Origin of the sequence: Salmonella sp. 741265073_HBA, assembly GCF_046569105.1 — a bacterium.
Taxonomy (GTDB): Bacteria; Pseudomonadota; Gammaproteobacteria; order Enterobacterales; family Enterobacteriaceae; genus Salmonella; species Salmonella enterica.
The window spans coordinates 115,143-168,752 of sequence record NZ_JBKFRY010000012.1 but is presented as its reverse complement, the minus strand read 5'-3'; the positions used below and the strand labels follow the sequence as shown (position 1 = coordinate 168,752).

Annotated in this window: 46 protein-coding genes (1 of these 46 cut by a window edge); 14 read left to right on the top strand and 32 right to left on the bottom strand. The window is 49.4% G+C overall.

Features of this window, described 5'->3' with window-relative positions; all coding sequences use genetic code 11:
- The 3 genes from ACLD3P_RS16740 to ACLD3P_RS16730 all read left to right on the top strand — a co-directional run.
- A partial coding sequence (locus ACLD3P_RS16740) for a sodium ion-translocating decarboxylase subunit beta (RefSeq protein WP_080069560.1) occupies positions 1 to 304 on the top strand: 304 nt, incomplete at its 5' end.
- Positions 305 to 438: 134 nt separating this feature from the next.
- The gene (locus ACLD3P_RS16735; RefSeq protein WP_411006507.1) at positions 439 to 2,058 is read left to right on the top strand and encodes an ATP-binding protein; all 1,620 of its coding nucleotides are present in this window, start codon (positions 439 to 441) and stop codon (positions 2,056 to 2,058) included.
- Position 2,059: 1 nt separating this feature from the next.
- On the top strand, positions 2,060 to 2,746 hold the full coding sequence (locus ACLD3P_RS16730) for a response regulator (RefSeq protein ID WP_000377415.1): 687 nt from the start codon (positions 2,060 to 2,062) through the stop codon (positions 2,744 to 2,746).
- A 21-nt stretch (positions 2,747 to 2,767) separates the two neighbouring features.
- Here ACLD3P_RS16730 and rihC read toward each other — a convergent pair whose 3' ends face one another.
- From rihC to ACLD3P_RS16690, 8 genes are all read right to left on the bottom strand, one after another.
- Positions 2,768 to 3,688 carry a ribonucleoside hydrolase RihC gene (gene rihC / locus ACLD3P_RS16725; protein WP_000127276.1) on the bottom strand — a complete coding sequence of 307 codons (921 nt, stop codon included), beginning with the start codon at positions 3,686 to 3,688 and terminating at the stop codon, positions 2,768 to 2,770.
- Between the two features lie 15 nt (positions 3,689 to 3,703).
- Complete coding sequence (locus tag ACLD3P_RS16720; RefSeq protein WP_131046617.1) at positions 3,704 to 4,906, bottom strand: XAC2610-related protein; 1,203 nt, start codon at positions 4,904 to 4,906, stop codon at positions 3,704 to 3,706.
- Between the two features lie 199 nt (positions 4,907 to 5,105).
- A complete protein-coding gene (gene ispH / locus ACLD3P_RS16715) occupies positions 5,106 to 6,056 on the bottom strand; it encodes a 4-hydroxy-3-methylbut-2-enyl diphosphate reductase (RefSeq protein ID WP_001166428.1) in 951 nt (316 codons plus the stop codon).
- Positions 6,057 to 6,058: 2 nt separating this feature from the next.
- A complete protein-coding gene (gene fkpB / locus ACLD3P_RS16710; RefSeq protein ID WP_000047269.1) occupies positions 6,059 to 6,508 on the bottom strand; it encodes an FKBP-type peptidyl-prolyl cis-trans isomerase in 450 nt (149 codons plus the stop codon).
- A gap of 154 nt (positions 6,509 to 6,662) precedes the next feature.
- Positions 6,663 to 7,163, bottom strand: coding sequence for a signal peptidase II (lspA, locus tag ACLD3P_RS16705; protein ID WP_000042738.1), 501 nt, complete (start codon positions 7,161 to 7,163; stop codon positions 6,663 to 6,665).
- The gene (gene ileS / locus ACLD3P_RS16700; RefSeq protein WP_131046618.1) at positions 7,163 to 9,997 is read right to left on the bottom strand and encodes an isoleucine--tRNA ligase; all 2,835 of its coding nucleotides are present in this window, start codon (positions 9,995 to 9,997) and stop codon (positions 7,163 to 7,165) included. Before ileS ends, lspA begins: the two co-directional genes overlap by 1 nt.
- Positions 9,998 to 10,041: 44 nt before the next feature.
- Positions 10,042 to 10,980, bottom strand: a complete 939-nt coding sequence (ribF, locus tag ACLD3P_RS16695) for a bifunctional riboflavin kinase/FAD synthetase (RefSeq protein ID WP_131046619.1) — start codon at positions 10,978 to 10,980, stop codon at positions 10,042 to 10,044.
- A 7-nt stretch (positions 10,981 to 10,987) separates the two neighbouring features.
- A complete protein-coding gene (locus ACLD3P_RS16690; RefSeq protein WP_001538903.1) occupies positions 10,988 to 11,203 on the bottom strand; it encodes a DUF2575 family protein in 216 nt (71 codons plus the stop codon).
- Between the two features lie 105 nt (positions 11,204 to 11,308).
- On the opposite strand from ACLD3P_RS16690, the gene rpsT reads away from it, so the two are divergent.
- The 3 genes from rpsT to ACLD3P_RS16675 all read left to right on the top strand — a co-directional run bounded on the left by rpsT (position 11,309) and on the right by ACLD3P_RS16675 (position 15,485).
- The gene (gene rpsT / locus ACLD3P_RS16685) at positions 11,309 to 11,572 is read left to right on the top strand and encodes a 30S ribosomal protein S20 (RefSeq protein ID WP_001518655.1); all 264 of its coding nucleotides are present in this window, start codon (positions 11,309 to 11,311) and stop codon (positions 11,570 to 11,572) included.
- 460 nt (positions 11,573 to 12,032) lie between these two features.
- Entirely contained in the window at positions 12,033 to 13,406 is a 1,374-nt protein-coding gene (locus tag ACLD3P_RS16680; RefSeq protein WP_000099988.1) for an MFS transporter, read from the top strand.
- A gap of 39 nt (positions 13,407 to 13,445) precedes the next feature.
- Positions 13,446 to 15,485 carry a TIM-barrel domain-containing protein gene (locus tag ACLD3P_RS16675; protein ID WP_023220575.1) on the top strand — a complete coding sequence of 680 codons (2,040 nt, stop codon included), beginning with the start codon at positions 13,446 to 13,448 and terminating at the stop codon, positions 15,483 to 15,485.
- A gap of 54 nt (positions 15,486 to 15,539) precedes the next feature.
- On the opposite strand, the gene nhaR is transcribed toward ACLD3P_RS16675, so the two are convergent.
- The 6 genes from nhaR to ACLD3P_RS16645 all read right to left on the bottom strand — a co-directional run bounded on the left by nhaR (position 15,540) and on the right by ACLD3P_RS16645 (position 23,726).
- A complete protein-coding gene (gene nhaR / locus ACLD3P_RS16670) occupies positions 15,540 to 16,439 on the bottom strand; it encodes a transcriptional activator NhaR (protein WP_000062872.1) in 900 nt (299 codons plus the stop codon).
- A gap of 61 nt (positions 16,440 to 16,500) precedes the next feature.
- Positions 16,501 to 17,667, bottom strand: a complete 1,167-nt coding sequence (nhaA, locus tag ACLD3P_RS16665) for a Na+/H+ antiporter NhaA (RefSeq protein WP_000681340.1) — start codon at positions 17,665 to 17,667, stop codon at positions 16,501 to 16,503.
- Between the two features lie 162 nt (positions 17,668 to 17,829).
- A complete protein-coding gene (locus tag ACLD3P_RS16660) occupies positions 17,830 to 19,545 on the bottom strand; it encodes an aryl-sulfate sulfotransferase (protein ID WP_115286365.1) in 1,716 nt (571 codons plus the stop codon).
- A 126-nt stretch (positions 19,546 to 19,671) separates the two neighbouring features.
- Positions 19,672 to 20,925, bottom strand: a complete 1,254-nt coding sequence (locus tag ACLD3P_RS16655; RefSeq protein ID WP_078057643.1) for a cytoplasmic protein — start codon at positions 20,923 to 20,925, stop codon at positions 19,672 to 19,674.
- 18 nt (positions 20,926 to 20,943) lie between these two features.
- The gene (locus ACLD3P_RS16650; RefSeq protein ID WP_024797417.1) at positions 20,944 to 22,134 is read right to left on the bottom strand and encodes an anaerobic sulfatase maturase; all 1,191 of its coding nucleotides are present in this window, start codon (positions 22,132 to 22,134) and stop codon (positions 20,944 to 20,946) included.
- A gap of 98 nt (positions 22,135 to 22,232) precedes the next feature.
- The gene (locus ACLD3P_RS16645) at positions 22,233 to 23,726 is read right to left on the bottom strand and encodes a sulfatase (RefSeq protein ID WP_000831886.1); all 1,494 of its coding nucleotides are present in this window, start codon (positions 23,724 to 23,726) and stop codon (positions 22,233 to 22,235) included.
- Between the two features lie 594 nt (positions 23,727 to 24,320).
- Between ACLD3P_RS16645 and ACLD3P_RS16640 the strand changes: the two genes are divergently transcribed.
- Both ACLD3P_RS16640 and ACLD3P_RS16635 read left to right on the top strand, forming a co-directional pair.
- Positions 24,321 to 25,082: an outer membrane protein OmpK gene (locus ACLD3P_RS16640; RefSeq protein WP_024797415.1), complete on the top strand. Its 762-nt coding sequence runs from the start codon at positions 24,321 to 24,323 to the stop codon at positions 25,080 to 25,082.
- Between the two features lie 98 nt (positions 25,083 to 25,180).
- Positions 25,181 to 26,752 (top strand): bifunctional metallophosphatase/5'-nucleotidase, encoded by a 1,572-nt coding sequence (locus ACLD3P_RS16635; RefSeq protein ID WP_000262864.1) that lies wholly within the window; start codon positions 25,181 to 25,183, stop codon positions 26,750 to 26,752.
- A gap of 45 nt (positions 26,753 to 26,797) precedes the next feature.
- Here the strand turns inward: ACLD3P_RS16635 and ACLD3P_RS16630 are convergent, their stop codons facing one another.
- Positions 26,798 to 28,516, bottom strand: coding sequence for an aryl-sulfate sulfotransferase (locus ACLD3P_RS16630; RefSeq protein ID WP_134945051.1), 1,719 nt, complete (start codon positions 28,514 to 28,516; stop codon positions 26,798 to 26,800).
- Between the two features lie 522 nt (positions 28,517 to 29,038).
- Between ACLD3P_RS16630 and ACLD3P_RS16625 the strand changes: the two genes are divergently transcribed.
- Positions 29,039 to 29,479, top strand: a complete 441-nt coding sequence (locus ACLD3P_RS16625) for a transcriptional regulator (protein WP_411006503.1) — start codon at positions 29,039 to 29,041, stop codon at positions 29,477 to 29,479.
- A gap of 7 nt (positions 29,480 to 29,486) precedes the next feature.
- On the opposite strand, the gene ACLD3P_RS16620 is transcribed toward ACLD3P_RS16625, so the two are convergent.
- On the bottom strand, positions 29,487 to 30,491 hold the full coding sequence (locus ACLD3P_RS16620; RefSeq protein WP_131046623.1) for a LysR family transcriptional regulator: 1,005 nt from the start codon (positions 30,489 to 30,491) through the stop codon (positions 29,487 to 29,489).
- A gap of 378 nt (positions 30,492 to 30,869) precedes the next feature.
- Here ACLD3P_RS16620 and ACLD3P_RS16615 point away from each other — a divergent pair, with 378 nt between their 5' ends.
- The gene (locus ACLD3P_RS16615) at positions 30,870 to 31,319 is read left to right on the top strand and encodes a transcriptional regulator (protein ID WP_001250363.1); all 450 of its coding nucleotides are present in this window, start codon (positions 30,870 to 30,872) and stop codon (positions 31,317 to 31,319) included.
- Positions 31,320 to 31,418: 99 nt separating this feature from the next.
- Here ACLD3P_RS16615 and ACLD3P_RS16610 read toward each other — a convergent pair whose 3' ends face one another.
- The 12 genes from ACLD3P_RS16610 to ACLD3P_RS16555 all read right to left on the bottom strand — a co-directional run bounded on the left by ACLD3P_RS16610 (position 31,419) and on the right by ACLD3P_RS16555 (position 45,998).
- Positions 31,419 to 31,706 carry a hypothetical protein gene (locus ACLD3P_RS16610; RefSeq protein ID WP_131046624.1) on the bottom strand — a complete coding sequence of 96 codons (288 nt, stop codon included), beginning with the start codon at positions 31,704 to 31,706 and terminating at the stop codon, positions 31,419 to 31,421.
- Positions 31,707 to 31,744: 38 nt separating this feature from the next.
- Positions 31,745 to 32,590 (bottom strand): DsbA family protein, encoded by an 846-nt coding sequence (locus tag ACLD3P_RS16605; RefSeq protein WP_000291393.1) that lies wholly within the window; start codon positions 32,588 to 32,590, stop codon positions 31,745 to 31,747.
- A 64-nt stretch (positions 32,591 to 32,654) separates the two neighbouring features.
- The gene (gene bcfG, locus ACLD3P_RS16600; protein WP_131046625.1) at positions 32,655 to 33,386 is read right to left on the bottom strand and encodes a fimbrial chaperone BcfG; all 732 of its coding nucleotides are present in this window, start codon (positions 33,384 to 33,386) and stop codon (positions 32,655 to 32,657) included.
- On the bottom strand, positions 33,352 to 33,870 hold the full coding sequence (locus ACLD3P_RS16595; protein ID WP_001243228.1) for a fimbrial protein BcfF: 519 nt from the start codon (positions 33,868 to 33,870) through the stop codon (positions 33,352 to 33,354). The genes bcfG and ACLD3P_RS16595 overlap by 35 nt, the downstream gene beginning before the upstream one ends.
- A 15-nt stretch (positions 33,871 to 33,885) precedes the next feature.
- Complete coding sequence (locus ACLD3P_RS16590; protein ID WP_001082038.1) at positions 33,886 to 34,431, bottom strand: fimbrial protein BcfE; 546 nt, start codon at positions 34,429 to 34,431, stop codon at positions 33,886 to 33,888.
- Positions 34,432 to 35,439: a fimbrial protein BcfD gene (locus ACLD3P_RS16585; protein WP_131046626.1), complete on the bottom strand. Its 1,008-nt coding sequence runs from the start codon at positions 35,437 to 35,439 to the stop codon at positions 34,432 to 34,434.
- Positions 35,440 to 38,061: a fimbrial usher BcfC gene (bcfC, locus tag ACLD3P_RS16580; protein WP_134945055.1), complete on the bottom strand. Its 2,622-nt coding sequence runs from the start codon at positions 38,059 to 38,061 to the stop codon at positions 35,440 to 35,442.
- A 4-nt stretch (positions 38,062 to 38,065) separates the two neighbouring features.
- Complete coding sequence (gene bcfB, locus ACLD3P_RS16575; protein ID WP_000742551.1) at positions 38,066 to 38,752, bottom strand: fimbrial biogenesis chaperone BcfB; 687 nt, start codon at positions 38,750 to 38,752, stop codon at positions 38,066 to 38,068.
- A gap of 100 nt (positions 38,753 to 38,852) precedes the next feature.
- Entirely contained in the window at positions 38,853 to 39,395 is a 543-nt protein-coding gene (locus tag ACLD3P_RS16570) for a fimbrial protein BcfA (RefSeq protein ID WP_131046628.1), read from the bottom strand.
- A 429-nt stretch (positions 39,396 to 39,824) separates the two neighbouring features.
- Positions 39,825 to 40,529: a winged helix-turn-helix transcriptional regulator gene (locus tag ACLD3P_RS16565; RefSeq protein WP_076725957.1), complete on the bottom strand. Its 705-nt coding sequence runs from the start codon at positions 40,527 to 40,529 to the stop codon at positions 39,825 to 39,827.
- A 280-nt stretch (positions 40,530 to 40,809) separates the two neighbouring features.
- Positions 40,810 to 43,806 (bottom strand): chitinase, encoded by a 2,997-nt coding sequence (locus tag ACLD3P_RS16560; protein WP_131046629.1) that lies wholly within the window; start codon positions 43,804 to 43,806, stop codon positions 40,810 to 40,812.
- A gap of 92 nt (positions 43,807 to 43,898) precedes the next feature.
- Positions 43,899 to 45,998: a glycosyl hydrolase family 18 protein gene (locus ACLD3P_RS16555; protein WP_115286385.1), complete on the bottom strand. Its 2,100-nt coding sequence runs from the start codon at positions 45,996 to 45,998 to the stop codon at positions 43,899 to 43,901.
- 380 nt (positions 45,999 to 46,378) lie between these two features.
- Between ACLD3P_RS16555 and ACLD3P_RS16550 the strand changes: the two genes are divergently transcribed.
- Complete coding sequence (locus ACLD3P_RS16550; RefSeq protein WP_411006504.1) at positions 46,379 to 46,822, top strand: transcriptional regulator; 444 nt, start codon at positions 46,379 to 46,381, stop codon at positions 46,820 to 46,822.
- 16 nt (positions 46,823 to 46,838) lie between these two features.
- The gene (locus tag ACLD3P_RS16545; RefSeq protein WP_001068135.1) at positions 46,839 to 47,372 is read left to right on the top strand and encodes a glycoside hydrolase family 108 protein; all 534 of its coding nucleotides are present in this window, start codon (positions 46,839 to 46,841) and stop codon (positions 47,370 to 47,372) included.
- A gap of 60 nt (positions 47,373 to 47,432) precedes the next feature.
- Here ACLD3P_RS16545 and ACLD3P_RS16540 read toward each other — a convergent pair whose 3' ends face one another.
- The 4 genes from ACLD3P_RS16540 to dnaK form a co-directional block, all read right to left on the bottom strand.
- Positions 47,433 to 47,777 carry a phage holin family protein gene (locus tag ACLD3P_RS16540; RefSeq protein WP_000026889.1) on the bottom strand — a complete coding sequence of 115 codons (345 nt, stop codon included), beginning with the start codon at positions 47,775 to 47,777 and terminating at the stop codon, positions 47,433 to 47,435.
- Positions 47,778 to 47,903: 126 nt separating this feature from the next.
- Complete coding sequence (locus ACLD3P_RS16535; protein WP_024797406.1) at positions 47,904 to 48,851, bottom strand: LysR family transcriptional regulator; 948 nt, start codon at positions 48,849 to 48,851, stop codon at positions 47,904 to 47,906.
- Positions 48,852 to 49,130: 279 nt separating this feature from the next.
- A complete protein-coding gene (gene dnaJ, locus ACLD3P_RS16530) occupies positions 49,131 to 50,270 on the bottom strand; it encodes a molecular chaperone DnaJ (RefSeq protein ID WP_001119009.1) in 1,140 nt (379 codons plus the stop codon).
- A gap of 85 nt (positions 50,271 to 50,355) precedes the next feature.
- Complete coding sequence (gene dnaK, locus ACLD3P_RS16525) at positions 50,356 to 52,272, bottom strand: molecular chaperone DnaK (RefSeq protein ID WP_000516126.1); 1,917 nt, start codon at positions 52,270 to 52,272, stop codon at positions 50,356 to 50,358.
- Positions 52,273 to 52,620: 348 nt separating this feature from the next.
- Between dnaK and ACLD3P_RS16520 the strand changes: the two genes are divergently transcribed.
- Positions 52,621 to 53,025 (top strand): DUF2541 family protein, encoded by a 405-nt coding sequence (locus ACLD3P_RS16520; RefSeq protein WP_001258082.1) that lies wholly within the window; start codon positions 52,621 to 52,623, stop codon positions 53,023 to 53,025.
- 35 nt (positions 53,026 to 53,060) lie between these two features.
- Positions 53,061 to 53,610 carry the 5' portion of an acidic protein MsyB gene (gene msyB / locus ACLD3P_RS16515; protein ID WP_001103472.1) on the top strand. It continues 164 nt past the right edge of the window, so the window shows 550 of its 714 coding nt (coding positions 1–550); it begins with the start codon at positions 53,061 to 53,063; the stop codon falls past the right edge of the window.

Genomic DNA, 53,610 nt, shown 5'->3' with positions numbered 1-53,610 from the left:
GTTCCTGCAGCCGCAGACGCTGGGCATTCTGCTGCTGGGGGTGATTGCCTTTGGTATCGGGACTGCCGCCGGGGTGCTGATGGCGAAGCTGCTGAACCTGTGCAGTAAGAACAAAATTAACCCGCTGATTGGCTCCGCCGGCGTGTCGGCAGTGCCGATGGCGGCACGCGTATCGAACAAAGTGGGGCTGGAATCAGACCCGCAGAACTTCCTGCTGATGCACGCGATGGGCCCGAACGTGGCGGGGGTTATCGGTTCGGCGATTGCCGCCGGGGTGATGCTGAAATACGTGCTGGCGATGTAATAGTGGATGGGATACGCATGTCGTATCCCATTTTCATCCAAATTTTTTCTGAAAGAAAAGTAAGTATGAACTGGTTCAGGTTCCGGTGATGCCGAATGCAAGAAAATACCGTAATTAAATATCTAAATACCAATATGTTTATACGGGAAATTACACGCTGGTTTGCCAGACGCTCGTTTCAAAACCGGATATTTCTACTGATCCTGTTTACATCCACCATCGTGATGCTGGCAATCACCTGGTATCTGACCGATATCACGAAAGAGCGCCTGCATTATCAGGTGGGCCAACGTGCGCTTATTCAAGCAATGCAAATATCCGCTATGCCAGAATTAGTTGAAGCCGTAGAGGCGCATGATTTGCCACGCATCAAAGCGCTGATTGACCCAATGCGCTCGTTTTCGGATGCGACTTACATTACCGTTGGCAACGAAAAAGGTCAGCGACTGTATCACGTTAACCCGGATGAGATCGGCAAATATATGGAGGGCGGCGATAGCGACGATGCGCTGTATAATGCTAAAAGCTACGTATCGGTGCGCAAAGGTTCATTAGGCTCTTCCTTGCGTGGTAAATCCCCGATTCAGGACAGTACCGGTAAAGTCATCGGTATTGTTTCCGTCGGCTATACTCTGGAACAGTTAGAGAGCTGGCTTAACTTACAAATCAGCTCGTTGCTGTTCCCGATGGCGATACTGTTGCTGGTGCTGTTGTACTGCGCCCGCCGCTTCTCGCTGCATATTAAAAAGCAGATGCTTAACATGGAGCCGCAGCAGCTTTCACAACTATTAATTCAGCAAAGCGTGTTATTTGAGTCGGTATTTGAAGGGTTGATCGCCATTGACTCCCATCACCGTATTACCGCCATTAACCAAACAGCTCGCCGCTTACTGAATCTGAGCCAACCGGAGTCTGAACTCATTGGCTATGCAATCCACCATATCGTATTGCCGGAGGCCTTCTTTTACGATGCGCCGCAAAAAAACAAAAAAGATGAGATCGTCACCTTTAACCAAATGAAAGTCATCGCCAGTCGCATGGCGGTCATTATTGACAGCCAGCCTCAGGGCTGGGTTATTAGCTTTCGCAACAAAGACGATATCAATACACTCAGCCTGCAGTTAAGTCAGGTGCGGCAATACGCCGATAACCTGCGCGCCGTGCAGCATGAGCATCGCAACCTTATTTCCACCATTGCCGGACTGCTGTTCCTGAAGCGCTACGATAATGCGCTGGCGCTGATTCAGCAGCAGTCGGAAAGCCACCAGAAAGTACTCGATTTTATTTCCCATAATTTCCGTGACCACCACCTTGCGGGGCTATTAATCGGTAAATATTATCGGGCAAAAGAGCTGGGGCTGGAGCTGATTTTCGATCCTTCAAGCTTTGTTGAACACCTGCCGTCATCGCTCTCGCATAATGAATGGATTTCGATTGTTGGCAATTTATTGGATAACGCCTATAACGCCACCCTGCTCAATCGCGAAGGCTCGCGACAGATTGAGTGCCTGATCAACAGCGAAGGTAATGAAGTCATTATTGAAGTTGCCGATCAGGGATGTGGTATTGACGAAAATATCCGCCAGCATATTTTCGAGCGTGGAGTGACCACCCACAACAACGGCGATCACGGAATTGGATTATGGTTGGTGCACAGCTACGTCAAGCAGGCCAATGGTGACATTATCGTCGATAACAATAATCCTTTTGGCACCATTTTTACCCTCTATATCCCTTTTACCAGAGAAGAATAACATGGATAGCATTACGACACTCATCGTTGAAGACGAACCGATGCTAGCGGAAATCCTGGTGGACACCATCAAGCTTTTTCCCCAGTTTTCAATCGTCGGCATCGCAGACAAACTGGAAAGTGCGAAGAAGCAAATACGCCTCTATCAACCACAGTTAATTCTATTGGATAATTTTTTACCCGATGGCAAAGGGATCGATTTAATTCGTCATACCATCAGCACCAACTACACGGGGCGAATTATTTTCATTACCGCCGACAATCATATGGATACCATCAGCGATGCCTTACGCATGGGCGTATTCGATTATCTGATTAAGCCGGTACATTATCAGCGCCTGCAACATACCCTGGAGCGGTTCACCCGTTACCGCAGTTCATTACGTTCCAGTGAGCAGGCAAACCAGACGCACGTTGATGCCTTATTTAATATCCAGGCCAAAGAACAAACCGCAGAACCGAATAGCGGACTGCGGGGAATTGATGAAAACACCTTCAACCGGGTACGACAAATATTCGCCGACCCGCAGGCAGTACATACAGCAGACACTCTGGCGCAAATTCTGGGCAGCAGTAAAACCACTGCCCGACGCTATCTGGAACAAGGCGTGAAAAATAACTTTCTCGAAGCGGAGATCAGCTACGGGAAAGTGGGCAGGCCGGAGAGACTCTATCGCGGCAAAGTATGAGATTATGGTGCCAACATGTAATTACGGCGCATAGGCAAACACCTCAGCCACCCACTGACGAAAACCGTCCACATCCAGCGCCAGCGCCACCTGCGCGTTGGCGGGCTGCCCCAGACGCCCTTCAATATCAACGACCGTCGTGCCTGCGGTATATTCCCCCTGCGTTTCTACGGCCACAAAACAGGATTGCAGGGTAAAAAGCTCCGGACGCACCAGCCAGGCGATCGCGCAGAGATCGTGCATCCGGACGCCAGTGCGCATACTACCGCTGCGATAATGGTTGAACAGGCTGTGCAACATCTTACCGGTACGATTCAGCGCGGGCAGTTTATTCAGAAAATCTGGCGAGAGCATTGCCTGATTCGTGACATCAAGCCCACACATCACAATCTCCAGACCGCTGCGGAACACCAGCGCCGCGGCCTCCGGATCGACAGCAATGTTAAATTCAGCATTAGGCGTAAAATTGCCGCGCCCTGCGGAACCGCCCATCAACACCAGACGGCGAATGTTACACGCACACTCCGGATAGTGCATCAGTAGCAACGCAATATTGGTCAATGGCCCAATCGCCACTAATGTCATGGGCTCCGGGGCGTTCATCAACACATCCCGGATAGCGATAAACGCAGGCTTCGCCAGCGGTTGGCGCTGATGGTCGACAAAATCATAGCCTTCCATACCGGATTCGCCGTGGACGTATGCCGCATCGCGTAACGGACGCAGCAGCGGCGTCGCGGCCCCTTGTGCAAGTGGCACATCGGCGTCCCAGAAATGCAGAAGCTGCAACGCATTACGGGTCGTTTTTTCAACGGAAACATTGCCTGCGACGGTGGTTATTAGTTGCAGATCCAGCTGGGGGGCGAACAGCGCAGCGGCAATCGCAGCCGCGTCATCAATGCCCGGATCGGTATCAAGAATAATGTGTAGGGATGCTGTCATTAACGCTCTCCTGACCTATTGTTTTATATCTTCATACTCAGCGCGACTGATACAGGTATCAGGCACATCGTCATCCGTCACCAGACGCGGACTTAGCTTATCACCTTCGACAAACGGAACTAATGGACAAAAACGCCCTGGCGATGCTTTGTTTTCCTGCCACTGAATCTCAAGCGATTCGGGCTCAGCGCCGGGTTTTTCTGCCTGAATCACGGTACGAACATTACCGGTTAGCCAAAAAGATTGACACGTCCCATCAAGGCTAAGAGGCGGCGTCAAATGACCATTTTTACGTACTAGCGGATAAATAATACGCCCATCAGCGTAGGAAGGTGTCATGTAGCAGTTATACATTTTGCTTTTACTTATCACAGGCTGAAAGTAGCTTTCACCGCGATCGATCAGTTCAATCGTTTTTCCTTTCCAGCGATACACATTGACGCCATGGCTGCAGCAACCGCCGCGCCAATAGCTGACAATCTGTTTATGTTCAGCATCGATCTCTGGTGAAGTGATTTCCTGATAAGACGCTGGCGCATCAACATAACGCTGTTTGGCGGGGTCATAGAGCCATGTTTGTACTGGAGCATCCGGCCCAGCAAGTAACTCTGTTACAATCGACAGATCCGGGTAGCCATCAAAATTGACATCCCCCCATTGAGGCATAAACGGGCTACAAGTGCCCACCGAGGCGGTATCTAAGGTCTGTATGAGTTTACCATCACGGTATAATTTTATCGCCGAAATGGCCGGCGTATTGCCGCAATCAATCTCTTTGGAAGGGTCGTAACCCCCTGCATCATTCGTGTTCGTGACCAGCACAATATCAGGGGAGTTTTTAGGTTTGAGGTAGATAAGGGCAACAGGAAAATGTCGTTTTTTATCTGCGGACGTCCATTCGCCTTTAATCTCACTGCTGGAGATTTCCGCATTCCAGTAACCCGAAAGCGCCTTTACGCGTTCTTCAAGATGTACCTCTTTATCCTGGAGTGAGCCGCGTAGAACAATCGCTGCCTTGTGCTGATTGCAAGGTTCATAGCAGTAATACCCATTAAGAGAGTTACCAAATCGCGTGATATTAACGTTTACCGATTTCCCCGCGATAGTCCCGGTATAGTTTCGCTCCCAGGCGGGTAGCTCCAGCACCGTGGCGCTTGCCACGTCCATCCAAAAGCCGATGGCGAGTAACGTTGGCAATCCATATTTTATTTTGCCCATTTCCCTTATCCCTGTAGGCATTACAACCCAAAAACCAGCAACGATTGTGCTGGTTTTTCAGATGAATAGCAAAAAGGTGGGGCATTAGCAACGGATGACAACTACGCCTTATTTTTCCTGTCGCACATTGAATATCAAAAGAAATTCTTAAGATCTGGTCAGCGTAGCGTCATCAGGCAGATTTCTGAATTATGAAATCTTATTCGACCTCACGAACATCCACACGCAGTTCTTTCGGCACTTCGAAAACAATATTTTCTTCGCGCCCCTCAAGCGTGACAGCTTCGCCGCCGCCAAACTCGCGCAGACGCGCAATAACATTCTGCACCAGAATATCCGGCGCGGAAGCGCCAGCAGTGACGCCGACGCAGGCGGCTTCTTTCACCCACGCCTCCTGGATATCCGCCGCATCGTCGATAAGAAACGCGGTTCTTCCCATCCGTTGGGCCAGTTCCGCCAATCGGTTAGAGTTAGAAGAGTTTTTCGAGCCGACCACCAGCACCACGTCAGCCTGCTCCGCCAGCGCCCGCACCGCTTCCTGACGATTAGTAGTGGCATAGCAAATATCGTCTTTGCGCGGGCCGACGATTTTCGGAAAGCGTTTACGCAGCGCATCAATCACATCGGACGTATCGTCCACGGAAAGCGTGGTTTGCGTCATGAAGGAGAGCTTGCCTTCATTTTTGACATTCAGCGTCCAGACGTCCTCTGGCGACTCAACCAGGTACATCCCCCCTTCCGGGTTGCTGTACTGACCCATGGTGCCTTCCACTTCCGGGTGCCCGGCGTGGCCGATGAGAATAGATTCCTCACCGCGACGGCTGGCGCGCGCCACTTCCATATGGACTTTCGTCACCAGCGGGCAGGTGGCGTCAAAAACGGTAAGATCGCGGCTTTTCGCCTCGTTACGCACCGCCTGGGAAACCCCATGAGCGGAGAAGATCAGAATGGCGCCATCCGGCACTTCGCTAATTTGCTCTATAAAGATCGCCCCGCGCTGGCGCAGGCTGTCCACTACATAGCGGTTATGCACGACTTCGTGCCGAACGTAAATTGGCGCGCCGTAAATAGCGAGCGCATTTTCAACAATGCTGATAGCGCGGTCTACCCCGGCGCAAAAACCGCGTGGGTTGGCCAACAGGATCTGCATGTTTATGCCTCCAGCGCCGGATCGATTTCCAGCACTTCAATATCAAAGTGAACGGTATGCCCGGCCAGCGGATGGTTAAAATCAACGGTAATCGAGTCGCCGTTGATTTCGCGAATCACGCCAGGCATTTCGCTGCCATCCATTGCGGTAAAAAGCATAATCGCCCCGACTTCCGGTTCGCCCGCCGCCATAAACTCACGGCGCGAGAAATACTGGATTAAGTCCGGACTGGGGACGCCAAACGCGGCGTCAGGCTCCAGCGAAAACGCTTTCTTTTCCCCTTCTTTCAACCCCAGAAGCTGCTGCTCCAGACCTTCGGAAAGCGAGGTATCGCCAAGACGGAACAGGGCTGGCTTGCCGTTATTGCGGGTAGATTCCGCCGTTGAGCCATCATCCAGTTTCAGGGTGAAGTGAACGAGGATCGCGCTGTTGCTCTGTACGGATTTAGACATGCAAATTGCTCACGTGTTTTGCCCGGAGGCACAAAGGACGATAAAACCGTAGGCCGGATAAGGCGTTTTCACCGCCATCCGGCACCACGTTTGCCTGATGGCGCTGCGCTTATCAGACCTACAAAACCGGATAAGCGCCACCCGGTATTTACGCTTATGCCTGTTCTTTCGCTGTCGGCTTCGGCAGGAAACCTTCCAGCACGATAAGCGCAGCACCGATACAAATTGCCGTATCGGCAAGGTTGAACGTCGCGAAATGCCAGTCGCCGACGTAAAAATCGATCATATCGACAACGAAGCCGTGCCACAGACGATCGAACAAATTCCCCAGCGCGCCGCCGATGATTAACGCATAAGCGATGTTATTCAGCTTCTGCGTCGCTTTCGAGCGATACATCATCACCAAAAGAATTACGCAGATCCCTATCGCAATCCCGGCAAAGAACCAGCGCTGCCAGCCGCCGCTATCCGCCAGGAAGCTAAAAGCCGCGCCGTAGTTACGCGCATAATGCAGATTAAGCGACGGGAACAGCCCTACCGTATCCCCCAGAGCGAAATTCTGGAGGATCAGGTATTTGCTGCCCAAATCGATAATCAGCACGACTACTACCAGCCATAACCAGCGTAGTCCTGTTGAACAGAGTGGTTTACTCATCAGGCAAATTTACGTTGTTCGCCATTACCGGCGATGTTGCTGACACAGCGTCCGCAGATATCTGCATGTTCCGCCACCTTGCCGACATCAGTAGTGTAGTGCCAGCAGCGCGGACACTTATCACCCTCGGCACGCGTTACCACTGCCTGAACTGTCGTATTACCAGCATTGTACTGAATATTTTCATCATCAATACCCCCCGCTTGCTCAGAAATCACGAACTGGGAAGTAATGAAGATAAATCTGACCTCTTCACCCAACAGTTTCAGCTTCTTGATCGTACCGTTAGCATCGTCAGCATATTTCAGCGTCACTTTTGCTTCCAGGTTCGATTTGATGCCATTGGCTTTCTGATTTTCCAGCTCTTTGTTGACCTGGTCCTTGATATAGCGGACATCGTCCCAGAATGCGTCATTAAATTCTTCATTCTCTTCCAGGCCAAACAACCCGTCGTACCATTCGCCGGTGAAGACATATTTTTCACGCTCGCCCGGCAGGTAGCCCCAGATTTCATCAGCCGTGAAGGACATGATCGGCGCCATCCAGCGAACCAGCGCCTCTGCGATATGATACAGCGCAGTCTGGCAGCTACGACGCGCGACGCTATCGGCCTTCGCGGTGTACTGGCGGTCTTTGATGATGTCGAGGTAGAACGAACCCATTTCAACGGAGCAGAAGCGCATCAGGCGCTGTACCACTTCATGGAAGTCGTAAGCTTCGTATGCCTTCAGAATCTCTTGCTGCGCCGTTTTCGCGCAGCCCACCGCCCACCTGTCCAGCACCACCATCTCTTCCGGTTTGACCATATCGGTGGCCGGATTGAAGCCATTGAGGTTCGCCAGCAGGAAGCGCGCGGTATTACGGATACGACGATAGCTGTCGGCGGCGCGTTTGAGGATCTCGTCAGAGACCGCCATTTCGCCGGTATAGTCAGTAGACGCTACCCACAGACGCAGGATATCCGCGCCCAGTTTATTCATCACATCCTGCGGCGACACGGTGTTACCGATGGACTTGGACATCTTGCGCCCTTGACCATCGACGGTGAAGCCGTGAGTCAGTACCTGGCGATATGGCGCTTTGCCTTTCATCGCCACGCTAATCATCAGGGAAGACATAAACCAGCCGCGATGCTGGTCAGATCCTTCCAGATACATATCGGCAGCGTGACCGGCGAATTCCGGACGTGCGTCAACCACGGAGTAACTGGTGGAACCGGAATCAAACCAAACGTCCAACGTATCCGGAACTTTCTCGTATTGATCAGCATCTTCGCCGAGGATCTCTTTCGGGTCGAGATCCCACCATGCCTGGATACCGTCAACTTCGACGCGTTTCGCCACCTCTTCCATCGCCGCCAGAGTACGCTCAATCGGCAGTAGCTCCTGCGTTTCTTTATGCACGAACAGCGACATCGGTACGCCCCAGGTACGCTGACGTGAGATACACCAGTCAGGACGGTTAGCGACCATTGATTCAATACGCGCCTGACCCCAGTCCGGGATCCACTGAACGCCTTTGATCTCTTTCAGGGACTGTTGACGAAGCCCTTCTTTATCCATGCTGACGAACCACTGCGGGGTCGCGCGGAAAATGATCGGCGTTTTGTGACGCCAACAGCACGGATAGCTGTGCTGCATTTTTTCGACATGCAGTAGCGCGCCTTTTTCTTTCAGCAGTTCAATAACGATATCGTTCGCTTTGAAGACGTTAACACCGTCAAGCGTTGGATATGTGCCTGGCAGGTAAGCGCCGTCCGGCCCAACCGGGTTAGCCGTTTCCAGGCCATACTTTTGACCGATCACGTAGTCATCCGGGCCGTGACCAGGGGCGGTATGTACCGCGCCGGTACCTGCGTCCAGGGTGACGTGATCGCCGAGGATCGCCGGCACGTCAAAGCCCATAAACGGATGGGTAAAGCGCAGCAGTTCCAGCTCAGCGCCTTTTACGGTACCGAGGATGGTGTAGTCAGCGGCACCAATGCGTTTCATCACGCTTTCAACCAGATCGCTCGCCAGAATCACCGCCTGGCCGTCAATCTGCACCAGCGCATAATCAAAGTCCGGCGCCAGGGAGATGGCGCGGTTAGCCGGCAGAGTCCACGGCGTGGTGGTCCAGATGACCAACGAGATCGGGCCGCTCACGCCCGGCAAACCAAACTTCGCTTTCACCGCATCCTGATCGACGGCGCGGAACGCCACGTCGATAGACGGTGACGTTTTGTCGTAATATTCAACTTCCGCTTCCGCCAGCGCGGAACGGCAGTCAACGCACCAGTGCACCGGCTTAGCGCCTTTGTGCAGATGACCGTTTTTGATAATTCTGCCCAGCGCGCGGATGATGTTGGCTTCGGTTTTGAAGTCCATGGTCAGGTACGGATGCGACCAGTCGCCCAACACGCCCAGACGAATGAAGTCCTTACGCTGGCCGTCAACCTGAGTGGCGGCATATTCGCGGCACTTGGCGCGGAATTCAGCGGCAGTAAATTTCTCGCCCGGCTTACCGAACTCCTGCTCGACTTTCAGCTCAATAGGCAGACCGTGACAGTCCCAGCCCGGCACGTAAGGCGAGTCAAATCCCGACAGTCCTTTGGACTTCACGATAATGTCTTTCAGAATCTTGTTAACTGAGTGACCAATATGAATGCTGCCATTCGCATATGGAGGGCCATCATGCAGAATGAAGGTTTTTTTGCCTTTTTTGGCCGCACGAATGATGCCGTACAGATCATCATCGGTCCAACGCGCCAGCATTCCCGGTTCACGCTTGGCGAGGTCGCCGCGCATCGGGAACCCTGTTTCCGGCAAATTCAGGGTCGATTTATAGTCACTCATCAGATTCTCGGTTCCGTATTTCGGTTTGATAAACACCGTCAGGATTACACCTGCCCGGCTAGCCCAAAAAACTTGCGGGCCGTTAACTCATCGCGTGCGATTTGCGCTTTTAGCTCATCAAGCGACGCAAATCGCTGCTCATTACGTATCTTTTTACGCAGTATTACATCTATATGGCGACCGTAGAGGTCCATTACAACGTCCAGCAGGTGCACTTCCAGTTGTTGACGCACGCCAGCCACCGTTGGACGAGTGCCAATGTTCGCTACGCCGGGTAACGGCTTATCGCCAAGCCCGGTGACTTCCACCGCATAGACCCCTTTGACCGGGGAGACCTGACGGCGCAGCGGTAAGTTCGCCGTCGGGAAACCAATGGTACGTCCCAGCTCGTCGCCATGAACGACACGCCCGGAAATAGTAAAGGGATGTCCCAGCAGGCTTTCGGCAAGCGCCAGGTTATCCTCCGCCAGCGCCTGTCTCACTGCGGTACTACTGATACGCACGCCGCCTTCACAAAAGGTTTGGGTGCTGGAAACCGCAAAACCATACTCCGCCCCCGCCTTCTGTAATAACAAGAAATCGCCCGCGCGGCTAGCACCAAAGCGGAAATCATCGCCGACGGCAAGAAATTGCACGCCAAGTCGCTTCACCAGCAGTTCGCTGATAAACGTTTGCGCCGTCAAAGCGGCAAAGCGGCGATCGAATTTCACGCACAGCACATAGTCCACGCCGCACTGCGCAAGGTAATGCAGTTTTTCACGCAGGCGCGTCAGGCGAGCGGGCGCTTTATCCGTCGCGAACAGCTCCAGCGGCTGCGGTTCGAAAATCATGACCACCACCGGCAGACCGCGTCTGCGTCCTTCTTCCTGCAAACCCTGCAGTAGAGCGCGATGCCCCCGATGTACGCCGTCGAAATTACCAATGGTCAGCACACACCCATGCGGGGCCTGACTGAGATTATGTATGCCGCGTATCAGCTTCATGTCTGACTCAAAACAGTGAAAATCGCAAGAGTATACCTTGTACAGCGGTCAAGGTTAACCGACTATTGCCCTGAGGAAACATAAAGAAGATGCTTTTCATCGCCATGCGGCAAACTCCGCCCCAAAACCCGCCGCTTAATGCAATTTTTCTCATGGAAAGGCTGTATTCACAGCACGCAAGCTGGTAGAATCCTGCGCCATCACTACGCAACGAGTGCTGCAATTTAAACGGCGCTTATTTGCACAAATCCATTGACAAAAGAAGGCTAAAAGGGCATATTCCTCGGCCTTTGAATTGTCCATATAGAACACATTTGGGAGTTGGACCTTGGCTAATATCAAATCAGCTAAGAAGCGCGCCGTTCAGTCTGAAAAGGCTCGTAAGCACAACGCAAGCCGTCGCTCTATGATGCGTACTTTCATCAAGAAAGTATACGCAGCTATCGAAGCTGGCGACAAAGCTGCTGCACTGAAAGCATTTAACGAAATGCAACCGATCGTGGACCGTCAGGCTGCTAAAGGTCTGATCCACAAAAACAAAGCTGCACGTCATAAAGCTAACCTGACTGCACAGATCAACAAACTGGCTTAATCGCCTGCTTGTTATCAGCTTTGTAAAAAAACCCGCGTAAAGCGGGTTTTTTTATGCCTGCTATCTGCCGTTTTTCTCGTCAACCGCTGGTGCCGATCTCACTCGTTAACGCTCTTACTAACCAGCCTCTTTTTTCAGCTACTCCTCCCTTAGCCACGTCACGTAATACTTGAAAGTTATTTTCTTTCACTGTTTTCCTTTTTTTATTTCATTATTAAAAAAACTGTGACCACCTTAGCAAATAGAAACATCGCTCATTCAAAAACTAATAAACGCAATCCTGATGTAAGATTTGATAATTGATTGATGCCGTCGGGTTAACTACTTTTCATGTACACCTTACTCACTCATTTTAATCTGAGGTTAAATTCAGAAACGACATAAAAATAATATTTAAAACTTGCTTAGAAAGTAGAGGTTGTTTTTCTGGGCGTATCGTACCAATATCGGAGTTATCATTATGAGTTCTGTCATTGAGGATACCCAGCCTTCCGGGTCAGCATCATTGTCTTTACTACAGCGTATTAGCTACGGCTCTTTGGATGTGGCGGGTAATCTGCTGTACTGCTTCGGTTCAACGTACATTTTATATTTCTACACAGACGTTGCGGGCATTAGCCTTGCCGTAGCAGGCGTTATCCTGCTGCTGGCGCGTATTATCGATGGCATAGACGCCCCCATATGGGGGATCATCATCGATAAAACGCGTTCACGCTACGGTAAATGTCGTCCCTGGTTTTTATGGTTACCGCTGCCTTTTGCGGTATTCAGCGCGCTGTCATTTTGGTCTCCTGATATCAGTATGACAGGAAAAGCCATCTATGCAGCAATATCTTATATGATTGCCAGCATTCTATTTACCGGACTTAATACACCACTCAGTGCAATATTACCCCTGATGACCTTATCTCCCAAGGAAAGACTGGTTTTAAATTCCTGGCGAATGACCGGTGGACAAATTGGGGTTTTATTAATGAACGCGACCGCCTTGCCGTTAGTCGCTTTTTTAGGTAACGGTGATGATCACGCTGGTTTTATTTATACGGCAATTACATTTGCCATTATATCCTGCGCGCTAACGCTCTTTGCGTTTAAAAACATTCGTGAAATGGATACGGATAAAATACAGCATGAACCTAAGTTGCCGATGAAAAAAAGTTTCGCGGCGATGAAAGGTAACTGGCCATGGATCCTGATGGTGCTGGCTAATCTGATCTTCTGGATTGCCCTACAGCAGCGCAACACGACCATTGTCTATTATCTGACCTACAACCTCGACCGTAAAGATCTGGTACCGCTGATTAACAGCCTGGCGACGATTCAGATCCTGTTTATCATCGCTATCCCCTTCTTTAGCAAATACCTGGCTAAAACCTGGATATGGGTAGGCGGTCTGCTGGTCGCCACGTTTGGCGGCGTCATGATGTGGCTGGCAGCGGACAACATTACTTTCCTCATCGCCGCCTGGATACTCGGCAATATCGGCAGCGGTATCGCCTGCTCAATGCCGTTTGCCATGCTGGGCTTCGCCGTTGATTTCGGCGCCTGGAAGACCGGTATTAAGGCTACCGGCATTCTTATCGCCTTCGGCAGTACCTTCTGCATCAAGATGGGTAGTGGCCTCGGCACCGCTTTCGCCGCCTGGATCATGAACAGTTTTGGCTATGTCCCCAACCATGCTCAGAGTGCTGCGGGTCTGGAGGGAATTATCTGGGCCTTTATCTGGGCACCCGCCCTACTCTTCGCGCTCGCAGCGATCCCACTACTTTTCTTTCGCAAATACGAAGCGATGGAAGAGAAGATTCGCCACGATCTGGAAACCATCAACTCATAACGTTCTTTACCTTCACCCTCGAATATGGGAGGCACCACCATGCCATTTATGCAACAAGACCCGCGTCGTCTGGTCTGGCAGCAAAACGATCGCTATTTATGGATTGAACCCTGGGGCGAGAACAGCCTGCGCGTACGCAGCGGCCGTCATCTGCCGGTAATGAGAAATGAAGACTGGGCATTGACTGAGCCAGTCGCAGAAAGCCAGTGCCACATTGATTATGAGCACCACCAGGCAACGCTGACCAACGGCAAAATTATCGCTATCGTCAATCAAAAAGGACAAGTTACCTTTTACCGCCATCCACACAAACCCCTGTTGCAGGAGTTCTGGCGCCTGCGGGGCGAAATTGGCGAGGATGAATCATCTCACGGCCAGTACGTCAGCGCACTCAACCTTGAGGGACGCGAGTTCCGCCCTATTCAGGGTGGGAAATATTCACTGAAAGCTCGCTTCGAAGCCACCGAAGGGGAAAAAATTTATGGTATGGGGCAGTATCAACAGGCCAACCTGGATCTCAAAGGATGCGTGCTTGAGCTGGCGCAACGTAACTCCCAGGCCTCAGTACCGTTTATGCTTTCCAGTCTGGGCTACGGATTTTTATGGAACAACCCGGCAGTCGGACGCGTAACCTTTGCCCAAAACGTTACCGAATGGGAAGCGCAGGTCAGCGAACAGCTGGACTACTGGATCACGGCTGGCGATACCCCGGCAGAAATTAGCCGGGCTTACGCGCTGGCTACCGGCACGCCGCCGATGATGCCGGACTACGCCATGGGCTTCTGGCAGTGCAAACTCCGTTATCGCACGCAGGAAGAGCTGCTGGAGGTCGCCCGCGAATATAAGCGTCGCAATCTGCCTATCTCAGTGATCGTTATCGACTTCTTTCACTGGCCGAATCAGGGTGACTGGATGTTCGATGCGCGCGACTGGCCCGATCCTGATGCCATGATTGCCGAGCTGAAATCGCTGGGAATTGAGCTGATGGTCTCCGTCTGGCCGACGGTGGATAACCGTACCGAAAGCTATCGGGAGATGCGCGAAAACGGCTGGCTGGTACAAACGGAACGTGGCTTGCCGATCAATATGGATTTCCTCGGCAATACCACTTACTTTGATGCGACTCATCCGGGCGCGCGCGACTACGTCTGGGGCAAAGCCAAACGCAACTATTACGATAAAGGCGTGAAGTTATTCTGGTTAGATGAAGCCGAACCTGAGTTCAGCGTTTACGACTACGACAACTATCGCTACCATGCCGGGCCGGTACTGGAAGTGGGCAATATCTACCCACGTATGTACGCTAAAACCTTTTTTGACGGCATGAAAGCCGATGGCGAAGACCAGGTTATCAACCTGCTACGCTGCGCCTGGGCCGGCAGTCAGAAGTACGGCGCACTGGTCTGGTCAGGTGATATTCACTCCTCGTTTAGATCGCTGCGCAACCAGTTTGCCGCCGGACTTAATATGGGAATCGCGGGGATACCGTGGTGGACGACGGATATCGGCGGTTTCCATGGCGGTAATATTCACGACCCGAAATTCCATGAATTGCTGATTCGCTGGTTTCAGTGGGGCGTCTTTAGCCCGGTGATGCGTCTGCACGGCAACCGCGATCCGCAGATTTTACCCGCGCAACCGTACCGGGATGGTATCGCCCAGTGCCCTACAGGTGCGCCGAACGAGGTCTGGAGCTACGGTGAGGAAGTATGCGACGTACTGACAGGTTGCCTGGCGTTGCGAGAAAAACTCAAGCCCTATATCAAAGCGCTGATGGAGGAAACCCATAAGCACAATACGCCAGTGATGCGCCCCCTGTTCTTTGAATTCCCCGAACAGGAAACAAGTTGGGCAATCACCGACCAGTATTGTTTTGGTCCTGACCTGCTGATCGCCCCCGTCATGCATGAAGGTATGCGCGAACGTGATGTCTGGCTACCAGAAGGGGAAACATGGACGGATCTTACGACTGGTGAAAGCTATTCAGGAGGGCAGACGCTGCAGTACGCTACGCCACTGAACAGAATTCCGGTGTTTATCCGCGAAGGTGGGCAGTACCGTAGCCTACTGAACTTGTAGAATGATTCCGGCTGCGGGTTAATACCGCAGCCGGAAGTATTACGGTAAGTACGTCTACTGTAGTTTAAACAATGCCGAGTAGTCCGCATTGCAAATACGCTGCACCGCCGGATGCTGGATCATTCTCTCGGCAAAAATCGCATGATATTCTTCCATGACATTCTCCACGCGCCCAATCTCTATTACCGACTCATCGGCATAAAAATCCAGCGAATAAAGGCTCGGCGCCACAAAAATCGCATCGTGCGTCGCGCCAAACGCCTTCATTAAGGCCGCGTCATCAAATTCACCGAGGATCTCAACCTGCAACCCCTGCGAATTAAACCAGTTCAACAATTTACGCCCCAGCATCGAGCGCCGTCCCGGCACCAGCAACCGTCGCTCTTCCAGGCAGGCAGGGAACGCTTTTTCAGGAAGCGGATTCGTACACCAGAAACTGACGCTGCATTCGCCGATTTTGACTGAGAATAGCCCCTCCTGCTGCGTGGAATCTATCGGGCAGTCGGAGATAATCATATCCAGCTTGTGCTGGCTGAGCTGTTCGAGCAACATTTCGTGCGTGGACTCGAAGCAACGCAGATGTATGGGTTCGTCCACCACCACCGCCGCATCCAGAACGCTGCTGACCAGACGCTTGGATAAAGCATCGGCGACGCCGACATCAAACAACAGGTTTGATTCTTTGCGGTAATTGACGATATCCAGCATCTCCTGGCTTAGCGTAAACATTTTGTCCGCATAGCGAAAAACCAGCTCGCCCAGTTCGCTGGGCTCAAGACCGCGTCCCTTACGTTTAAATAGCTTCCCCTGTAAACGCTCTTCCAGGGCTTTAATTTGGCCAGTAATGGTTTGCGGCGTCAGAAAAAGCGCCTCTGCGGCACCCACGACAGAACCTTCTTTATAGACATGCCAGAAGTAATAAAGATGGTTGTAGTTAATATGAGACATGCTCATTCCTCTCCCTGTTCAATGTCGCAAGGGAGCGATACATCGCTCCCCCTTTCCTTCGTACTGGTTATGCCGGCGCGTTCAAACGCGCGCGCAACCAGCTATACCCGACCACTGCGGAGAGCAATGAACCAATCAAAATGCCCAATTTCGCCCAGTTAATAAGTTCCGGATCGACATTGCCAAATGCCAGGCTGGCGATAAAGATGGACATCGTAAAGCCAATGCCACACAAAATGCCGACCGCCATGATTTGCTGATAAGTGGTCCCCTGCGGCAGATGCGCCAGCTTGAAACGCAGCGCCAGCCAGCAAAACAGGCTAATCCCCAGCGGCTTACCAATCAGCAGACCGGCAATAATTCCCAGCGGCAGCATGGAGGTCAGACCGTCAATCGTGACGCCCTGAAGAGAAACGCCGGCATTCGCAAAAGCGAAGAGCGGCAGGATCAGGTACGCGACCCACGGATGCAGAACATGCTCCAGACGCTTGGCCGGCGAGCGACCGTGTTTTTCTTTCAGCGGAATAAAGAAACCGACAATGACGCCTGCCAGCGTCGCGTGAACGCCGGACTTCAGTACCGCCGTCCACAGCACTGCCCCGACCAGAATATATACCCCTGTCCGTCTGACGCCGCACAGGTTCAGCAGCGCCAGCACGGCAATCGCGAACGCCGCTACGCCCAGCGAGACGATAGAAAGATCGCTGGTATAAAACAGTGCGATAATAACGATGGCGCCGAGATCATCGATGATCGCCAGCGCCATCAGGAAAATTTTCAGCGCCAGCGGAACCCGGCTGCCCAACAGCGCCAACACGCCCAGCGCAAAGGCGATATCCGTCGCGGCAGGAATAGCCCAGCCCTCGCGAGTGACCGGATCGGAGTAGTTAAAGGCCAGATAGAGCAATGCCGGTACAATCATCCCGCCGATGGCGGCAATCACCGGAAAAGCAGCCTGGCGCAGACTGGCTAACGAGCCTTGCATCAGTTCGCGCTTAACTTCCAGGCCAATCAACAGGAAAAACACGGCCATCAGCGCATCGTTGATCCACAACAGCATGTTTTTGTTGATCTCAAGCGCCCCAACCCGTAGCTGAACCGGCGTCTCCAGAAAATCATGATACCATCCACTGGTCGCGCCCATATTGGCCATCAGCATAGCCAGCGCAGCGGCGATGATGAGAATGATGCCCCCAGAGGCATCGCTGCTAAAAAATCGGTGCAGATGTTTCACTTTTTATTCTCTCAATCAGGTGAATTCTTCGAATCTACTATCTTACCTCGCCTGACTCATCGTTAAAATTAGATTATATATGATGAATAGCTCGTTTTTTACGAAATGAAGTCCGACTTACGCCGGACTTTTTTAGTGCAGTCAGTCATTGATGATAGACCGCTACGCGTACAGATCCATTTTATACACCCGGAAACTGGTAATATCGTAGCGATAGCCTTCCCCGTTCGTTTCCGCGTTTTTGTAGTAACCTGACGTCATGGTCGCTTCAAAAAGCACGGTTTTCTCCGTAGGCGCAATCTCCTGTAAAATTAGCAGCCCCATCGCCTCGCTGCCCGCCTGCGGATCGATAATATCGCTCTCGCCAGGCTGGCAAGAGATGGCGCGGCCATTTTCATCAAACGTGCAGTCGGCAAAATGCACCACAATATTGCCATTTTGTTGGATCGCTTTCGCGCTAACGCAGCTACTGTAGCCACGCGCGCCCAGCTCCTTGCCGTATTCAAATGGCCGCATAACGGTCATCTCATTCATATTCACCACGAAATGGACAATGCGACTGTAGTTATCCGGCGGTAACAGGCTTTTGCTGTCATCACGTGAACGGTAATTACCGTTATCAAATACCATAAACTCCACTATACCCGGCGTATTATTGGCGATTTCAACGACGTTATGCTGGCCCCACGTCCAAAAGTCACGGTCAGCCGCGTCGATATCCTCCTGTTTGCTAAAGTCGTAAAGCGCCACACCTTCACTGTCGACCGGGGTTAAAAGATAAGGCTGATAAGCGTCGTCCCAGTCTTCATGCGTTGACAAAATAAAGCGTAACGCTTGCGTTTGCAGATCGACGCCAAACACCGCGCTCTGATGACGCCCGGACGCAATTAACAACTGATTCGTCTCATTCACGTAGCTCTGGTTTATATGCAGCCAGTCTTTAACCGTCGGGTCTTCTCCCGGCGCCGTACCTGAAGGACGGGAAACCCGCGTCGTATCCAACACCTTCGCCATATCGTAGTAAGCGGTCTCCAGCCCGGTAGTCAGATCGACAACCGATACGCCGTCTTCATTGGTTTTCAAATCGTCGGGCCGACCCGAGGTATATTCAGAGGGCGCAACAATGGTATTGCTGTCCCACGGCCAGATAGAATGGTGAAATTGATTATCGAGATTATAGAATGTGTGAAGACGCCCCATCATGTCGAACTCATACATATCCAGATAGGTATTTTTCGCTTCTGAAGTGGTGAGGAAATGGCCATTATCAATTCGAACAAAATTATAAGACGGATAATCCTGAGTAACGTACCAGCGCACCAGACCATTCTGATCTAATGCGTAATTATAGCGATCGAAATGCGTAATAAAATAAAACCCTGGCGCCATCTTGTCCGCATCGGTAGCAGGTTGCGTCACGTTGATAATCGGAAAACCTAATACGACTTCCGCGGAATCTACCGGCGGTAACGGCTGTGTGGTGAGTGTATAGACAGCAAGTGGCGCATCTGCCTGAGAAAAGACAATATGGTTTTCAGTCTCCGCTACCAGCCCCAGAACCGGCAACAGATTTGCGCCTGGCGTAAGGGTGTAAAGATGTTCTATCGGCATCGCCGTTTTTGCCGCATCCTGGACCGTGACCATGATCTCAGCTGATTCCAGACTCCAGACCCCGGCATAAGCGCTTAAAGGCGCCGTGCCGTAAGGGTCTAACAACATGAGCGCATTTTCTACCGTATTCTCTTGCGTGACCTGCGTAAGGCAATTTTCATAAATAGCAGTATGGTTAAGCACCATTTCATTATTGATATCGATACCCTGATTAATCGCCGGACGCGGCGCAGGAAGGACAACAGACGTTGCAGTTAACGTATTCATGATAAATCTCCAGTGTATTAATCTCATCGCCCCTCATGGGGACCACGAAAATTAATACTCTGGATTTTTAATCCGTCCGAATAAAATACCGCAACAACACCTCATCACACTTTTTATTTTAGCAATTCAGTTACGTGAAGCGTTATATTCAAATTTTAGGTAATCCAGTACGGCAACAACATTGCCAGGAGACATCCGGTTAAGATGCGGCAGGAAGGGATGGTTGTGAACATAGCGAATAAACGCCGTCGCGCTATTTAACGTCGCATGGCGTAACAAACTCACCTTTTTATTTCCTGTGAGATTGCATACTGCCATCGCATAATCCCGTGTGGAAAATGTACGCCAGACGTTGTTGCGAATTCCGCCGCTCAAAAACAACCGCGGAGGGAGATCGCGCTTGGGCGGCGTAACGCCTCTTTCACGCACAAACGAAATATGGCAGCGACCCTGACGAAGATAGCTAAAATTCGCCATCATACAGCCGCCCAGAATGAAGCATTCGTGATCGAGATAATGCTGGACATTCAGGGAGCGCTCATCCGTCAACGCCTGAACCAACTCAAAATGTCGATAAGCAGGTAATACGGGTTTTACTAACATCCCCGGATCGTTTTTATATAAAATGGCGGGGCCGTAATCTACATCAAATAATACATTGCGGCGCATGGTCAGCGCCTCTTTTCGCTGCACCAGATGCGCCAGCGTGCCGGATGGGAGCCGTTCTTCGTAATCAGAATGATACTGATAATCCGCCTCCACCGGTTGTGCGGAGTAATTCGTTGAGATCGCGACGACCTTACCGCTCTCTTCTTCCGCCGTCACCAACACGTATAAGCTGCTGTCGCCGCCGTTAAATTTCACGCGAAACGCCCGCGTGCTCATAGCGATGTCAAACGCGGGAAACACAAAATCGCGTTCCGCTTGATTAGCACGACGGGACAGTTTTTGTAATTCGCGGCTAAAACCCGTGCTGTCTATCGCCAGCGCCGCCCGTATTTCAACTAGCGACGCTCCTTCGCCAATCAACGTGGCAAGGTTCTCTTGTCTGGCGTCGCCCCTGATAGCGGTATAGGAGATGAACGTTTTATTACACTGGCGGCAATACATACGCCGTTCACCTTTAGTGGAAAAACCATATTTTTTCAGCGACGTCCCGCCACAATGCGGACAGGACTTCACCAGACCTTTCCAGGATTGATTCGCCGCCTGGCGAAAAAGATTAAGCGATCTGGCTGAGATAATGGGGAACAAAAAACCGCACGCTCGACAGAGAACATTTTTCCCTTGCGGTAGATAGTCTGGACTCTCCAGAATCCCCAGATTTTTGCAGCCGGGCGTTTTGCAAGCATCGACATTAATGTGAGAAAACATATTCACTCCCTGCGAATACTACCTTCAAACAAATATTGACTTTATTTCTGCAGGTGAGATGCCTTTTTCATACAGGGTTCGCATGGCACTCATCGCCGTCGCGGTATGCGAGAAAAAAGCCTGATAACCTGCACACAGATAGTTATGATTGGTTGCGCCTGACACAGAGGGTAAAAAACGATGTTTCGGACAGCCGCCATAGCAGGCGAACTTCCATTGACAGCGATGGCACTCCTGCGCCATTGAACGCTGTTTATCGCTGCCGAACTGGCGATTTTGTTCGCCCTGATTCATTTGACGCAGCGTCTTCTGGTGGATATTCCCCAGTTTAAATTGCGGATATACGAAGTGATCGCAATTATAAACATCGCCGTTCATTTCCATCGCAAACGCGCTGCCGCAGGTGGGAGCAAAAACGCAAACCTGCGGCGGCAGGCCGCACCAGGCCGCCAGCGTCTGTTCAAATAGCTGGATGCCGATATCGCCGATATCCTCACGGATCCAGATATCAAATACCGCATTCAGAAACTGACCAAATTGCAGGCTATCGACCGACCACGGCGTCATCGCGATGTGTTTATCCTGCGGCTGCGCCAGCCCATTTTCCCCACAGCGTTCAACTAAAGGGATAAATTGCATATAGCGACTACCAATGCTTTTCAGGTAGCGATAGACCTGAACAGGATGATGCATATTGGTACGGTTAACTACCGTGAGGGTATTAAATTCCACGTCGTGCTGCGCCAGACAACGCACCGCATTTTCTACTTTTTCATGCGTCGGCTTTCCGGAGCGCGTCACTCGCCATTCATCGTGTAACGCGGCATCGCCATCAATAGAGACTCCAACCAGAAAGTCATGCTCCCGGAAGAAGGTCGCCCAGTCGTCGTTGATCAGGATGCCGTTAGTCTGGAAGGTATTGACGATGGTTTTGCCGCCACAATAGCGCTGCTGAAATTCAACGGCTTTACGATAAAACGGGATACCCATTAATGTGGGTTCCCCGCCCTGCCACGCAAAAATGACCTCATCAATATCCTGTGCGGCAATCTGCTGCCTGATGAAGAGTTCGAGGGTCTCTTCCGACATTTTGTAATGGTTTTTTCGATCCGGATAGAGCTTTTCTTTCTCCAGATAAAAACAGTATTTGCAGTCAAGGTTACACACCGATCCGGTTGGTTTAACCATGACCTGACAACTTTTCCCAAACATCATTACCTTCCCTGAAATAAAAGAACCTGATCCGGCACAGAGTGACCGGATCAGGTGGGCATCGCCCTAAGTGGCATACTTAATTTTTTATAATTATTCCATTAGCCCCAGGTGACAGGCGTCGGCTTATCGCCACGGGCTTTCATCAGCGAATCGTTATCAATATCCTTTTTATACTTCAGGAACTTACCGTAAAGCTGTTTCTCAATCTGCGGCTGTTTACCAATTTGATTGAGCGTCTCGAAACGATCGGTTTTCAGGTTATAGAGATATTTAGGTTTATTCTGGCGATCGATGATCATCTTCCAGTCGCCGTCGCGGATCGCCCACTCATCCGTCGGATCATCCTGGAACGGCATATCGATACCGAAGATCAGCGGTTTCTGGCGTTTTAAAGTCTTGTCCTTCAGGAGCGGAACTAAAGACTGACCGTCGTAGGTACGATCGGTCGGAAGTTTAAAGTCCATCATGTTGGCCAGCGTCGGCAGCCAGTCAAGACCATATACCGGCGTGTCCGTTACCATCCCCTGTGGAATGTGCTTGCCGTATTTGATGATTGCCGGTACGCGAATGCCGCCTTCCCACAGGTTGTCTTTACGCCCGCGCAGACCGTCGGTTTCCCCGGCCAGGTTCAGCTCGTATACCTTACGCGCTTCACGCGTGACAGGGCCGTTGTCGCTGGTAAAGATGACGATGGTGTTATCTTCCTCGCCCATCGCCTTAATTTTATCCAGCACTTTACCGACCTGCTCATCCATGTAGCTGATATTGGCGTAATATTCGCCGGTGCCGCGCCACGGTTTGTCTGCCCAGTCGCCGTAGAACAGATCCGGATGCTGCTTCTGGTAGTCGGTCATGTACTGCGAATACATATCAAGGTATTTTTTCGGCGACGCCAGCGGGCTATGGACTTCGGTAAAGGCGACATATAAGAAGAACGGATTATCGTCTTTCTTATTATCCAGCCAGTTCACCACTTCAGAGCTCACAAACTCGCCGCTCATCTTATCTGCGCGGCCAATATGTTGGCCATTACGAATCCACCCCGTAGGATGCACCACGCCATAGCGCGGGCGCTCCTTGGCGTTGTCCAACGTAGCATCGGTGACAAATCCCGCCGGATTAACCAACGTATAGTCAAAGCCCATGTCTTTCGCCTGCGGCTGATCGGTGCGATCGCCGCCCGCATTCAGGTGTAATTTCCCCATCATCGCCGTATCGTAGCCCTGCTGTTTTAGCAGGTTGGCGATAGTCAGTTCATTACGCCCCAGCGCAACATCTTTGCCTTCCGGTATCCAGGAACGGATTCCGGTACGGAACGGCATACGGCCGGTTAACAGGCCCGCGCGGGAAGGAGAACACAGAGGCGCTGGCGCATAATAGTCGGTAAACTTCACCCCCTCCTGCGCCAGTTTGTCTATGTTAGGTGTTTTAACGATGCGGTGCCCGTAGGTGGCGAGATCGCCATACCCTAAATCATCCGCCAGAATAATGACTAAGTTAGGGCGCTTTGCGGTTGCCGCTTGCGCGGTTGATAATACGCTTCCAGCGCATAGCGCCAACCCTATCATACTGGCAACGACTGTTCTTTTCATTTCAACTCCTTTGAGTTATCGCACGGTCTGATTACGATATATTTGCCGATAGACCCGGCTGCGGAATACAGCCTGAATTAATTGCACTATATATATTCGATTTGTCTTATATTTCTTCCATTAACATCGTTTTATCGTGGAAAATTATTCACACTCATTATAATATTAATGCCATAAATATATTTCGTGCTAAAGAAAACACGCCTGAAGCAGTCTATAAAAAAAGAAATCGCGAACGAGTGATGCAGATCTCAAATATGGCCCATGTGTCAGAACCGCTATTGTGATGTCAATATATGTTGTTATTTCAACGCTAACACCCTCATTTACTGGCAGTAAGTTGTCTTTGCGAGAAATTATCCCCATTCGAAGTTTCATTAATTTCATGCTATCCGGTGTGACTTTTACAACAGAGACATAAACTATAAATCAAATAGTTATCGCGTAATAAACAACATTATCTGACATGAATATTTGACGATTATATGTCGCTGATATTTTTGAGACATCTATCACCTACGTATAAAAAGACACTCCTTAGAATTCGCTTCTTTACACAACATTTCACTGTGTTTTTACCTCATGGAGTTGAGCATGAAAAATAAGAAATATATTAATAGTCTACTCGCCGCATGTGTTCTTTTCTCTTGCTTTAATGGCCAGGCAGCGGAATTGAAACGCGTATACGGTAAACTTAGCTTCGGATATGGCGACTGGAATAAAGGCTTTGTCAATGTCGATCGCGGCGAAGTGTGGAAAGCGGTAGCCGATTTCGGCGCCGTGTTTGACAGGGGCGAATTTGCATCATTTTATGAAATGAACGTGCTCAACCATCCGGTAGAAGGCCGTAACCATGTTACCCAATTTCTGGGACATTATAGGGTGGTAGAAGGCTCTAACTTTACCGCAATGATGAAACTCTATATGTCGATGGAGAATAAATTCGGTGATGAATTAAACATGATGTACGGGGTAGGTTATCTGGGTTTAACCAGCCCATCAGGCTTTATTAAGCCCTATTTCGCTGTTCATAACTTATCGAACGATTATACCTCTAAAAAGTATGGACAGGCGACAGGCTTTAACGGTTATGTTCTCGGTTGGGTCGCGGCTTATAACTTCGATATGTTTAATGAAAAGTTCGTCATTTCAAACTGGAACGAAGTTGAAATGGATCGTAATGATGCCTACGCCGAACAGCAGGGTGGGAAGACCGGCCTGAACGGCGCGGTAACGTTTACATGGAAATTTATGCCGCGATGGACCGCCTCCGTCTCTTACCGTTACTTCAATAATAAATTGGGGTATGACGGCTACGGCGACCGTATGAATTACCTGATCGGCTTCGAGTTTTAATAATTAATAAACTTGATGAATATTACTTAATTTCCCCCGTTTGTAGTCGTGGATGACACGACTACAGGCATTGTTTTTCTTTAATGTAGCGTAAATGGATGGTTTATATGAACAAAAAGTTTTCGATATCCCTACTGTCGCTGTGCATTGGTTTGTCTTCAGCCATTTCCTTTTCAGCCGATGCGCGTGACATCACAATTTATTATACAAACGATTTACATGCCCATGTGACCCCGGAAATTATCCCCTATGTATCCAAGACACGTCCGGTAGGGGGCTTTGCGCCCATCTCGAAAATTGTCAAAGATGCAAAAGCGAAAGAGAAAGATGTCTTTTTCTTTGATGCTGGCGACTATTTCACCGGACCTTTTATCAGTACGCTGACCAAAGGCGAGGCTATTATTGATATTTTAAATACCATGCCTTACGACGCCGTCTCTGTCGGTAACCATGAATTTGACCATGGCCATGAGAATCTGGTTAAACAACTCAGCAAATTGCAATTCCCGGTATTGTTGGATAATGTTTTTTACAGCGGCACAGATACGCCATTAATTAAAGAACCGTATACCATCGTGGAAAAAGATGGATTCAAGATCGGCGTCATCGGTATGCACGGCGTTTCCGCATTCTATGAAGCGATTGCCGCAGGCGTGCGTGAAGGCGTTGACTGCCGCGATCCGATTCCTTATGTGAAAAAACAGCTGGAAGAGTTAAAAGGGAAAGTTGACCTGACCGTGCTGCTCGCCCACGAAGGCGTGCCGGGTATGCAGTCCAGCGCAGGCGAGGCTGATGTCGCACGCGCTCTGAAAACCGACGTTGATATGGCGAAATCGCTGGAAGGCTATGGACTTAACGTCCTGATTACCGGCCATGCGCATAAAGGTACGCCAGAACCGATTAAAGTGGGCGATACCCTTGTCGTTTCCACGGATGCGTACACCATCGAATTAGGTAAACTGGTGCTTGACTGGAACCCGGAAACCAAAAAAGTGGACAGCTACAATGGTAAGTTGATCACCATGTATGCGGATACTTATAAGCCAGATCCGGTCACGCAGGCCAAAATTGACGAATGGGATAACAAGGTTAAGAAAATTACCGATGAGGTGGTCGCGCACTCTCCGGAAGTGCTAACCCGTTCTTACGGTGAATCCGCGCCAACCGGCAACTTAATCACCGACGCCCTGATGGCTACCGTTCCTGGCGCCGACGCCGCCTTCTATAACGCTGGCGGTATCCGTACCGAATTGCCTAAAGGTAATATCACCTATGGTGATGTGCTGAGTATGTATCCGTTCACCAACGATGTCATGAGCATGGAAATCAGCGGTAAGGACCTGAAATCCATCATGTCACACGCTGCCGATCTGAAAAACGGTATGCTGCACGTATCGAAAACCGTCCAGTTTAAATATGACAGCACCAAACCGCTGGGCCAGCGTATTGTTGAATTTGATATCAAAGGCAAACCGGTAGAAGACAATAAACTCTATACCGTCGCGCTGGATTCCTTTATCGGTAAAGGTGGTGGCGGATTTACCTTCACTAAAGGTAAAAATATCAAATATATAGGGATACAAACCGCACCGGCGTTGGTTAACTATATGAAGCAGGTTAATAATATTCAACCTGACCACACCATGCGCGTGGATGATATTAGCAAATAAGCCATAATGTTATGCGGTCGATAACCGGCCGCATAACATACTTAGTTATGCAAACAGCGGCATTTTGTATACCCGAAATGCAGAAATATCATAACGATAATTCGTGCCATTCGTCTCTTCGCTCTTGAAATAGCCCGACGTCACCATCGCTTCGAATAAGACCTCTTTCGTCTCTTTATTGATTTCTTGTAATACCAGTCGGCCTAATGCCTGTTGCCCTTCATCCGGATCGACAAGATCGCTGGAACCTGGTTGCGCGGTAATGGTATGTTCAAACTCATCAACCGTCGTCGCGCCGAAGTGAATAACCAGGTGACCATTAGTCAATAAATGCTTAGCGCTCACAAAACTGCTATAGCCCCGGTTCCCGACTTCCGTTTTACCATATTCATACGGACGCGTTACGGTCATCGTGTTTAGGTTTATTTTAAACTGCACCACCCGGCTGAAGTTATCGAGAGGCAACAGACTTTTCGCATCTTCGCGTGAACGATAGTTACCATTATCAAAGACCATAAACTCCAGGATACCAGGCTCATCATTTGGAATTTCAACAATGTTATGCTGCCCCCAGGTCCAGAAATTCTTATCTGCCGCATCAATCCCTCCCGGCGAGGTAAGATCATACAGCGGGACGCCATCATCATCGACAGGGGTTAATAAGTATTGCCTGAATTCGTCAGACCAATCCTCATGGTTCGCCATAATAAAGCGCAGTTCGCCGGAATCCACATTTACGCCAAAAATCGCGCTCTGATGTCGACCGGAACAGATCAGCAAATTGTTGGGTTCATTAATATAGCTTTGGTTGATATGCAGCCAGTCATCCATTGATACGTCCTGACCTGGCGCGCTTCCGGAAGGACGCGGCGATCTGGAATAATCCATCACATACAGCATATCGTAATAGGCGACTTCAAGTCCGGTAGATAAGTTAATAATAGAAACGCCATCTTTCCCGGTTGAGTAACCGTCTGGCCGTCCATTGCTATATTCTGAAGGCGCAATCGCCAGATTGTTCTCAATGGGAAGAATGGAGTGATGGAACTCATTGTCGAGAAGATAAACCGTATAAACTCGTCCCATAATGTCAAATTCATACATATTCAGACAATGGTTTATTCCCTGTGACGTCGCCAGGAAATGGCCGTTATCCATTCTGACAAAATTATAAGAAGGGATTTCCTGATTTACATACCACCGGACAATCCCGTTATGATCAAAAGCCAGATTATACCGATCAAAATAAGTGGAGAAATAAAGCCCTTCCTCCATCAGCGAGGCCTGCTGCGCAGGACAGGAGACGCTAATAATAGGGAAACCGAGGCTCACGTTAGCCGAATCCGTGGGCGGTAATGCGTCTGTCATTACTGTATATTGCCCGACAATTTGCGAGGCAAGGCGTAGGGTAATCTGATTATTCACCGCGGATACCATCCCACACACAGGAATAAGGTTAGCGCCCGGATGTACATCATATTGATAACGCACTGCCTCTGTCGTCGCTTCGCTATCAACAACATTGATCTCAAGCGCGGCAGCTTCATCGATCCAAATCCCCAGATAGAGACTCAACGGGGCGGTCCCGTAGGGATTTACGGTGACAATGGCCTTGTCACAGGTATTAGATTGCGTGATCTCCGCTAATCGTTGTTCATATATGGCGTTATGGTTTAACACCAGTGCGTTATTGGTATCGATTTTCTGGTTAATCGGCTCACGCGGTGCGGGCATGTTAACCATTGACGAGCTTTTCTTATTCATACGTTTCTCCTGATTAATTGGGATATAGACAACGAGCAGATACAACATGCCAGCCCGTTGCTTAGCAAATAACCCTACGTCAACAAGAGAAATCGGTTTAATAATTTAAAATAAAACATCCATAAAATAACACCCAGACTAACACTATTCTTTATCATCCGGAGATTTTATTTCCCTGGCGCTACTATAAAAGCATAACAATTATGTAGCATTAATGCTTTGCGACCAATAGCCTATACCTTTTTAATGGTTGGCATAGGCCTTACGCCGTAATTCAAATTATTTTATACCAACAATAAATCAATCAAAGCACATCAATCTACTGATAAAAATTAACACTACTATCATTTTATTTTTAGAGTAACTAAAAATAAAACTTTAGCTTTTCTAAAAAACCATCATTTTTGTGACATGATACGATTTTCTCTGGAAAAAAGACGCTATTACAATCACGCCAGTTGATCCATGAATTTAATATGCATATTATTATCGCCACCCCAATTAAACCCATTAAATAACATCATGACTATTTATTTAATTAACAGCACGCACACTTACAATGATAAGACCAATGAGCTAAAAAACATAAAAACGGGAAAGATGATAAAAATTGTCGCAATGCGCATAAAGTGTCTGGAATATATGCTGAATCATGCACAACAAGAGATTATTTATAAAAAACAACTCTCTAATGAACTTTGGGGGGAAAGAAGTCAATTTATCAGCGACGCCAACCTGACCCAGATTTTATATCTACTGCGGCGCGACCTTAAAGGCTTTGGCCTGAGCCAGTTTTTTTCCACGGTGCCTCGAACGGGTATTAAAGTAGATGCTAACATTATTATCAGCAATGAAAACAAAAGCTACCTCCCCTCTTCTTTAAAAAAAGAAGGGTATAAATATATGGCATTACTTTTCGCTTTACTGACCATGGTCATAATGGTTATTTATTCAATACGATAATTTGATATTAAACCGACAAATCGCATAAGGATGTGCTTCCTTCAACCAAAGCGTCAGGCTGCTTTTCCTGGCTAAAAAGAAAGGTCGACTGAAATGTTGATATCAGTTTTTTGGCATTTTTATAATGGATGCTGTTTGTAGCCAGATAAGCATAAACGGGTAACGTACGAAAAATTATTTCATCAGGCATACGTAGTATTTTTATATTATAACGCCGTACATCTCTAAAATAAGTAGCAATCTTTCCTGGCAAAATCGCAACCATATCGCTTTTCTCAACAACACCGATAACTCCAAATAGTGAATCACTATAATAACCTATTTCCCTGCGCCCCGCATAAGGCGTACTGCTCTTGAATAAATCAATGCTATCAGCGGTGAAAGAAGAGAACATATCTGAATGATAGACAGCATGTCTGGCAGCATAAAAATTATATAAAGAAATTTTTTCAAGCCCAACCAATGGACTTTTTTCACCACAAACACAAACAAAATCAGATAAATTATCAATAAGATAACTTTCGATCATCTCACTCTTAATATCCAGAATTCCCATGATGACATCCGCATAGCCATGCGTCAGCATGGAGGCTGGCGAGTATTCCCCTGTTTTTTTAATCGCATAGTGTTTAATAATATATCGATTCACCAACATCATATCCAGCAATGCCGGAAAATAGTAATTTTCAGTGATATCACTTCCCAGAACAATGAGTTCATTACTCTCCTGAGCATCTGTTTTATCGCACAGTGTGCTTTCTATAGATTCAATTGCCTGGCGAAAGACCTGGTGAAGCGATTTACCTTTGCTGGACGGGACTAATCCTTTGCGGGTTCTGATAAATAACTCTTCGCCATAAATATTTTGTAAACGAAGAAGAGCCTGAGAGATCGCCGCAGGCGTGACATCCAGTTTCCTCGCCGCCCTGGTTGCATTTCCTTCAGTAATAACCGTATCGAACACTTTGATCAGATTGTAGTCAATTTTTTTAGCATTTTTTATTGGCCGCATATAGGTTATCCTGGCTGGTATAATCTGGCTCCATCATTTAAGACGCAGATTAACCTTGCACCACACTTATTTCAATAAGTAAATCATTTCCTCTACCTGTTTGTTATTAAATTATAATTTTATTGATATCATTTCAGCCTGTGTGAAATAAAAACACATGATGCTATTTTATAAAAAACATCAAAAACATCAAAAACATCTGGCACACTTTATAAAAAAGTAAAAAAGCATAATGTTATCCTGTTTAATCACAAATGATTCTCTTATTTCTTTGCGGTTCTCTACGCTTATCCGTACTGATGTAAGGAGTACTTTACCGCCAGTGAACACACTGACAGTGTGAAACTTACCTTATGAATATCAAAACGGAGTGAATTCATGAGACAATATACTATCAATAACGAATTTATTTATAATGAGTCGTTAAGAGAAATAATATCATTACATGATAAAAAAGTGCTAAAGGTGACGCTAATGCGTGCGCGTTGTTTAAGCTATCTTTTTGAAAATGCCTACAAGAAACTGATTACGCGGGAGATGATTTCACACGCAGTTTGGGGAGAGCGAAGTCAATTTGTTAGCGATGCTAATTTGACGCAACTTCTTTATCTGCTGCGACGAGATTTACAACAAATCGGGCTTTTCGAACTGTTTGTTACGCTCCCCAGGCAAGGGATAAAAATCGATGAAAGATTTATCATTGACGCTGCTGACATACCGCCACAAGCTATTCAATATCATACTCATCGATGTAATAAAATTATATCCATTGGTATTCCCACTCTTTTTTTATTGATCGTGCTTTTCTTTTTAGCACCGTTTATCTGAAGATAAAGTCTGTAGACCGTGTCCCGGGAAGGTGAGAACATTTTTCATAATATCCTCACACGACACTGACGGGACACCATCTGCGGTCTGCTACGCGGTTCAGTCATAGACAATGCGTAGCACTGTTAATTGCTTATCTTCATCCAAATAATCTCGTTTTACCGTTGCATGAGGAGACGATATTGGCGTGATAATATTCTCGACAATAATATAACGTTCAACTCCCTCTTTATTATGGCATTGAATTTTTAAGGTTCCCACGTCATTCCAGCAGCCTGCCTCAACAACCGATCCCATAAAATGAATCTGAGCGGTCGGTTTCGCTGTCCCTTCATGAACGATAAAGGAAAGTAAAATCACCGGTATGACGCAACGCATAGACTTCATTTTACTTTCACTCCTGTACGTTCTCCTCTGAGCGAATATCACCCCTTCGCTTTCTGAATTGCCATTTGCAACATATCCTGAGTCGTGCTTCCCGGGATCACGGTCACCCGTTTTACATCACCGTTTTGCGTCTGAGGCATGACGACAAAAGCAGGCGTGCCGCTAAAGTCCATATGCTGCGCCAGTGCCTGGTTAGTGAGGAGCGCATCATGTACTGCACCGCTGCTTTGCGCTTCTTTTACGGCGGCCAACTGCGTCGGCGTTAGATAATGTTGCGCCAGGGTGTAGACATCGTGTTCCGTTAACGCGCCTTCCACCTTCCCTGTGGCATAAAGCGCATTATGCCAGTCGAGATATTTCGCCCCGCCCTGGGTAAGCCATACCTGTTCGCCGACTCTGGCCGCCAGTCCGGATACCGGCCAGCGGGAGGAAAAAATAGGAAACTCTTTGAAAATAAACCGGGTATCCGGGTTCGCCTTAATCAGGTTTTCGACCACAGGCGCCATTTTGCTGCACCACGAGCACTGGTAATCAAAGAACATCACCACCGCCGCTTTTGCCTCGTTGGGCCCAACGGAAGGACTGCTGCTACTGAGCAACTCAGCACGATACTGCAATGCCAGTTGAACATACGCCTGTTGTTGCGCAATCTGCTGACGCTGATGCAACGTCTCGCTGGCGGCGACCAAAAATTCCGGATGTTCGGCCAAGTACGTTGCCACCACCTCTCCCACTTTATCCGGATGACTGACGATGTAGGCTTCCGCCGTCGGGCCAATTTGCGACGTCGGGGCAGAATCGGCGGCGATTGCCGAGGCGGATACGGCAACGCCTGCCAACGTCAACATCGCCAGTCGGGAAAGTTTTAACGCGTGATAATACATAATAAAAGTCTCGTTCGATAAGATCGGAAAGCCTCCCGCTATCGGGAGACGCCTGAAAAATAGGTTAATGAATACGCGTCAGATCCACGGTTTGCGCTGGCATTACCCGCCCATAGTCATTAATACTTTGCCAGCGCACAGTGCAGCGAACCGTGTGCCGGCACCAGTCCGTTTGACGCGTTGCAAAGGGAGCCACGACCCCGGCGTTGTCCTGGGCGCGCTCGTTAGTACGTAATAAAAAGAGCGTAACGTAATAGGGTGTCGGATTGCGTACCGTCGCGCCATCAGGGGTAAGCGACCAGATCAGATGCCGGTAGGCCTGCTGCGGATTGCCGGCGAGTCCCTCAGGGCGATAGAGCAATTTTAAAGCCGAACGAAACGCCATTTGTACACGGTTCGCTTCCGGTTTACCGGAGGGAATAGCGGCGATACTCAAGGTAAACAAACTTTCCCTGTCGGCGGGTAGCGGTTCGCCGGTATAAACCACCCGCATTGAATTTTCCTGGCGCGCTGAAAGCATAAATAATGGCGGCGTGACCACGAAGGGCGTGATATTTCCTTCGTTTTTGGTTCCGGGCCAGCGGCCGCCAGGTAAAATATGCGTATCAATTAACCAGGACGCTTCTGAATGGTTACTTACCGGTACGCTTAATGCCGGGGCGTCCGCATGATAGATGAAGCGAGTACCGCCAATCACCACGCCAGCCTGCGCCCATGATATGGGAAGCAAGCACCAATATATCGCGCAGCGTAAAAAGAACTTATTCATAGGCAAGAATGAAGGTTGCGGAGGCATTGGCATCCCCGGGCGTTACCGTGCCGCCATCGGCAAGATAACGCGCGTAAAATTGCAGATGCGCCGACGCCTGGCCCGGACTGAGCGTCACTACATCACTCTCCTGCCCCAGTGGGATTAAGGTTTTATTTTGATCATAAAGCGCAATCCCAATGCCTGAAGCGTCGCTTTCCCCTGCGGTAAGCGCCAATAAATCCGTATTACGGCTGTCCCCCGCACCGCTAAAACTGACCGTTACGCCGCTGGCAGTGCTGCCGCAGTTTTGTAAATCGATAGCAAAAGGTTGCCATGCGGAACCGTCGCCTGCGCGATAAAACTGCCGTTGAGAAACCGCGCCCATCGCCACGTTAATATTTTCCGAGTCTGGAGAGAGCGAACACGTATTGTCCGTGATGGTTCCGGAGACATAGACCCGGCCATCGTGCGCCTGGACGCCGGATGCCGCCAGCAGCATCCCGATGCCGTACAGGATATCGTTACGCATAATTACGATGGCTCCTCATTCATACTGCATATCGAAATACATGACCGCCGTCGCGTTCCCGGACGTGACCGTAGGCCGGGTCGATTTATAGCGAATATAAAAAGACAGCGTGTTGCGTCCGGCTTTCAACGGATAGACCACTGAGTCGGCATTATTGATACTGATGGTATCCTGATCATCATTCAGAATTTCCACCCCTACCCCGCTTGCTAACATGTTTCCGCTTCCCATCCCGGTATCGGTTATCGCCAGTAGCGCGGGATTGTCCGGATCGGGTTCGCCGGTAAACCAGATCTTCGCCCCGGCAATTCCTCGGGAACAATTTTTGAGGTTGATATTAAAGGGCTTAAATTTTGTCGTTGTTCCTGTCGAAGGAAAATCGCCAACTGCAAACTGCCCTAAATCAATACTTTGACTGAGGCTGGAAATATCTATGTCGCAGGTTTGCGCCACAATAGTGCCGGTAAATTCGAGGTTATAAGCGAGGTCGTCAGCGCTGGCATTGATTTGTGGACACAGCATCAGTCCCATGGCAAAAAGAGCGCAATGTGATCTGTTCATTTAGTCAAAGTCCACTCGCAGGCTGGCCAGCGCGGTAAACGCCCCTTCCGCTGGCGTTTCGCCTGTTGTACTTACCGGGTAGGCTTGCAATGTGATGTTAGCGCGTCCGGCGCTATCGGTGATAAAAGGCGCGACACTCTGTGCATCATTGGGGATAAGCGCGTTTCCTTCATCGGTTTCGACCACTACGCCGACATCCGCATTATCCGAAGCGATAGCCTGGGGAACGTGGCTATCCGGCGTAGCGATAAGACGCATCGTTAAATTGACCTGCGAATCCAGACCGCTGCACTTTACCGGTACGCTAAATTTTTTCGCTCGTACCCCCTCCGGCTTTTGGCCTGCATGGTTGAAATTGCCACTGTACAATGCGCCGAAATTCACCAGAATCGTTTGTCCGGCGTTGATTTCGCAGCTTTGCGGTACGGTCACCGTTCCACTATAAAGAATGCTGTACACGACATCTGTCAGCGGATCGCCTGCGGCGGTCATGACATAAACATTGAACATAGTCTTAGGACTAATATTCACCGTGCCGACGAACGGTTTAACAATTTTGAGCTGAAACTCCAGATTTGAGTCACGAACGTAAAACGGTTGACCCGCTTTCACATTTTCATCATATCCCATCAGGACATTGTTCATTGGCGGATAGATATCGCCCACCGCAGAATCCTCAATTCGCATTCCGCCTTCAAGATAGTCCGGGTCCAGCTTTAAATATTTCCAGTTACCGCTCGTTTCTACGACCGGATATTGCGACACATAGGAGCGATAAGTCTGGCTATAGGTCGCCGCGCCGGCGGGACACACCGCCTGTACATTGACTTCCTGACTTTTCTCCAGTTGAACCGTCGTTCCCACCTGGTTTTGTTCTGCCGTCAGAGTGGTCGTTAAATCGTAATTAATACTGGAAGGTACACCGTTAACGTTTTTACACACGTCTGCGAAGGCGTACTGCGATACGACACTTCCCGCCAGCAGAGCAAATAAAAGAGGTATTTTCATTTAATGACACTCCGCATGTTGTCGACTCAGAATCTGACGGGAGGAAGAGAGATGATAGGACGCGACACACTGTTGATCCGGCAGATTCCCCCAGCGAACGTGCAGAATGCCTTGCGCTGACAACCCGGAAAGATAGACTTCCCCGGCCTCGTCAACAATCGCCTCCGCATGGCGATCATTCACCGTCACCGTTGCGCCAAAGGGTACAGGCTTACCGTTATGATTCAGCGTTACCAGGGCACGCGCGCCGACTCGCGCTTTAAAGCGGGCCAGAACCAGCGCGCCTTCGGTCGGCACAACGCGAGTCACCGCGTCATCAATATCGACATCATCAGCCATCGCGTTAACGTCCAGCGCCATACGGTTTTGGCGATATGTCGTCGCATACGGCACCACCGCATAGCCACGCGCGTCCGTATGAATACCCGGCTGGTCGACAACGCCGACGTTGGCTGCGCCCGGCGCGGCAATCAAAATATTGGTATTGCCCAGCGGCTGGCTTAGCGTCACTCCATGCGCGTGCGCCACCAGGCCGCCGCTCAGGCCATAATTCACCTGCCGGTAATCGCCGTTATCGCTAACGTTATAGCCAATGTTGGCGTTGCCTTTCGCCCCATCGTATTCCAGGCTGGCGGCGCCGCTTTCGCCAATACCGTGATTCTGATAACCTTGTTGTATGTTGTAACTAAGATTGTTTTCGTCCAGCAGTGTGCCGCTAAGGCCCGCATTCTGCGTAACGTTATGCTGTTTATCCGTACTGGTGCTAAAGGTAGCGTAAACATTGTGATGGCGCGTGACCTCATCATCGTGTTGCAGCCATTGACTTAGCGGCACCGAGATATTCAGCGCGAAAATTTGATCGCGCTCCGCATCGCCTGCGGATTTGTTATTGTTGTAAGAAACGCTCCATGCAATACCCGCCAGCGTATCGCTGTATCCCACCTGCAACAAAGAATCCTTTTCGTCAGTGTGCCAGTAACTTTGCTGACTGCCGGTAATAAAAAGCGATCCCAACCCGCCTAGCTGTTGATTGATATCGAGTTGTACCTTCCCCCTCCTGGTATAATAAAGATTGTAATAATCCGCCCATTCCGGCCTGCTTTTATCGCTGTCAGTCCGACTGTCATCGTCATAGCCGCTCATCCGTTTCCACGTGGTATCATCCAGCGTATAAAAGCCCGAGGTTGAATAACGATAGCCCATAAGCTGTAAATTGGTTCCTGACTGTGCAAGCGATTTGGCATACAGGAAACGCAGCGATTGCCCCTGGTAGGTGTTATTATCCGCCAGCGTACTGGTAGCCTGGGTGACATCCAGCGACACCGCGCCCCAGTCACCCAGATTTGCGCCGCTGCCGATCGCCAGCGCGTGATAATGACTGGAAAGTTGTGTTCCGCCATACAGCGTAAAACCATGCGGTAACCCCCATATCAAGGTCGCCTGACTGAATTTCACCTTCTCTTTTTGACTACTATCGCTGCGATACTCCGCCACCGTCGCCGCATACTTCAGCCGCCCTTCTCGTTGTAGAATCGGAACGGCGGAATAGGGCACGTTATAGCGATTAATAGAACCGTCGGACTCTTTGACTTCCACAGTCAAATCGCCGCTGGCGGCGGTGGGATAGAGATCATTAATAGTAAATGCCCCGGGCGGCACATAGCGCTGATTGATGATGTAGCCGTTTTGCCGAATGGTCACTTGCGCGTTGCTTCTGGCAATGCCGTGAATGGTCGGCGCGAAGCCCTTCATGCTGTCTGGCAACATATTGTCGTCAGACGCCAGTTGTAGCCCGCGAAAAGGAAGGCTGTCGAATAATGCGGAGGGGGTATAACTATCGCCTGCCGTCAGTTCTCCCTGCAAAAAGACCACATCACGTTCCAGATAAGTACTGATGTGCTGCCAGTCGCTGTCGCTATTCTGATCGCCGCTATTCGCGTTCCATGTGGAGTAGTCGCGTAACCGCCAGGCCCCCAGATTAAGGCCGCTATTCAATCCAAGAAAATAGCTGTTCTCCGCACTGCCGCCGGGGCTCCGATCCTGACTATTCGCGCCGGTAAAGGTGTAATTCAATAACAACGCGTTAATACCTTCATCCCAGTATTGCGGTGGGATATAGCCTCTGGCGCTGGCAACCATCGCCGCCTGCGGGATGCTAATGTCGAGACGTTGCTGCGCAAAATCAAAGCGGGTCCGGGCGGCCGGTATCGCACTGGCGAGATCCGGGCAACTTCCCGCCGCCGCCTTCGCCAACAGTGGAAACGCCCCGGTGTTTACCCCCATATTTTTAAGCATTTCAGGCGTCAGACAGGCGCGTAATCCGCTGTCATCGGTTGGCGCGCTTTTTCCCGTCGTTTTCACCGCCTGGAAGGCTATGTCTCTGGTCGCGAGAAACGTATTGTTCAGGTAAACGTCAACGCGATACATTCCCGCCGCCTGGGCATTACGAGAAAAGGTCGATAAGTCGGCCACCGCAGACGGGTCGTCAGACAGAAATGCCGGGTTGAAATAGTTCTCCGCCCACCCCGGCGCAGGCGCCAGTGCGATAGCCAACGCCAGCGGGGTTAATACGGGTTTAGCTGCGCTGGAGTAATATCGCGTCATGAAAAGCTGATTACGCATAACATCATGAAGCTGGACAAACGCGTGCTGGCGTCGTTGCGCCAAAATCGTTTACCGTGCGCAAAGATACCTGGCCGGGCGTCGCCGGGAGAGTGATCGCGCCTTTCGGCGGTACCATAGTATTCGGCAGCTTTTTCCCCGCGCTGTACAGTTCAACCATCGAAACGTAGTACGGCGAAGGGTTAGTAATCGTTAGCTGGCCGCGTTCGTTACGGCAGCGAAGCGTCGACGGGGCATGAGCTGGCGCCTCCGCCAGATTTTTCGGGCGAATAAATAGCTTAATCACGCTTTGCGTCGCAATTTGCAGGGAGTTGCCGGTCAGTTTATTTTTATCGACAGAGGGTATCGCTTTACTGTTTAAATAAAATACGCTTTCGCGATCGGTCGGTAATGACGGCCCGACATACATAATGCGTAATATGTTTTCTTTTTTAGGCTGGATCACAAAGAGAGGCGGCGTGATGATAAAATCCGTCGAGCGTGAACCATCGGCATTGGCGACCCATGACTGAATTAAAAAAACATTGCTGGCAGAAGAATTAATAATCGGCAAGGAGGTTTGCTTACTTCCCTGCGGATAAATCACCCTGGTCGCGCCCAGCGCAATGCCTCCCGCCTGCGCGGCAAACGACAGGCCGGCCGCCGACAGCAGTAGCAATAATCGAAGGAAAATCGGTACGTTTTTTTTCATCTGCGTAATATCCTGATGCCGTCGGTTTGTTACGCGCAGTGACGCGCGTAACGCCCCTTTCTCGCCTCCCAACAGACGAGAAAAAAATCCCGATAAGGAATCAGGAATAAACCATGCTAAATGTCGCCGTCGCACTAACATTACCGGCAGTCGCCGTACCGGTAGCGATATAATCCACGCTAAGCGGAATAACGTTTTCGCCATCGTTCAAGGTAACAGTACTGGACGATTCACCGATATTCAGCGCCTGGCCATCTGGTCCATAAAGTTGTAATGCCACATTCGTCGCCGAACCTGCCCCAGCGGTATTCACCAGCGACCCCGGCTGGTTTGCGTCCTGCTGGCCATTAAAAATCACCGCTGCATTCTGGCTGGTCTGAGTATCGCAGTCTTCCAATTTAATGGTGAAATCTTCTTTTTGATTCGCCACCATACCGGCCTCGGTTAATTTACTGGCGCGAACCTGGCCTAATGTCACGGTCTGATCGACAGAGTCAGCGGAAACAGAACAGGCGGCGTCAACGACCTGTCCGACAAAATTTACCGTACCGCCAGTGACGGTTGTAGTATCCGCTTGCGCGGTAGACAACATTCCGCCAAAGGCAATCGCAGAGACCATTAATGCTAGTACAGGCTTTTTCATTCAAGCTCCTTTTAAATATAAAAATGAGGATAATCAGATTTTTTAACGCAACGGCTGCTGATATTTCTTCACAGCAATATCACGACTTTTTCTTATGCGAAAAAAAGTGTCTTCTTGTTCTGATATAAATATCAGAAGCAATAAAACAGCCACTCAACGTCGTGAGTTAATCTTTACGTTATAATGAGATAACGATGTTATTAATTATTAGCAAGCCAACGGCAAGTTGCAATCATCGACATTTGGTTTTAAAGGACTAGATGTAACATGTTGTTTTATATTGACTTTACACCAGCTGCTCGGCCTATCCCCTTTAGTCATATTGACTTTTTAAAAATAATCTTCTTAACAATTTTCAATAAAACATTTTATTAACGATAACAGGCAAATTCAGTCGAGATATGTAAATATATCGTTGCGGATAGTGTATTAATACGCCACTGGCAGTTTTCCGAGCGCCGTCAGCCGCCCATTATCAATATGGATATACCCGCCTTTTTTTAGTTCAGACAGAATCTTCATGGTCCGACTACGCGATATCCCGGTACGTCGTTGAATAAAATTCAACACGATAATGCTTTCCCGGTAGTCCTGTGGATAAGCCCAGATTTCAGTCAGCAGCGCCCGAACTTTCAGATAAGAATCGACGCCGACTAATTCACGATCGCGCGCGCTCATCACCATCAGACGGTAAGCCAGACAACGGGCCACGTCGTGCCACAAATCGCATTCATCGGCGATTTTTATAAAATCCGTCAGGCGAACAAATCTACCGGTACAAACCGTTTCTGCGAGCAAAAAGTGTTCCGGTCGCGCGGGGACGTTATAGGTAGCGCCATAGCTGTCAACCATACCCACGACCGATGGCGCAAACGATGAAGATATATGGAGTCGGTTGTCATCACGACAGAAAGAAACAACGCCTGACTCCAGTAATACAATGTAGTGTTCATCATTTGCCTGTAAATAAAACTCATCGCCGATACCCAGCGTAAACGGTTGACCAAATGGCAACAAGGCCGAAAATAAGGCATCAATCGCCGCGTGAGGTTTAGCCTGCTGAGAAAAAAGAAAAGAGTGTAATGAATTCTCATTATTATCTTTAGCAAAAGCGTCGTTCATCATTTTTTTCATTAACGGTTGTCTACTCAATGTAGCGTCACAGTATAACCTCTCAAAAAACGCTTAAATTAATAATAAATAACATCGCTATGCAGTATTTCTGTATTCACAAGGCACTAATACGCAATATTTTTAAGATTAAGACAATTCTTAATACAAAATGATTACAGAAAATTAATAACGAATTACGCATAAAGAATGAGAGGTCAGGGGGCGCAGGAAAAGAGATTCGAAAGAACGCACCTTCGAATCTCAAACTAATAGTCCAGATTAATGCAAATAAGCAGTGATATTATCTGAAATAGCGTGGAGCAGCATAATACTCTACCATTTTATCCGCCAGCCAGCCGCCGTCTTCACCGTTAGAATGGATTGTCGTAATACTGATAGTAGAACCACCGCCCCATAAGATCGAAAAGACGTTAAAGTCCGGTAGGTTCAGCGCCTGCATCTGGCTCCAGTCATACCCTTTATCTTTACGTAAAAAGTCGCCGACGGTCGGGACGCCGTAAGTCGCGCTATTTAAGGCCGTATTGAGTAGCTGCAAAGAGAGCGTGTCAGGATCGCTGCCAATGCGGGCGTCACCCATAAAAAAGGTTCCGCCAGATGCAAAGTGCGCAGCGCTGATTTTACTGACACCCTCTTCTACTGTAGGCATATGGCCGCCTGGGATTTGCCACAGCATGGCGGGCGTCAGCAGCGCTTTCGTCACCTGTTTGACCATCGCCAGGTAATTAAGCCAGCATGTCGCATTCCAGCCATAGTGGGCAAGCGCATCAGGACTGAAACAGTCACGCTCAAATTTATCAAACGCAATAAAGTCCGGCGCATATTCTCCGCTATAAACGCCCAGTTCATGAATAAATTCGGCGATCGCCTGCCCTTCAGCTACCGGATCAGCGGTATCGCGCAGCACCCAGTCCGCCGTTCCTGTCGCCCAGACATTCGTCTGCCAGCCAAAAGCCACGTCCGGGGCAAACTGACGAACAAGATAGTTCACCGCCTGAATATAGCCGTAGAGATCGTCGCTAAACGTCGGCAACGAAGGCGCGATAAAGCCAGCCATCGCCGGTAATGCTTGTATCGCCGCCGCCAGTTGGGCATTCACCGGCACACTGTTTTTTTGCCGTACTACGGTATAGCCATACGGTCCTTGCTGTAGCGCCCCCAGAAAATCCGGGTTAAGCACAAAGGTAGCCGGGACAGGATGCGTCTCATCTTTGTATGACTGCGCCGCCAGACACTGGGTAATAAAGTTACCAAAATGGTTACGTAGCTTTTGCGCATCCTGTAAATCCGCCAGCGCGCTACCGCCGCTGGCATTCGCGGTATAAATAACCATTACCGGCATGACGCTACGCCCGGCTTCTTTTTCTATCTGGCGCACCAGCGCAACGGTTTTATGGATCGGTAACGTCGCGTAATCCAGAAAACCATCCCCGTTCACGTCAACCTCCGCGGCCGGAACCGGATCGCCGCCGCCGTCAAAACCATCGTATTTAAACAACGCGCTAAACGGTATATCGCGATAAAGAGAAACCGTCTCTGGCGCGTTAACCGTCACGCCGCCATGAGCAAGGTAATCAGGCCAACCTTTTACCTGTAGCGTCACGCCGGGCAGAAACTCCAGCGCCACATGGTTGACCTTTTGCAATAACCGTAGCGGCCCGGCCTGTTCACAACGCCACGGCACGCTGTCGATGAAAATATCGTCCGTCTGAACATCATACAGCCCGGGCGCAAAGCGTAATGCCAACGTCTGCCGATCGCTACCGCTCTCCAGCATTAATGAGTATTGATATTTACCGCTGCTGAACAGATAACGCTGCGGCGCGACGCCATCAGGCAGGCCCAGTAGAGTGGCATCCACCGTTACGAAACTCGCCGTGTCGATCGCTGCCTGCTGGTAAGCGACAGCAACCTCGGCAACCTGCGCCGCGGCAGGGATAAAACCCGTAAGCTGTATGGGGGCCGATATAAAGCGGTTATTAATCATCGCAGGCTGCAGATTGACCGTATAATGATGCCCCGCCAGTAGCCGGGTGATTAACTGCGGTTGGTTGGCGATAAGCGTGACGGTACGCTCATCCGCTTGCGTAGCATCGGCGATCTCAACGGTCAATTTCGCATTACCAAGCGCAGGGGCGTCAATCATCAGACGCGCGCTGGCATAACGGACAATCGGCAGACAGGATACCTGGACCTGCGCGGCGGCATCGCCGGTTTGCAGCGTAACGGTAAAAGAGGACTCGACTGGCGCGATTTGCATCTCATCATTCGCCAGTACCGGTACGGTAAGCCGATACGTTCCTGCGCTAAGATCGCTTATTGTCAGAACCTCTCCCCACTCACCGACAAAGCGCCGGGTTTCGCCGGCAGGAAACAGCAGCTCAATCGCCGGTTTGAGCGCCACGGTCTGCGTCATGGCAGGAAAATGAACACAAATTTTTCCCTGACGGGCAGGGTCATGGGCCAACGTCGCGCTCAAATCGCTGATGGCAACTGGCATCTGCGTGGCGGCCAGATAGCACTGTAATTCGACGGTATCCCCCGCCGCCAGCATCAGCGCGCCGTCATGATTAATGGTGATTGTATTCTTCTCGATGGGCCATCCCCCATCGCTGGCCAGCGTCACGGCCTGATTCCCCAGCATTGTTCCCTGAAACGGACTGTAGGGATCGGGGTGCGCGCTGGCCGTAAAATTCAGTTGAAGCTGATTGAGATCTACCGCCTGAGCGTAGAGGTTGGTCAGCGTAAAGGTGACGCGTTGATACCAACTCGCGGTATTCAACTCGCTAACGTTAAGCGTAAGGCCGCGTTCCTGAAGGTCATTGTCCTTTTCCGGCACATCGGGTTCGGCGGGTTGTTCGTCTGCGGCGGGTATCGCTGGCGTCTCCTGATCGGATGGGGTTTCAGACTCTGCGTCTTCGGATGACGATGACGCCAGCGTCAAGGTGATGGCGGACATTTTTACCGGCACCTGCGTCGCCGCGAGACTTAAAGAGAGCGTCCCGCGTTCGCCCGGCTGAAGAAGTAATGCATCGCTGTTATTAATGATGATGTTGTTAGTTTCCAGCGTGCCATAAGAACTATCATTCAGCGTAAGCGGCAGGTTCCCTTTGAGCGTACCGCCGCTATTTCCCCATGGATCGATGTGCCCGGAAGCCGTGAATGATATTGCGGCATGGTTCATATCGACCGCATTACCGCTCTCATTAATAAAGGTTAAGGTGATTTTTTGATACCAGCTGTTGACGTCAAATGCGCTGGCATGGATGGAAATGGTCATGGTCTACTCTTCCTCTGTCCCTGGTGGAGAAAAGCCCCGGTAAACCGGGGCTTGAATCATGAAGCCCAATACATCGTGCTTAATGCCGTGTATTAGTAAGCTCCAAGATCGGTCCATGCACCGCCGACACCGCAGTTCAGGTCAGGCTGGTTGCCCATAGACCACCATTTCACCTGATAGTTATGGCCTTTCCAGCTAACGATTTCGAAAGAACCCCAGTTTGCGCCATAAACGGTCAAAGCATCCCACTGCGCGTAAGGTGACGTTTTGTCATCTGCTGGCGTATCATCCTCAGCTGGCGTGGTATCTTCTTCCTCGTCCGGTACAGGAACGATAATCTCTTCTTCCTCTTCCGGTTCCGGTTGAACCTGAGATAGCGCAGGCACAGCCGTCAGAACAAAGCGCTGTTGAGAGGACGGTTCGTTGTAGCAGTCGCGTACAAACAGGGTGAACTGAAAGGCTGTTTTTTCGCTAACTTCCGGTACCACAACCTCAATGATTTCTGCCGTTTTGTCTGCCACAGCGATTTGAGAAGGCACGCCCCAGCTAAAGGACAACTCATCACTATCTTCATCAGAAGAACCTGCGCCAGACAGCTGTACCGTAGATCCGCCTACGACCATCAGTTCAATCGCCGCTTTCGGCGCGTGGTTGACTTTCTGCGCGTCGTCGCTATCGCTCTGTTCTTCACCATTTTCTACATTGATACCTTCGAAGTAGAACGGTTCCATATCGATAACTTCAGATTCGATTTCATAACCCAGACCTTCACGCACGGCGTTAACCAGTACGCCGTTGTCCTGATCGATAGTCCAGGTAAACACGCCGCCCAGGCCCAGTTTCGCTGCATATTCGCCTTTTGCTTTGACAGTACGCGGCGTATCCAGGGATAAAAACAGTTTGGATTCCGGGCTATACAGGTAGTCAGCGTCAGCGACCTGGTCGGTGTAAACGTTGAAACCGTTACGACCTTTCTGGTTTTCCAGATCCAGGTAGCTATAAATGACGTCATACCATTCGCTGGTGCCGGATTCGAAAGAACCTGTAGTGTCACCTGTTCCCGGGTTATAAGAACCTTTCAGCGGCGACAGGGATTCAATTTCTGCCTGACGAGCGTTACGGGTATAGCCGGCATAACCGATGTTGATACGATCAGCGGAGAAACCTTCCGCCAGCAGGTGATCAACGATGGTTTCGACAGCCCAGCCGCCCTCTTCCAGCGCTTTGCGGTTGGTATGGTGGCCAAGAGTTTCCGCCCATGGCGTACCGAAGAAATCATAGGTCATCAGGTTGATGCCATACAGGCCAGCAGCCAGCAGATCTTTTACTTTAGCGTGATCAAAAATCGTGGTCACCGCGGAAGCCGCGATAGAGATCTTCACATTGCTCAGACCAGCAGAATCCAGCTGTTTGCGCAGTTCGGCAATCAGCAGCGCGTAGTTAGCGCCATCTTCCGGACCAAACGGGTTGCCCGCCCCTTCATCGTTCGGATATTCCCAGTCAATATCCACTTCGCTGAACATCGGGAACTGTTTGAACAGTTTCACCACGCCTTTGGCGAAGATTTTACGAGAAGAGTCAGAAGCGGCGGTTTCGTGGAACCCGTTACTCATGCTCCAGCCGCCGATACTCATGGAGAGCGCCAGCGTGTGACCTGCGGCTTTCGCTTTTGCCTGCATATCACGCAGCGCGCCCAGCATACCTTTGGCGTTAGCCTGGGTCACGGTTTTCGGATCAACATCCCAGCCGCTGGTTTCAAAACCCAGGTTGATATAAGACTGGAAATCGCCCCACGGATCGAGGAAGGTCGGCTCATATTTCACTTTGCCGCACTGTGCTGCCGCTTCTGCTACGACGTCGCGGTTTTCTTTATCAATTTTTCTGAAACCGGTGATGCCAACAAAGCCGAAAATCAGTTTGTCATAAGCCGTCGGTGAAACGTTGGTTAAATCATAACCACGGCCCGGTTGGGACATATTGCCTTGCAGACGGCTGTCATACTGTGACCAGTCGGTGTAATAACCGAATACCTTCGGTTTAGTCGTGGAATTTTTATATTTATTGTATACCGGTTTCGCAACACGAGCGGAAGTATAGCTTATTTTATCATCGCTTGTTGCAGGGTCAAAACCATTCGCTGCATGAGTAGTTTCAGTAATTGTATCGCCTTGAATCAGTTTGCTTGTAGCCATTTTCAAATTTCCTTTTACGTTTCAAAATTGTCGCAGCTCGTTCTGCGGGGTCCATAATCGTTACAGGCATAAAAAATAGCTAATCACAAAACATCATCTTTTTAGATGATATAAAAATCATAAAAATGAGGTTAACAACACCGTCTATCGAAGAGAAAACAACATCTCTCAGCGCCCGCTTAGTCCGTTCTGGTGAGAGCATAGTAAATATCATTTATCATGTAATTAAATATCATTTAATTTCAATGAAATAATGTGATTACACTCGCTATAGACAATGACAATACAATAAAACCAGTGACATTTATTGGATTAAGACATTTCTCATACAATATAGTCACCACAGACAACCAGGATGTACATTTCTAAAGGAAGACGTTATGAAAACTTATATCATTAATAGCAACTGCATTTACAATGAAGGTAAATATGAACTGAGAACGGCCTCAAATTCACAGGTTATTAAAATGACTGCGATGAGAGCCAAATGTCTCAGTTTCATCATCGAGAATGCTCATCTGGAGATTATCGAGCGACAAAAAATAACCACCGCGTTATGGGGAAGTCGAAGCCACTATGTTAATGATGCAAATCTAACGCAGATTCTCTATTTAATCAGACGTGACCTTAAAGCGCTTGGTATTAACGATCTTTTTATTACCATTCCAAGACAAGGCCTCAAAGTTAATAGTGATATCACCATTATCGCGACGGATAGCGAAACAAAGGGAAGAAAAAAACAGATTGTACGGCAAACCATCGCTGCCCTGACGACCGTATTTTCAGTAACGTTAGGTTCTCTCATGTATCTGCATATTCACTAAGCGAAGGAAAGGGAAGATGAATCCAATTATAGATGGAATTATTGCGCTTGAAGGCGGTTACGTATTTAACCCTAAAGATAAAGGCGGCGCCACCCATTGGGGCATTACCGAAGCCACGGCGCGAGCGCATGGCTATGCTGGCGATATGCGAGATCTGACCCGCGCCGAAGCCTACGCGATTCTCGAAGAGGATTACTGGATAAAACCAGGCTTTGACGTCATCTCGACGCTATCGTGGCCAGTCTCCTTCGAGCTGTGCGATGCGGCAGTCAACATAGGCGCTTACCACCCCAGCGCGTGGCTGCAACGCTGGTTGAACGTCTTTAATCACCAAGGTAAACGCTACCCGGATGTTCATGTGGATGGCAATATTGGCCCGCGGACACTTGCCGCTCTCGAACATTATTTGGCCTGGCGAGGCCAGGAAGGGGAAGCCGTTTTGGTGAAAGCCCTCAATTGCAGTCAGGGCACGTACTACTTAAACGTTGCTGAGAAAAACCACAATAACGAACAATTTATTTATGGCTGGATCAAAAATAGAGTGACCTAGACCAGGCTGAAAAAAGACGCGTAAAAGGCTCACGGATGAGCCTGATACTGCGAATGATAATTAATCTGAATTATTTCCTTCGATAATTTTTTTAATCCGCCGCCCAAGAATTTTTAAGATCGGACTCGCGAAAACACCGCCTAAGCCTGCCGCCAACAGAACAATGTTGAAACTGCATTCTTTTTCGATCGCAATCGCGCTTAACAAGAAGCTGGTGAAGCAAGAAATCACGATCTGCGTTAAGCAATATTTTATACTTTCATGAGAACTATTATATTCTGTCTTATCTTTGCGTAAAAGATAGCTGACAAAGCCTCCCCACGCGCCAATCGAAATAATAGTGAGTAAGATCTCTAGCTCCAATAGCACAACTTCCGTTGTCGACACATGGTTGGGAATAGACATTTTAACACTCCGAAATCATTATAAATGAATAATTAACACAAGGAGTGTAAGCGCCCTGTCAGAAGGGTAAAAATCAAAGCACATCATTTAAAACCATATTAAATCAAAGCGTAAAAATGAGGTGTATTAGCGACGGAAGGAGGAAAGCGTTTGTAACATACTTACCATCTCATTAATCGTCGATATATTTCTACTATTTTTATTCCAGGATGCATAGACCTGAACTGACTTCAAAGCCAGTTCGGGCGGAGGCTGAATAAATTTAATGTCATATTTACGATGGTTTTTATAAAAAAGCGCTAATTTCAAAGGCATCAATGCAATCAATGAGGTTCGTTCGATCATGCTCATCAAACCGTTAAGCGAATCACTGCGATAGCCGACAATACGCCTGCCAGTATAGTAAAGCTCATCCTTAAATAACTCGCTATCATGATATATCACTGAAGCCCCCATTCCCGGCTGATATAACGCATGACGCGAAGAATAAAAATGATGTAGCGACAGTTGTGAGAGGGTACTCAGCATGTGTTTACTGCTACAGATACAAACAAATGATTTAAAACTATCAATAATTTGATTCTCTATGCCGGACTCCAGCAAAGGTTCGGCACTAATCAACAGATCGCCTTGCGCAGTAAACAGAAGTTCGCTGATATGCTCCCGACTCATATTTCTGACAGTGAAATGATTTATCAAAATACGGTCAAATATATCGCTGTTATAGAGCTGAGAAAGATAATAGCTTTCAACAATATCACTGCCTAATAACGTTATCTGGAACGCTTCATCTTTTTTGCTATTACAGAGAAATGTGTCATCCACCAGTTTCATCACCTGACTGAAATTTTGGTGAATGTCGACAGCCTTAGCTGTGGGGATGAGCCCGCCTTTCCCTCTGCTAAACAGTTCTTCCGGGTAATAACTCTGCAGGCGCTTTAACGCCATAGAGACGGCAGCCGGTGTAATGCCTAACTTTTTTGCCGCCATAGCCGCATTTCCTGACAAAATAACAGCGTCAAGAATTTTGATTAAATTATAATCAAAGCTCTTGTTGGCACCTTTCGATCCCATTCGCTGTCTGCCTCCGGAAACTAAAAAAAGCAATATAGATAATACTCAAGATAAATCAATTCACAGCATCTAAAAAAGCAATCGTTAATGTCATCACATCACGTTTTTTTAAAGAATGAGCGTATACAAACCTGCTGATTAACATCAATTTGTTTATCAGTAAAACAAAATACCAACAAATGAGAGGATACGATGCGTTTAGCAGAAGCCTGGGCGCGTACAGGCAGAAAAAAGCCCGGATATGCACCCGGGCTGAAGAAAAATACAACGGGAAAAAGATTAGCGAGTCAAATCGTCAAAGAATTTTTTCACGCCGTCAAAGAAGCTTTTTGAACGCGGGCTGTTTTTCTCTCCCGTCGGGCCGCCAAAACTTTCCTGAAGATCTTTTAGCAATTGCTTCTGTTTTTCGCTCAGACCGACCGGCGTTTCAACCACCACACGGCACAGCAAATCGCCCTGCGCGCCACCGCGTACGGACTTCACGCCTTTGCCGCGCATACGGAACAGCTTGCCCGTTTGTGTTTCGCTCGGTACTTTCAGCATCACGCGACCATCTAACGTCGGCACTTCAATTTCACCGCCCAGCGCCGCCATCGCAAAGTTGATCGGCACTTCGCAATAAAGATTATTGCCTTCACGCTCGAAAATAGGGTGTTGTTTCACCTGGACCTGAACGTACAAGTCGCCTGCCGGTGCGCCATGCTCGCCCGCTTCGCCCTCGCCTGCCAGACGAATACGATCGCCGGTATCCACGCCCGCCGGGATTTTAACGGACAGAGTTTTACTCTTTTCAACACGCCCATGACCGTGGCATTTATGGCACGGATCTTTGATCAGCGTACCGCGTCCCTGACAGTGTGGGCAGGTCTGCTGTACAGCAAAGAATCCCTGGCGCATCTGTACCTGACCAGAACCATGACAGGTCGGACAGGTTTGCGGTTGCGTGCCAGCTTTCGCGCCGCTGCCGTGGCAAACGTCGCACTCCTCCAGCGTCGGAATACGGATCTCTTTGGTCACGCCACGCACCGCTTCTTCCAGGGTGAGATCCATGTTATAACGCAAATCAGCCCCACGCGCCGCACGTTGGCGACCACGCCCGCCGCCAAAGATATCGCCAAAAACGTCACCAAAGATATCACTGAAATCAGCGCCGCCATTAAAGCCGCCGCCAAATCCGCCGCCCATACCGCCTTGTTCAAACGCGGCGTGACCATACTGATCGTAGGCTGCGCGTTTTTGCGCATCGGTCAGCACTTCGTAGGCTTCTTTAATCTCTTTAAATTTAGCTTCGGCCTCTTTATCACCCTGATTGCGGTCCGGATGATATTTCATGGCCAGGCGCTTATACGCCTTTTTGATTTCACGCTCTTCCGCTGTTTTGGAAACGCCTAAAATCTCGTAGTAATCTCTTTTCGCCATCTCTTTTTATCTGCCCTTAACATGCATACACGGGCGGAGAGGAAACCTCTTCGCCCGTGCCAGTAATTACCCGTTCAAAGGGCGATTATTTTTTATCTTTTACTTCTTCAAACTCAGCGTCGACAACGTCGTCATCTTTCGCGTTGTTTGCAGAAGCGTCAGCGGAGCCAGCCTGCTGCTGCGCATGTTGCTGCTGAGCGATTTCCATCAGTTTCTGGGAAACCTGTGCCAGTTCCTGCATTTTCGCTTCGATAGCGGCTTTATCTTCGCCTTTCAGGGCAGTTTCCAGCGCGCTCAGGGCAGACTCGATAGCGGTTTTGTCATCAGCCGGCAGTTTATCGCCTGCTTCTTCAACCTGCTTACGGGTGCTGTGCAGCAGATGGTCGCCCTGGTTACGGGTCTGAACCAGCTCTTCGAACTTACGGTCGGATTCAGCGTTCGCTTCTGCATCGCGAACCATTTTCTGAATTTCTTCCTCGTTCAGACCAGAAGATGCCTTGATGGTGATCTTCTGCTCTTTACCGCTATTTTTATCTTTCGCGGAGACGTGCAGGATACCGTCAGCATCGATATCGAAGGTAACTTCGATCTGCGGCATACCGCGCGGCGCCGGGTTGATACCATCCAGGTTGAACTGACCCAGAGATTTGTTATCAGACGCACGTTTACGCTCACCCTGCAGCACATGGATGGTTACCGCAGACTGGTTGTCTTCCGCAGTAGAGAACACCTGGCTGTGCTTGGTCGGGATGGTGGTGTTTTTGGTGATAAGCGGAGTCATCACGCCACCCATCGTTTCGATACCCAGAGACAGCGGGGTAACGTCCAGCAGCAGTACGTCTTTCACGTCGCCGGTCAGAACGCCGCCCTGAACCGCTGCGCCGATAGCCACAGCTTCGTCCGGGTTAACGTCTTTACGCGGCTCTTTACCAAAGAACTCAGCCACTTTTTTCTGCACCATTGGCATACGAGTCTGGCCGCCAACGAGGATCACGTCGTTGATATCAGACACGGACAGGCCAGCGTCCTGCAGTGCGACTTTCAGCGGCTCGATAGAACGGTTCACCAGATCTTCAACCAGGCTTTCCAGTTTTGCACGAGTCACTTTGATGTTCATGTGTTTCGGACCGGTGGCATCTGCGGTAATGTACGGCAGGTTCACGTCGGTCTGCTGCGCAGAAGACAGCTCGATTTTGGCTTTTTCTGCGGCTTCTTTCAGGCGCTGCATTGCCAGCGGATCGTTACGCAGGTCAATGCCCTGATCTTTCTTAAACTCGTCAACGAGGTAGTTGATCAGGCGGGTATCGAAGTCTTCACCACCCAGGTGGGTATCACCGTTGGTTGCCAGAACTTCAAAGGTTTTTTCGCCATCAACTTCGTCGATTTCGATAATAGAGATATCGAAAGTACCACCACCGAGGTCGTAAACCGCGATAGTACGGTTGCCGACTTCTTTATCCAGACCGTAAGCCAGCGCTGCGGCAGTCGGTTCGTTGATGATACGTTTAACTTCCAGCCCCGCGATACGACCAGCATCTTTGGTAGCCTGACGCTGCGCATCGTTAAAGTAAGCCGGTACGGTGATAACCGCTTCAGTTACCGGTTCGCCCAGATAATCTTCAGCCGTTTTCTTCATTTTCTTCAGCACTTCGGCAGAAATCTGCGGCGGCGCCATTTTCTGACCTTTCACATCAAGCCATGCGTCGCCGTTGTCGGCGCCGATGATTTTGTACGGCATGATAGAAACGTCACGTTGAACTTCTTCGTCCTGGAAGCGGCGGCCAATCAGGCGTTTAATCGCAAACAGGGTGTTTTGCGGGTTTGTCACTGCCTGACGTTTAGCCGGCTGACCAACCAGAGTTTCACCATCCTGGGTATAAGCAATGATAGAAGGCGTAGTGCGATCGCCCTCGGCGTTCTCCAGCACGCGTGCCTGCGTTCCATCCATAATCGCTACACAAGAGTTGGTAGTACCCAGGTCGATACCAATAATTTTACCCATCTAAACGTCTCCACTAAAAATTCGGTCATCATGTGGTTGTGAATCTGTAATAAGGGCGAAACGTGCGGTTTCAACTACCCTGAATCGTTTTTTTTCAGACTCACCACTGCGGTTGACTACAAGATGGGGTCGTAACCCACGTCATCAAGGGGGAGATGAAAAAATTTTTTAGTGACGAGAGGGCGCGATGGAAAACCAGACAGATAAATATTCATGAAATAAATTAAACAACGAATACCATTCACGGAAAAATTGTAATAAAAAGAAAAGATTACAAAACTGAATCGTTGCCATGAGCAGAGTATGATAGACGGTAATTGCTTATTGAACCCGTCAAAGAGAAATTCCATGCGATCTGTGTTAACGATTTCCGCCGGCCTGCTTTTCGGCCTGGCGTTAAGTAGCGTCGCGCACGCGAACGACCATAAAATACTGGGTGTTATTGCCATGCCCAGAAATGAAACGAACGATCTCGCGCTGAAAATTCCCGTCTGCCGCATCGTGAAGCGCATTCAACTCACGGCGGATCACGGCGACATCGAACTTAGCGGCGCATCCGTCTATTTTAAAACTGCGCGTAGCGCCAGCCAAAACCTGAACGTCCCTTCCTCAATCAAAGAGGGCCAGACGACAGGCTGGATCAATATTAATAGCGATAACGACAACAAACGCTGCGTATCAAAGATTACCTTCTCAGGTCATACGGTAAATTCTTCCGATATGGCGAGACTTAAAGTCATTGGCGACGATTAATCGCTGTTATTTCTATTCCAAAAGCCAGACTGAAAATGAACGTCACCTATTTACACGACGAGGATTTAGACTTTCTTCAGCATTGTAGCGAAGAACAACTCGCCGATTTCGCCCGTTTGCTGACGCATAACGAAAAGGGCAAAGCTCGCTTGTCGAGCGTCCTTAGTCATAACGAGCTGTTCAAAGCGATGGAAGGTCACCCGGAGCAACACCGCCGTAACTGGCAGCTCATTGCCGGCGAGTTTCAGCATTACGGCGGCGACAGTATCGCCAACAAATTGCGCGGACACGGAAAACAGTACCGCGCGATTCTGCTGGATGTCGCAAAACGGCTAAAACTCAAAGCAGATAAAAGCATGTCGACGTTTGAAATAGAACAGCAACTGCTGGAGCATTTTTTACGTCATACCTGGCAGAAGATGGACGCGGCGCATAAGCAGGAATTTCTGCAAGCCGTAGACGCCAAAGTTTCTGAACTGGAAGAACTGCTGCCGCTGCTCATGAAAGATCGCCGTCTGGCAAAAGGGGTCTCCCACCTGCTTTCCACCCAGCTTACCCGCATTTTGCGTACCCATGCCGCAATGA

Excerpts from the sequence above, each read along its gene's own strand:
- ACLD3P_RS16630 (WP_134945051.1), bottom strand. The coding sequence starts at position 28,516 with ATGAATAAGAAAAGCTCGTCAATGGTTAACATGCCCGCACCGCGTGAG.
- ileS (WP_131046618.1), bottom strand. The coding sequence starts at position 9,997 with ATGAGTGACTATAAATCGACCCTGAATTTGCCGGAAACAGGGTTCCCG.
- ACLD3P_RS16660 (WP_115286365.1), bottom strand. The coding sequence starts at position 19,545 with ATGAATACGTTAACTGCAACGTCTGTTGTCCTTCCTGCGCCGCGTCCG.
- ACLD3P_RS16640 (WP_024797415.1), top strand. The coding sequence starts at position 24,321 with ATGAAAAATAAGAAATATATTAATAGTCTACTCGCCGCATGTGTTCTT.
- ribF (WP_131046619.1), bottom strand. The coding sequence starts at position 10,980 with ATGAAGCTGATACGCGGCATACATAATCTCAGTCAGGCCCCGCATGGG.
- dnaJ (WP_001119009.1), bottom strand. The coding sequence starts at position 50,270 with ATGGCGAAAAGAGATTACTACGAGATTTTAGGCGTTTCCAAAACAGCG.
- ACLD3P_RS16620 (WP_131046623.1), bottom strand. The coding sequence starts at position 30,491 with ATGCGGCCAATAAAAAATGCTAAAAAAATTGACTACAATCTGATCAAA.
- bcfG (WP_131046625.1), bottom strand. The coding sequence starts at position 33,386 with ATGCCTCCGCAACCTTCATTCTTGCCTATGAATAAGTTCTTTTTACGC.
- rihC (WP_000127276.1), bottom strand. The coding sequence starts at position 3,688 with ATGACAGCATCCCTACACATTATTCTTGATACCGATCCGGGCATTGAT.
- ACLD3P_RS16565 (WP_076725957.1), bottom strand. The coding sequence starts at position 40,529 with ATGAAAAAAATGATGAACGACGCTTTTGCTAAAGATAATAATGAGAAT.
- ACLD3P_RS16590 (WP_001082038.1), bottom strand. The coding sequence starts at position 34,431 with ATGAACAGATCACATTGCGCTCTTTTTGCCATGGGACTGATGCTGTGT.
- ACLD3P_RS16720 (WP_131046617.1), bottom strand. The coding sequence starts at position 4,906 with ATGGGCAAAATAAAATATGGATTGCCAACGTTACTCGCCATCGGCTTT.
- ACLD3P_RS16595 (WP_001243228.1), bottom strand. The coding sequence starts at position 33,870 with ATGCGTAACGATATCCTGTACGGCATCGGGATGCTGCTGGCGGCATCC.
- ACLD3P_RS16560 (WP_131046629.1), bottom strand. The coding sequence starts at position 43,806 with ATGACCATTTCCATCCATGCCAGCGCATTTGACGTCAACAGCTGGTAT.
- ACLD3P_RS16545 (WP_001068135.1), top strand. The coding sequence starts at position 46,839 with ATGAATCCAATTATAGATGGAATTATTGCGCTTGAAGGCGGTTACGTA.
- bcfC (WP_134945055.1), bottom strand. The coding sequence starts at position 38,061 with ATGCGTAATCAGCTTTTCATGACGCGATATTACTCCAGCGCAGCTAAA.
- ACLD3P_RS16570 (WP_131046628.1), bottom strand. The coding sequence starts at position 39,395 with ATGAAAAAGCCTGTACTAGCATTAATGGTCTCTGCGATTGCCTTTGGC.
- ACLD3P_RS16645 (WP_000831886.1), bottom strand. The coding sequence starts at position 23,726 with ATGAAAAGAACAGTCGTTGCCAGTATGATAGGGTTGGCGCTATGCGCT.
- ACLD3P_RS16680 (WP_000099988.1), top strand. The coding sequence starts at position 12,033 with ATGAGTTCTGTCATTGAGGATACCCAGCCTTCCGGGTCAGCATCATTG.
- ACLD3P_RS16550 (WP_411006504.1), top strand. The coding sequence starts at position 46,379 with ATGAAAACTTATATCATTAATAGCAACTGCATTTACAATGAAGGTAAA.
- ACLD3P_RS16635 (WP_000262864.1), top strand. The coding sequence starts at position 25,181 with ATGGTTTATATGAACAAAAAGTTTTCGATATCCCTACTGTCGCTGTGC.
- ispH (WP_001166428.1), bottom strand. The coding sequence starts at position 6,056 with ATGCAGATCCTGTTGGCCAACCCACGCGGTTTTTGCGCCGGGGTAGAC.
- lspA (WP_000042738.1), bottom strand. The coding sequence starts at position 7,163 with ATGAGTAAACCACTCTGTTCAACAGGACTACGCTGGTTATGGCTGGTA.
- ACLD3P_RS16735 (WP_411006507.1), top strand. The coding sequence starts at position 439 with ATGTTTATACGGGAAATTACACGCTGGTTTGCCAGACGCTCGTTTCAA.
- ACLD3P_RS16730 (WP_000377415.1), top strand. The coding sequence starts at position 2,060 with ATGGATAGCATTACGACACTCATCGTTGAAGACGAACCGATGCTAGCG.
- ACLD3P_RS16520 (WP_001258082.1), top strand. The coding sequence starts at position 52,621 with ATGCGATCTGTGTTAACGATTTCCGCCGGCCTGCTTTTCGGCCTGGCG.
- ACLD3P_RS16540 (WP_000026889.1), bottom strand. The coding sequence starts at position 47,777 with ATGTCTATTCCCAACCATGTGTCGACAACGGAAGTTGTGCTATTGGAG.
- ACLD3P_RS16675 (WP_023220575.1), top strand. The coding sequence starts at position 13,446 with ATGCCATTTATGCAACAAGACCCGCGTCGTCTGGTCTGGCAGCAAAAC.
- bcfB (WP_000742551.1), bottom strand. The coding sequence starts at position 38,752 with ATGAAAAAAAACGTACCGATTTTCCTTCGATTATTGCTACTGCTGTCG.
- ACLD3P_RS16610 (WP_131046624.1), bottom strand. The coding sequence starts at position 31,706 with ATGAAGTCTATGCGTTGCGTCATACCGGTGATTTTACTTTCCTTTATC.
- ACLD3P_RS16535 (WP_024797406.1), bottom strand. The coding sequence starts at position 48,851 with ATGGGATCGAAAGGTGCCAACAAGAGCTTTGATTATAATTTAATCAAA.
- nhaR (WP_000062872.1), bottom strand. The coding sequence starts at position 16,439 with ATGAGCATGTCTCATATTAACTACAACCATCTTTATTACTTCTGGCAT.
- ACLD3P_RS16605 (WP_000291393.1), bottom strand. The coding sequence starts at position 32,590 with ATGTATTATCACGCGTTAAAACTTTCCCGACTGGCGATGTTGACGTTG.
- ACLD3P_RS16615 (WP_001250363.1), top strand. The coding sequence starts at position 30,870 with ATGAGACAATATACTATCAATAACGAATTTATTTATAATGAGTCGTTA.
- ACLD3P_RS16555 (WP_115286385.1), bottom strand. The coding sequence starts at position 45,998 with ATGGCTACAAGCAAACTGATTCAAGGCGATACAATTACTGAAACTACT.
- fkpB (WP_000047269.1), bottom strand. The coding sequence starts at position 6,508 with ATGTCTAAATCCGTACAGAGCAACAGCGCGATCCTCGTTCACTTCACC.
- ACLD3P_RS16585 (WP_131046626.1), bottom strand. The coding sequence starts at position 35,439 with ATGAAAATACCTCTTTTATTTGCTCTGCTGGCGGGAAGTGTCGTATCG.
- dnaK (WP_000516126.1), bottom strand. The coding sequence starts at position 52,272 with ATGGGTAAAATTATTGGTATCGACCTGGGTACTACCAACTCTTGTGTA.
- ACLD3P_RS16650 (WP_024797417.1), bottom strand. The coding sequence starts at position 22,134 with ATGATGTTTGGGAAAAGTTGTCAGGTCATGGTTAAACCAACCGGATCG.
- ACLD3P_RS16625 (WP_411006503.1), top strand. The coding sequence starts at position 29,039 with ATGACTATTTATTTAATTAACAGCACGCACACTTACAATGATAAGACC.